Raw genomic sequence first — 57671 nt, forward strand, 5'->3', positions numbered from 1 at the left:
TGCCGTGCCGATCGTTCAGGTGGTCGCCGCGCGGCGCCTGTTCGAGAACGGCATCATGGTCAAGGACGGTTCGGCCATGGAGCGCCTGGCGACGATCGATACAGCGGTGTTCGACAAGACCGGAACGCTCACGCTTGGACAGCCCCGACTCGTCAATGCGTCGTCGATCGACCCGGCCATGCTGGCAATCGCCGGAGACATGGCCGTGCATTCGCGTCATCCGTTTTCGAAGGCCATCGCCGGATTTGCCTCTCCTGGCAGGCAACAAAAATTCGATGCCGTCACCGAGCATCCAGGGTTTGGGATCGAAGCTGCCGACGCGGGAGCTATCTGGCGGCTGGGCCGACGCGGATGGGCCGGATGGAAGGCCCGGACCGGCGGCGAAGGAAAGCATGGCTATGGCGGAACGGTCCTGACGAAAGACGGCATCATCGTCGCCACCTTCGATTTCGAGGATGCGCTGCGTGCCGACGCCAGGGCGGCAGTCGAGCGTTTGAACGATGTCGGGGTGTCGGTGCAAATGCTGTCTGGCGATACCGCAGGCGCCTGCGCCGAAGTCTCGAAAACACTGGGTGTCGCCGACTTCGTTCCGTGCCTGCTGCCGTCCGGCAAGGTCGAATGCATCGAGACCCTCGCGAAAGACGGACACAAAGTGCTGATGGTTGGCGACGGCCTCAACGACACGCCTGCGCTGAGCGCGGCGCATGTCTCGATCGCACCGGCCACCGCAGCCGACATTGGCCGCAACGCGGCGGACTTCGTATTCCTGCGCGAAAGCCTTGTGGCCGTACCTCTTGCGCTGGACGTCTCGCGGAAAGCCGGGCGGCTGATACGCCAGAACATCGCGATCGCGATCGTCTACAATGCCGTCGCCGTGCCGATCGCGATCCTGGGACAGGTCACGCCATTGATTGCGGCGATCGCCATGTCCGCCTCCTCGTTGCTGGTTATTGGCAACGCGCTACGGCTGCAGCGCTTTGGGCCGCACGCACCAGCAAGAAGCACCGCGGCCGACAGGCGCGCCGGCTTTGGTGCACTGGCACGATCCTCATGACGACGCTCGTCTATCTCATACCTGTGGCTTTGTTCCTCGGCGCGCTCGGGCTGGCCGGCTTCCTGTGGGCCTTGAGGAGCGGTCAATACGAGGACCTCGACGGTGCGGCGGAACGGATACTCATCGACCGGGACGACAAGTCAAATTGACGTCCTCGACGCCGGAGATGACGCAGATCAAGGCATGCCTCACACAAGGCCCCGATAATGATGCGATAGATATTGGAGGAGGCAGACATGCAAGCCGAAGCCATAATGACCGCTCCGGTCATCGGAATAGACCCAACAGCATCGATCTCCGATGCAGCAGGGTTGATGCTCTCCAAGAAGTTCAGTGGCCTTCCCGTCATTCGCAGCGACGGCACGCTGTGGGCATTGTCAGCGAGGGCGATTTCCTGCGCCGGGGAGAACTCGGCACCAACCGCAAACGCTCACGCTGGCTGGAGTTTCTTGTGAGCCCCGGAAGAGCCGCGGACGAATACGTTCAAGCCAACGGACGCCGTATCGAGGAGGTGATGACGACGGATGTCGTCACGGCATCGCCGGGCGTATCGCTGCCCGAGATCGTCGAGCTCATGACGTGCCATCGCGTGAAACGCATTCCGGTTGTCGACGATGGGAAAGTCGTTGGCATCATCACCCGTTCCGACATCCTGCGTGCGCTGCTCACCGTCCTGTCGGTGGCCCCTTCGGCAGCCAGGGACGACGAACGGATCCGCCAGGACATCATCGCCGAGCTTGCGACGCAAAAATGGGCCGGCAAGGGCATGATCGACGTGACCGTGGACAACGGGGTGGTGGAGCTGAGCGGCGCCATCTTCGACGAACGCGAGCGCCAGGCGGCCATTGTCGCCGCCGAAAACATCGCCGGCGTAAAGGCAGTGAAGGATGGGCTTTTCTGCCCGGGGCCGCTGTCGGTCGTGCTCGTCTCTTAGAGCGGTTCATCGTTTCACGGAACCGCAGAACCGCTCTATCTCTTTGTTTTGACGCAATTCCGGACGGAAAACCGTTTCACACTTTTCCTGTAATTGCTCTAGTTCAGCACTAAAGAATCCGCGGACTCCGCATTGCACGACCCGACATTCGAATTGTGAAATGTCCGCGTTGACCCTAAATCAAGCCTACCGCTATCAATGGTCGAAGCAGCAACAGGGCGAATAGAACAAGCGCCGCGCCCGCGACTCTGTCTGCTACTTTCTTGCCTCCGTTCAGCCGCCTGCCGAGCAAGAACCACATCGACCCGGTGGCAGCCGTAGTCACCAGGAGCACGATCCAGAAAAAGCCCAGTTCGTACTGCCCCGCGTCTACCGGCACGATTGCCAGACAATAGATAAAGGCTTTCGGGTTGAGTGCAGTGGTTGCCAGAACCGAAAGGCTATCGCCGTCGTCGGATGCGTCGATCCGGTCGGTGCCTATCAGACGCAGGCCAAGAATTACGAGCCATACAGCTGCGACCAGCTTGAGCACCTGGATGGCGCCGGACGGCAGCAAGGGTCGCAGCAAAAGCCAGCAGGCCGCTGCGATCCCGTAGCCGCAGGCCTGTGCGACCAGGAGTTTAATTGCCTTCTCTCGCTTGACCGCCCCCGCCATCAGAAGAGCGTTGGTTGGCCCGGGCGCGATAAAGAGCAGAAATGCTTCTAGGAAAAACAGAGTGTCCAAAACTGCCTGGTCCCGTGGATGCAAATGTATCACAGAAGAACTCGGTTTGACGCGTTGACTCTCGTCAACCCCAAACGTCGAACGGCATTCGCAGACCTCGTTGCTGCAAGCAAGCTATAGGACACTACATACGCATCAGCCCGTGTCTGGCGCTGAAAGCACTATCGCGCGCCGGCCGCATGCTGCAGTCGTGCGATCAGGTCGCGGTTACGGCAGTAATCCGGCGGATCATCCGCTTGCCGGTGTTCGTCGAGCCAGTTCGAGCATTCATCCTGGTGTCCGCAGGAGCGGCAGCGGTCCACCGCCCGATTTGTAACGGCTGCGTGGTCCGCGACGATCTTCAATTGTCTGTCGACGCCGAGCTTCCGCATCATACGGCCCATCAGGGCTGTCCTTGCGTCCACTGAAATCAGGTAGTCGAGAAAGGTCACGTCGGTCACTCCTATTTCTCAGCCATCTTTCCCAGCCATAATCGCCATGTTGGCGAGCACCACATTGATCTCGGTCAATAGCGCGAGGCACGCTCGGCCATCGTTCCAGCTTGTGACTGAGTGTGGCGACTTGAAGATGCCGACGCGACGCGCGTTCAATAGGACATCAAGCGGTTGATGCCGCTTTCCTCGATCAGCGAGCGGGTGACGCCGCCGAACGCCCATTCCCTCAACCGGCTATGGCCATAGGCGCCGGAGACGATCAGGTCCGCATGGATCGACCGTGCAAATGTCAGCAACCGGTCGCCATCGGCTTCGCCGGCGATCAGTTCGGTTCGTGCCATGATGCCGTGATGTTCGAGAAAAACCGCGACATCGGCGAGGCTGTCGCGAATGCTCTCGTCGCGGCCGGTATCGATTGTGGCGATGACAACCTCGTTGGCTGTGGCCAGGAAAGGCAATGCGTCTGCTATCGCCCGTCGCGCCTCCCTGGTGTCTTTCCAGGCAACAAGAACGGTTTTTGCAAGGACGTGTTGGACATCGTTTGCGGTGACCAGGACCGGCCGGCCATTACCAAGCACCAGGCTGCCGACGTCCACAGCGCGAAAGACATTTTCCCCTTTCCCGCTGCCAGTAACGATGAGATCGGCGGCTCGGGCCGAAACGCTCAGGAAGCGGGTTGGACTGCAAACGGCTTGCGCCCATTCGCTGAAGATTGAAGCCGGAACCAATCTCTCGAATTCGGCTCGCAGTTCGGCAAGCCGTTTTTCGATTTCCGTGCGCTGGATCTGCATGATCTCCCCTTCGTAGACCATGCCGTCGCCGGTCGCGACCAGGGGCGGGACATCCGCTGCCGCCAGACCGATAAGACGGGCGCCAAATCGCTCCGCGAACTCGATCCCCAATTTCACCATGGCCGCCGGAGGTGCATCCACGGCAAGGTTCACGATGATTGACTTGTAGGACATGATGGAGGCCTTTCGCTGGACCGGTGGAATACGATGATGAATGCACCCATCGGCGCTCGACGCCTTGATGCGCGTCAAAGAACCCGCCAATTGCATTTGTGCGAAAACCCTCGGCCTCGATCCGTTTTGTCTGTACGGAGAGAAGTGATAGTTAGCCTTCTTGCAGGCGTATCGAACCCAGGAATCCCAGGTGAGCCAAGACGAAGCGCTTATTTTGTCGGTCGGCGCGACGACGCTTAAATCAGTCTTGTCGCAAATGTTCGAACAAGCTCCGAGCTTCATGGCTCTCATGAGTGAGCCAAATCATGTCTTCGAACTGACCAATACTGCCTACCAAAGGCTGATCGGCCACAGGCAAGTGATTGGAAAGTCCGTGCGGGAGGCCCTTCCCGAGCTCGAAGGCCAAGGCTTCTACGAACTACTGGACCAGGTGTATGAAACGGGTGAGCCGTACAGGGGACGGGCGGTGAAGGTCGCGCTTCGCAAGGATGATGAACCTGCCGAAGAGCGCATTCTTGATTTCGTCTATCAGCCCATCAAGGCCGACGATGGCCGCATTACGGCTATCTTCGTCGAAGGCACCGATGTTAGCGAGCTTTCCTTCGCAAACGCAGCTCTTCTTTTGCGCGAAGATCATTTGCGTTCGATTCTGGCGACAGTGCCCGATGCAATGGTCGTCATTGATGAACAGGGCTTGATCCAATCCTTCAGCACCGCTGCCGAAACCCTGTTTGCCTACCAGTCGGGCGAAGTTATTGGTCAGAACGTCAATATGCTGATGCCCTCTCCCTATCGCAATGAGCATGACGCCTATCTGCTTCGCTACCTGACCACCGGCGAGCGCCGGATCATCGGACTGGGCCGCACGGTCACGGGAATGCGCAAGGACGGTTCGACCTTCCCCATGGAGCTTTCCGTCGGCGAGATGCACCCGGGAACGGGACGCTTCTTCACCGGCTTTTGCCGCGACCTGACCGAGCGCCATCGGGCGGAAGCAAGAATTCAGGAGCAGCAGCAGGAGCTTCTCCACATGGCGCGATTTACCGCGCTCGGCGAGATGGCATCGACATTGGCACATGAGATCAACCAGCCGCTCACCGCCATTACCAATTACCTGAAGGGCAGCCGCCGGCTTCTCGAGAACAGCAAGGAAGAAAATGCGCCTATGCTGCGCGATGCCGTGGAAAAGGCGGCCGAGCAGGCCCTGCGGGCAGGAAACGTCATTCGTCACCTAAGGGACTTTGTTGCGCGGGGCGAAAGCGAGCGTCAGGTCGAACGACTGCCGGCGCTGATCGAGGAAGCTTCGTCGCTCGCCCTGGTCGGCGCAAGGGAGATCGATGTCCGCGTCAGCTATGAGCTTGATCCCGCCGCCGAGCTGGTGTTGACCGACCGCATCCAGATTCAGCAGGTTTTGCTCAACCTCATGCGCAACGCGGTGGAAGCCATGCAAGGCGTCCCGCGCCGCGAGTTGCACGTGACGACCGTCGCACGGGAGGATGGGATGGCCGAGGTAAGCGTGACGGATACAGGCACCGGCCTTGCGCCAGAAGTCTCGGCCCAACTTTTCCAGCCCTTCGTCACCACCAAGAAGCAAGGGATGGGCGTCGGACTCTCCATTTGCCGTACCATCGTCGAGTCGCATGGCGGCCACATCTGGGCCGAGCCAATGCCCGCCGGAGGAACAGCATTCCGGTTCACATTGCGCATCGTTGAGAAGGAAGAGGTCGCCAATGGCCGGCAATGATCTTGTGCATGTGGTCGACGACGACGTCGACGTCCGCAAGTCGCTTGGGTTTCTTCTCGCCACAGCCGACTTTGCCGTGCGCCTGCATGAATCCGCGACAGCCTTTCTGGCCGCGACGGCAGACAATATTGATGGCTGTATCGTGACCGATGTGCGCATGCCGGGTATCGACGGCATCGAGTTCCTGCGACAACTTCGGACTCGCGGACATAGGCTTCCGGTTATCGTCATGACGGGCCATGCCGATGTCGCGCTCGCCGTCCAGGCGATGAAGGAAGGCGCTGCTGATTTCATCGAAAAGCCGTTCGACGACGAGATGCTGATCGACGCGATCCGCTCAGCGTTGGCCAATCGCAATCGGATAGATGCAACGCACCCGAAATCCGCGGAAATCCGCGGGCGTCTGTCTACACTATCGGATCGGGAGCGGCAGGTGCTGGATGGACTTGTGTCGGGTCTGCCGAACAAGACAATCGCCTATGATCTGGGGATCAGCCCGCGCACTGTCGAAATCCATCGCGCCAATGTCATGAGCAAGATGGCCGCGAGCAGCCTGTCGCATCTGGTTCGCATGGCACTCATCGTGGATCCCAAGCACTAGGGCGACCGAGAGAAGGCGTTGCCGATATCTGCGGGTGTCTTGTCCGGCACCCAGTCGCGCCAATGGGTCGGGTGGATGTCGAGATAGGCGCCGGTCGCGGCGTTCTTCCATCCTTTCCGCGTCTTCATGCAGGGAAATACAAGCGCATGCTCGCCATCCTCGTCGAGGACGGCCAGTTCGAGATCGCTGTCGAACGGAGCGCTTAGGATCGGCTTCCACATCCCCCTAGGATGCGCGAGATGGCATACCTCGCCTTGATTTGAATCAGTTTTCGACACCCGAATGCAGCCTCGAGCTGGCTGCCCTGCGTCTGCCGAACCGCCCCTTTTGATCGCGATCAATGTCCATCTTGGCGGCTGGGCTACTTTTCCTGGCTCATAAGGAGAAACGCGATGCACGAAATCAAGGTCGATGAAGCGCTGTGGGCGTCCAGCATGCTTCCCGAGGGCATTGTGGAACGATGGTTCGTTGCCAGCGGCACCACGATCAAGGCTGGCGATAAAATAGCCGAGGTTCGAATTGAAGACGCACTGCATGAGATCGTGTCGCCGGCAAGCGGTCGCGCGACGATCATGGCCCCCGTGAATGCCATGATCGAACCCGGATCGGTTCTGGCAACATTGGACGATACGATCCGGGCCGACTGACGGCGCATGCAGACCAACCGATCGGGCATCGTCGGCTGTGGGTCGGATGCAGGAAACTGATCCGGCGCAATGCTCACGCACTCCCGGGATTGGAAGATCAAGCCAGACATGAGCGAGCAATTGATATGACCCAAATGTCTCACACATCATTTTCTGGCTTTTCCCATGCCGCGCAACAGGCTCAGCAGTGGGTCAACGAACTCGCCAGGGACCTCTGCTGGAGCGAGCCGAGCGCGTACCGGCTGCTGAAATCTGTTCTGCACACGCTGCGAGACTGGTTGTCGCCTGCGGAAACTGCCGACCTCGCAGCGCAGCTCCCTGCCTTGGTTCGCGGCATCTATTTCGAGGGTTGGCAGCCAACGAAAGCACCTGCCTGCAAGCGAACGAAGCGAGACTTCATCATCGATGTCAGAAGCGGTTTCGGCTACGATGACGAAGTCGATTTCGACACTGCGATCGGTGCAGTTTTCAAGCTCCTCGATCGTCATATTTCGCATGGCGAGATCACCCAGGTGAGGAATTCGATGAGGAAGTCACTTCATCAACTCTGGCCGGCGGACTGATGATGTTCCGCGACCGCAAAGAGGCTGGAAAGAAGCTCGGCATAGAACTGGGCAAGCTTCAATTGCGCCAGCCCGTCGTGCTCGCGTTGCCGCGTGGCGGTGTTCCGGTCGCCGCCGAAGTGGCCAAAGCTCTGAAGGCACCGCTTGATCTGATTATCGTGCGCAAGGTAGGCGCGCCGGGAAATCCTGAACTGGCCATTGCCGCAATCGTGGACGGCGATCCTCCGGACATCGTGCTGAACCGGGAGATTGTCGAAGCCTACTCGCTCGATGATGACGCACTTCGCGCCTTGATCGCGCAGGAACGACCCGAGCTTGAACGTCGCCGGCTCGCCTATCGGGCCAAGCATCCACCCTTATCGATCGCGGGGAAGACGGCGATCATCGTCGATGACGGCGCGGCAACAGGAACGACGATCAAGGTTGCCATTCGTGCCCTGAGAAAACGAGCCCCCAAGGAGGTCGTCGTAGCAGTTCCTGTTTCACCGCGCGATACGATATCGGAATTGGCTGGCGAAGCCGACCGGGTGGTTTGCCTTAGTCAACCAGCGCGGTTCGGCGCACTGGGCTACCACTACTTGTCGTTCCCTCAGCTTTCCGACAGCTCTGTTGTCGCTGCAATGGACGAAGCTGCCCTGCGGCAAGCGACCGGCCAACGCAAGAATCTCAAGAAGCCCGCCGGCCGCCGTACAAACGAGACTGAGCGGCAGCGTCACGGGGCCACCTCGAAAAAGTAGGAGATCGCACCGATGCTGATCCGTAGCCTTTCTGCCTTGGAATGTACGAAATTGCTGACCGCCAACCGGATCGGTCGTTTGGCATGCGCGAAGGACGGCCAGCCTTACGTCGTGCCGATACACTATGCCCATTCAGACAATCACCTTTACGCGTTTTCGATGCCAGGCAAGAAGATCGAGTGGATGCGCGGCAACCCACTGGTGTGCGTTGAGGTCGATGAACGCGGCAAAGGGCGAGGATGGAGAAGCGTGGTGGTCGACGGCCGCTATGAGGAATTGCCGGATCAGATCGGCCACAAGGTCGAGCGCGATCATGCATGGTCGGTGCTCAGCAAGCACGCGGACTGGTGGGAGCCCGGTGCCCTCAAGCCGGCAATACCTCCCGTTTCAGACAGCGCGTCACCTGTGTTCTTCCGAATTCTGATTCAGCAGGTGTCGGGCAGGGAAGCGGGCGAGTAAACTGCCTCCCATGGATCCGCTCATCCCCCGGCTCGGACTCGCCTTGGCAATCGGCCTGCTCGTCGGACTGGAGCGTGGCTGGCGGGAGCGGGATGCACCAGATCGCAGCCGTACGGCCGGTATTCGAACCTTCGGCATATCCGGCCTGCTCGGTGGCATTCTGGCAGCGCTGGCCGAAGCCCTTGACGCGGTTTCGGTGCTGGTCGGGGGGTTTATCGCCTTTGCCGCGATCTTCGCGTGGTACAAGGCGCGAGAAGCTGCTCATGACCAGGATTTCAGCGTCACCTCGGTCATGGCCGGCCTGGGCGTGTTCGCGCTTGGCGCCCTTTGTGTAGCCGGCGACTATCGGGTTGCTTGCGCTGGAGGGGCCGCGCTCGCGGCGGTACTTGCCAGTCGCGAGGTCCTGCACGGCCTATTGCGACGACTGACCTGGATCGAGCTTCGTTCAGCGTTGATCCTGGCGGTAATGACCGCGATTGTCCTGCCCTTGCTGCCAAACCGGACCATGGACCCATGGGGCGGGTTCAATCCTTGGGAGGTCTGGTTCCTTACGGTGCTGATGGCGTCGATATCGTTCGCTGGCTATGTCGCCGTTCGCGTTCTTGGAACCACGCGGGGTCTGCTCGTCAGCTCGCTCGTCGGTGCAATCGTCTCCTCCACAGCCGTGACCGTGGCACTTGCCCGCAACGCGACGTCGTCGAGCAATCCGCTACCGCTGGCAGGGGCAGCTTCGCTGGCAGCGATGGTCTCATCGCTGCGCGTTTGCGTGGTGGTTTTGATCATCCAACCAAGCGTATTCGTCCCAGCCGGCATTCCCGCGATTGCCGCGGCATTCGCCTTCGCGGCCTGCGGCGCATTTCTGTTGGTGCGCGTCGGCGGGGATCAAAAAGGTGGTGGGCTGACGCGCAATCCATTCGAACTTGGTCCATTGCTGCTCTTTGCCCTGCTCTTTGCGGTGGTCTCGACCGCCAGCGCCGCATTGGCGGCTCAATTCGGCGGGCGCGGCTTGCTGGCGAGCTCGGCGCTTGCCGGAACGCGACGGACGGATCGACGCCGACGAGTGGAAATCACACCGGGGTTCCTGCCGCGTTCGCCGTTTTCGTGCTGACGAAGAAGACTTGGTCGGCCTTCTGCGGCGCAAGCCCGGCGGACAGTGGTACTTCGACTATGCAGTAGGCGACCGCGACGACGAGATCGGCTTCCATCTCGGCGACGAACGCTTCGTCACCGGCGAATACGTGTCCATCGAACGCAACGGCACCATGCACACCTATCAGGTGGCAAGGGTCGAACGGCCTTAGAGACAAGGTGCCTGGAGGGACGGGGCGCGTGGCTCGAATAAAATGCGCGAGCCGGGCGAGCGGGCCAAGTCATTTGTCCGGCACGGGAGGTCCAGCCGTCAGGTCCCGCGCAGCGATGTCGCCTGGGATGCAGCCTGTACATCACTGGCGACTGCCCTCTCTTCATCCGTGGGAATGACAAGCACGTTGACGCTGGAATCGGCGAGGCTGATCACGCCCTCGCCTCTCCGGTTCAACTCATTGTCGATGCCGACGCCGAGCCAACCGGCCGCGGCACCGATCTTCTCCCGGACCAACGGCGCGTTCTCGCCGATGCCGGCCGTGAACACCAGCGTATCCAGACCTCCGAGGGCAGCCGCCAGCGACCCGATCTCGCGCCCGATTCGATAGACGAAGAGATCGATCGCCTCGGCGGCGGCAGGATCCTCGGAACCGATCAGCGTGCGCATGTCTCCGGATATCCCCGACACTCCGAGCAGGCCGGATTGCTCATAGAGAAGCGTGACCAGTTCGTTGGGCGACAGCTTACCGTCCTCCAGCAAATGGAGGATTATCCCTGGGTCCAGGGCACCGCAACGCGTGCTCATCACCAGGCCGTCCAGCGTCGAAAACCCCATCGTCGTGGCGATACTTCGTCCGGAGTCCATGGCGCAGAGGCTGGCACCACTGCCCAGATGGGCAACGATCGCTCGGCCTCCAGCCCGCGCGCCGTAGCGGTCGCGCAGCTCTGATGCGATATGGCTGTAGGACAGGCCGTGAAAGCCATAGGAAACGATACCCGTCTCGGTCATCGCGCGCGGCAGGCCGTAGATTTTGGCGACCTCCGGCCGGGCCGAATGGAATGCCGTGTCGAAGCATCCGACCTGGAGGGCTTGCGGCAGGAACTCAGCGGCCAGGGCGACAAGCTCGAGGTTGATCCTTTGATGGATTGGCGCGAGCGGCTCGAGCAGGCGCAGTGCGTCGAGCGTGGGCCCGTCGAGCAGCGTCGCTCCAGTGAAATTGCGGCCACCATGGACGATCCTGTGCCCGACCCTGCCGATGCGGCGCAGGAGGTCGTGATCGGCAAGCACAGAGGCGACGGCCGCGAATGCGTTGCCGATGTCGATCGGTCCGTCGTCCAGGCTTTTGTCTGTCGTCGGCTCACCCGCAGTGGCCTCGACACGCAGCCGCGGGTGCCCCGCCAGCGACGAGACGTTGCCGCGCAACAGCAGGGGAAGCACGTCGCGTTCCTCGAAGACGGCGAACTTCAGGCTGGAGGAGCCGCCATTGATGACCAGGATAGCGTCTGTCATGCGTTCGTCCTCAGCGGCGACCGGTCGACGCCGCACCGGGATCCTGATCCCACTTCCAGCCGAGTATTTCCGGCATGTCCTGGCCATGAGCCCGGATATAGGCTCGATGCTCGAGCAGCTTGCTCTCCATTGCCTGCTTCAGGCCAACCTGCACGCTCCTGAGCTGCGGAACCCAGTCAAGCACGCTTTGCACGAGGTGAAACCGGTCGAGGCCGTTCAGGACTGTCATGTCGAAGGGCGTGGTGGTCGTGCCTTCCTCATTGTAACCGCGGACATGGATGTTGTCGTGATTGGTGCGCCGATAGGTCAGCCGGTGGATGGTCCACGGGTAGCCGTGATAGGCGAAGATGACAGGCTTGCCGGTGGTGAACAATGCATCAAAATCGCGGTCCGACAGGCCGTGTGGATGATATTCCTTGGGCTGCAGGGTCATCAGGTCCACGACGTTGACCACCCTGATCCTGAGCTCAGGAACGTGATGCCGCAGGATCTGCACCGCCGCCAGCGTTTCGAGGGTCGGAACGTCGCCGGCGCACGCCATCACGACGTCTGGCTCGTCGCCGTTCTCGGTCGATGCCCAGTCCCATATGCCGATCCCTGCCCGGCAATGGACGATGGCCTTGTCCATCGATAACCACTGCCATGAAGGCGGCTTGCCGGCGACGATGACGTTGATCCGGTTCCATGTCTGCAGCACGTGATCGGTCACGCAAAGCAAGGTGTTGGCATCCGGCGGCAGATAGACGCGCACGATGTCGGCCTTCTTGTTGAGGGCGACATCGATGAAGCCGGGATCCTGATGGCTGAAGCCATTGTGCTCCTGGTGCCAGACATGGCTCGACAGCAGATAGTTCAGCGAGGCGACCGGCCGCCGCCACGGGATGTCACGGCAGGCATCCAGCCATTTCGCATGCTGGTTGAACATGGAATCGACGATGTGGATAAACGCCTCGTAACAGGAAAACAGGCCATGCCGCCCGGTCAAAAGATAGCCTTCGAGCCAGCCCTGGCAGGTGTGCTCGGAGAGGATTTCCATGACCCTGCCGTCGCGGCCGAGATGAACGTCTTCGGGCAGGATCTTTTCCATCCAGGCGCGCTCGGTGGCTTCGAACACGTCCTGAAGCCGGTTCGAGGCCGTCTCGTCAGGACCGACGATGCGGAAGTTCTTCGCGGCCTCGTTCAGTTCCATCACAGCCCGAAGGAAACTGCCCATTACACGTGTTGACTCGGCCTTCTCCGCGCCGGGCCGAGCGACGGCCACTGCATGGTCCCACGGCCCGGGCAAATCGAGGGTCCGGCGAAGCAGGCCGCCATTGGCATGCGGATTGGCGCTCATGCGCCGCGCGGCTTGCGGCGTGGTGGCACGGATCGCCTCGACAGGGGCACCAGCGGCATCGAACAACTCATCCGGCCGGTAGCCTTTCAGCCACTCCTCGAGCATCGTCAGATGCGCCGGATTTTCCGCAAGGCCAGACAACGGGACCTGGTGCGCACGCCAGAAGCCTTCGGTCTTCAGCCCGTCGACTTCCTTTGGACCGGTCCAGCCCTTCGGGCTTCGCAGCACGATCATGGGCCACTTCGGCCGCAACCCCGCGTCGGCAGATTCGCCGCGCGCACCTTTCTGGATCACTTCGATGCGGTCCAGCGCATCGTCGAGCACTGTTGCCATCCGCTCGTGCATCAACGTCGGGTCATCGCCCTCGACGAAAAGTGGATCATAGCCATAGCCGGTGAACAGCGCGCGCAGTTCCTCTTCGGGAATGCGGGCAAGGATTGTGGGATTGGCGATCTTGTAGCCATTCAGATGCAGGATCGGCAGCACTGCCCCGTCACGCGCCGGGTTGAGAAACTTGTTTGAATGCCACGCGGCAGCCAATGGCCCGGTCTCCGCTTCACCGTCGCCGACAACGCAGGCAATGACAAGGTCCGGATTGTCGAAGGCTGCGCCAAAGGCATGAGAAAGCGCGTAGCCCAATTCGCCACCCTCGTGGATCGAGCCCGGCACATCGGGCGCGGCATGGCTTGGAATTCCGCCCGGAAAGGAGAACTGCCGGAACAGTTTGCGCATGCCTTGTTCGTCCAGGGATATGTCCGGACTAAGCTCGCTATAAGTGCCTTCGAGATAGGCATTGGCGACCATCGCCGGACCGCCATGGCCCGGCCCGCAGACGTAGATCATGTTTGCATCCCTCAGCCGGATGGCGCGGTTGAGATGGGCATAGATGAAACTCAGGCCCGGCGATGTTCCCCAGTGGCCAAGCAGACGCGGCTTCACGTGTTCCAGCCGCAAAGGCTCCCGGAGCAGCGGATTGTCGAGCAGGTAGATCTGCCCGATCGTCAGATAGTTGGCGGCGCGCCAGTATGCATTGATGTCGTGCAGCTGGCGTTCGGACAGCCGCCTGCCGGGGGTTGCTGTCGTCGTGTGCTCGGTCATGTCTGGCTCCCATAGTCCCCATTTGCCAATGCCGTCGGATCGCGACATGCGCCGCCGTCCATCGAGTCGCCGCGAATGGACAACCAACGCATTCGTGCGCCATTCGGTTCATGACTGCCGGACCAGTTTGCAGCGAGGTGGCCGTCAACCGGGCGTATGGAGGGCGGTCGTTTGCGCCATTCATAGTGGCGACGAACAGTGCGAGCTTTGATCCACCGCAAAACGCGTTTGCATCAGGTGCCGAAGGCCGAACGCCTGGATCACAATGAGTTCGCTGGCTATGGCCAATCGTGCCGAAAATTCCCGGCTGACAACGCTGTCGAAATCGTCACCACTGGGGAGTCTAGGTAGTATCCCGTAGGGACATAACCGAATTTCGCGCGGCGCGGATTCGAGCGATTGCTGTGACACGGATCAACCGGGAAACAGCCATGCACGCCTACACGACCTCCAAAATTTCGCTGCCGTCGCATTTTGCTCAGCCGAGCCTGCCAGCGGCATTCGACACGGCACCGCTGCAGCCGCTCAGCTTCTTTCCCGCCGGTGCGGAAATCTATGCCCAGGGCGAGAAGGCCGGAGCTTTCTACCAAATCGAGTTTGGGGCCGTTCGTGTGTACCGCCTGCTCGCCGATGGTCGCCGGCAGATAAGCGCCTTCCACCTTGCGGGAGAGACATTTGGCTTCGAAGCAGACACGACGCATCATTTCTTCGCCGAAGCAATCAACGCGACCGGGGTCCGGGTCTTCCGTATTGCCGCCGGGGCTGACATGTCTCATCAATTGCTGCCGTTGGCGCTCAAGGGGCTGACCAGGGCACAGGAGCACCTGCTGGTCCTCGGCCGCCAGAACGCCATTGAGCGCGTCGCGGCGTTCCTGGTCGATATGGCAGAGCGCCAAGGCGGGCTTCGGCAGGTCGAGCTGCCGATGTCGCGCGTCGACATTGGCGACTATCTCGGCCTCACCATAGAGACGGTCTCAAGAATATTCACCAGGCTGAAGGAAAAGGGTATCATCCGCTTGATCAGCCTGCGCTGCGTCGAAATAATCAAACATGATGCGCTTCAGAATATGAGCGAGTGATCGCGGTTTCCATCAAAACAAGGCATTACACGCCGCCGCATCATGCGAGCGCCGACCTTGCAGGGCAGCGCTTCGATTGAGGGGCTTGGAGGATAGGGGCGTTTGACGCTATTCAGCCAGCCGCTTGGGCCGACTTGCGCCGCGCATCACTTACCGTCAACCAGACAGCGGAAACGAGGAAGTAGAAGGCGCCGAAGGCCGCATAGGGCGCGATGTTGGTGATGTCGATCGTCGCCGCACTGCCCGCCATCTTCACAAAGAAAATGCCTGCCAGTGCCGACTGAGCGCCGCTCAACACCATTGCCCACTGCGCGCCGGACTTCCAGCGCCTGACCGCGGTTGCAAGCTGAAAAAGGCCCGACAGGACCGCCCAGACGCCGAAGACGGCGAGCACTGTGTTCATATCTTTGCCGAGAGCAATGGCGACTGCCACGGTGGTGATGATGCTGATGACGAAGTTCAGCAACTGCGTCTTGTTGCGGTTCAAGCCGCCGGTGCGCTGGGCGTCGATGAAGTTGGCCAGCGCATCCCAAGCCGGATAGGCGACCAGCATGACGGCTGCCAGGGGAGGCATTGTCTTGGCTACTGTGAAGGCCAAGAGGACCCAGGCGGTCGAAACGGCAAAGCGTGTGAAATAGTAGCTTTTGAGCCAGGCGGTTGAGGATTTGACCAGGTTGGCTTCAGTCGTCTTAGCAAGCATTTTTGAATCTCCTTCGCGCTTGATATTGTCGCCTACCTACTAGAAGGTAGATATTGTGACGTCAACCAGTTTCTTGGCTCGGCACTACCGATCAACCAAGCGGTGGTGGAGATCGTGAACGGTATTGGCCATACGAAATGGCCGACCCTAAGTTGCTACTTTCAGCACCGATGCACTGGAGGTCTCAACGGTCCCTGTGAGATGCGAATTTGGTTGCGGCGGCTCGCCGCCATGCCGCGCAGATAGCTTGTTAGTGAACCTTCGCCGATAAGCGCTGCAAGGTCGGCGTCAGGATCGCGCCAAAGATGGTAGGGCTGCCATAGGCACGCGCCGACAACATCGCGCCATGGACAGTCGCCATGAAAGTCTCTGCCTCCAGATCCGCAGAGCCGACGAATTTGAGAACGCCCTGTTCAGCGCCCCGCTCCATGACCTTGGTCAACCAGGACGACAGAAACCGAAAGTAGGCCCGCACCTCGACGGCAACCTCAGGCGGGAGTGCCGGGAGTTCGCTGGCAAGCAGCGCGCAGACGCAAAACGGGATGCTCGCGTCTTCAATGCATTTTGCCCAGTAGCCAGCATAGGTTTGAAGCAGTGCAAGCGGGTCAGGGAGTTTACTTTCCAGATCTGCCATGCTGACCTCGGTACGCTCGCGATGGCGCGCCACAAGCGTGCGAACAAGGTCGACTTTGCTGGGGAAATGATGGTGGATACTCGCCTTTCGAATTCCCACCTCGTCAGCGATATCAGCATAGCTGAATCCGTTGTAGCCGCCCGAAACAATGAAGTTCCGCGCGGACGCCAAAATCTGATCGGACGTCATGACGAGATTGCTCATGCAGCATGCCTACCTTCTAGTAGGATCGTTGTCAATCGGCCTTACTCCTTCGCCTAAGGACCGTGGCGGGAGCTTAGCGCCGGCCCTGTCTGCCGTATGGCCAAAGCCCGCGCCGACAGCTTGATCTCGCCTTTTCGCAAGCGCAGCAAAACTGCATGACCTTTCAAAGCGCACTGCCCTTGGATGGCGTTCGCGATAAATTGGGGCGGACGCGGCGGATGCTTAGCCGGTGACACCGGTTCGACAGCTCGCTTGACGGTGCCCTTGCGCTTGCCTAGTCCAGTTCCATGTCGAAGAAGGAAGATTCCAAGGAAGGGCGGCGACCCGCGCATCGCGTCCGTGCCGTCCCCGACACGCCTCGGCGCGAAGAACAGCGCGCCGAGCGCCGCCGTCAGTTGATCGATGCTGCCCTGGAAGCAATCGCAGAGCGTGGATTTGCGGCCTGCACCGTTTACGACATCGCCCGGCACGCCGGCCTTTCCCATGGTCTGGTCAACTTCCATTTCGACAGTAAGGAAAGCCTGTTCGAGAGCGTGATCGATAAACTGGCCGCTGAGTTCCGGGCGGCCTGGCAGCACGCCTTGCTGCGTTCAGAAGCCGATCCGGCGGAGCGCGTAAGGGCGCTGGCGTTGGCTCCGCTGGACAAGGCGATCTGCTCGCGCAGCAAGCTGTCGGTCTGGTTTGCCTTTTGGGGAGAGGCAGGGCCGCGTCGACGCTACCGCGAGATAAGCCTCGAACTGGAAAAAGAATATCTCGTTGCGCTGACCCAGGCATTGCGCCAGGCAACCGGGCATACCGCATCCGATGCCGCAACCGAGGCAAGCCTGATCAGCGGTCTGTGCGACGCTCTTTGGTTGGAGATGCATCTTGGCCAGGGCGCATTGTCGGTCCAGGCCGCCAGGTCGCGGATGACCAAGGGGCTTGCCCGTCTTCTCCCGGACCTGAAGCCGGGGGGAAAGCGAACGGCTTCGGATCAGCAAAGCGGCGGATAACGTTTTCAGTCAATCGGCCGACATCGGTCCGCCCCTGATCGGCGGCCATCGCCGCTGCCCAGGCGATCGAACCCGTGGAGAACACAGCACCCCCGGCCGGTGTTTCGAAAAAGGTCAGGTCTGCTCTGACCCTCGCATTCACGTCGCCTGTGGTGGCTGAGTGCAGGAATACCACTTCCTCCGGTGCCAGATAGAAGCCGGCCCCCAGCATGGTGGACGATGCGACCACGAGAGCATGATCGGGCGTGCCCAACCCTAGGTCGGCGGCGTCGACCTCCTGCCCGGCCGCACCGGGATGCGCGCTGCAGGGCGCGCCGATGACGTCGCCATGAACGTCTTCAAAGGCGAAGGCCACGCGCGGGTCGCGCGCTGCATCGGTAAGCCTGTAGCCGGCGCCGCGGTCCCAGCCGTCGGCGACCATGCCGACCCCGACCAGCGCTTGCGGCGGTCTGCCGAGCCGACGCCAGAGGCCGCCACGTTCGCCGTTGAACTGCATATGGTATTCGGCGGGTCCCGCCTCGTTGTAGCGCGCGCCCGATTCCGCCCGGCGAAGCTCCATCAGCCAGGGACGGTCGCGTGCGATAGCCACACGCCAGTAAAAGCCATTGCCGCCGAGATAGATGAGGCGGCCGCCACGGTCGAGGAAGGCGACCAGGGCGTCCCACTCGCGCGTAGAGAGATATTCCGGATGGGTCCCGGTGATGAGGACGCGACACCCCTCCAGCGCCGACACCCCCTCATCATGAAGCAGGTCGTCGGTCACGATATCGTGGTCGATTTCGTGGCCGTGCAGGAAGGCCGTGACGCTGGTGTCGGCATTATAGGACCAGTTGCTGGTGTCGGGCGCCATGTTGAGGATCGGCCGCAGGCGCGTCGTCACATAAATTGGATGGCCGTCCACATGGCGGTCATAATGTGAGGCTCCGAGTTCCGGCATGTCCTGCAGGGTCTGCAGTTCCTCGTCGAGGATCGGCAGGGCGCTCAGCTCCGATATTTCGTATTCCGGGCTTTCAAGGGCGATCCGGTGATTGGCATAGGCATGATAGGTGAACGTGGAGGCGAGGAAGGCGACTGGCTTGCATGGCGCCGCCCGAGCAGGAACCACGAAAAAGGGAATGTAGGTCGTGTCTGCCGCCCCTCTTGCGCGCAGCGCGTAGGAGCCGCTTTCAAAAGCCGGCGGAATGACCCAGCTTGCGCTGGCTTCCCATCGGGCATCCTCGAGGTCGTCGCTATGGAAATGAACGGCGTCATAGAGAGCCCGGTCCTCCGCCGGCGAGAACGCCTGTCCCGCCCAACTGCGACCGGGCACGCCGCGCGTCGGCGCGTTGACCAACCTGGCGTCGACCTTTGCGGTGCCCCGGTTGGTGAGTTGGTCACAGTCGAGCCGGTCGCAGAAGTCGAGGGCAATATCCGGGCTCGCCTCATCGGTCGCCCACAGCCGGAATTCCGAGACGAGCCCATCGAACGCGGAGCTGCCGTCTGCTTTTGCGCCGAGCGACAGGACATGAACGCGTTGCTGACGAACCGGCACGGGCACGGTGATCGCAAAGACCGGGCCGGCAGACACCGTTTCCACCGTGACGACGGCCGATTGCTGGATCGCATCCAGCGCGATCCGAACGGAGTGCCACTTACCGCGTCCCATTCGCAGGCAGGGGACCCAATCCGGCCCCTCGGCGCCTTCGAGCGCCAAGTTGCCATCCGCATCGCGCCACAAACGCAACGTGCCCGTATCCAGGATGCAGGCCAGCGCATCGCGTGTCGGCTTGACGCTGAAAGCCATGGTCACGCCATGCAGGTCGGACCCGTCCTGCATGGTCAAGGCCAGGTAGGATCCCGTCCGGATCGGCTGATTGGCTACTGGCCGTGACCCTAGCTCGCCGCCGGGAATCGGTCGCAGCTCAAGCGCTGCCGGCGCTCCGTTGATGACACGCACGATGTCGAGCGAGACGGTCTCTTCCGGTTCGCTGGACAGGAAAAAGTCGACCGTGTCGCCGGATCTGACCGACCATTGGCTGGCATAGCCCAGAAGCCGTTTCATGCTTGATGTACAGTCCCGTGGCGTGAGTCCGCGTCCGGCGGTGCTTGTCCGAACAATTGTCGCCAGCGGATGGCGAAGGCTGCCGTTTCGGCTTCTTTTGGCGACGCAAAGGTCTCGTCGGACAGGAACTCCAGCGGCTGTCCCCTGCCCGACAATCCGACGAGCCGATAGCCTGCCGGACACTCGATCGCCGCCACCCATGGCATGGTCGTTCGCGACCGCATCACCTTCAGCAGGCGCGCCAGTTCAGGACAGTGCGGGCCGCTGGGGTCTCGCATGAATTCATCGAACAGCTCACGCCGAGGCCGCAGATCGAGCCGCTCAACAACTGACACGCTGCTCATTGCTGGGTGGCAATGCGCGTCCACATGCGGGTCATCGCGCGGGTCACCGCATTGTCGTACATAGTGATCGCGTAGAGCCGAGCCATGGCCTGATCGTTCGGATAGACAGTCGGGTCGTTGACCATGGCTGGGTCGATCTTGTCCTTGGCCGCAAGGTTGCCGCTGGCATAACGAACATAATTGCTGATCTGGGCCGCGATCTCAGGACGCATGATGAAGTTCAGGAACTGATGCGCCTCGTCGGGATGCGGCGCATCGGCCGGGATGGCAACGCTGTCGAACCAGATCTGCCCGCCTTCCTTGGGCAGGAGGTAGGCGATGTTGATCGGCTTGGTGCCGAGGCCCTTGGCCGCTTCCAGCGCACGGTCGCGCGCCTGCAGGATGTCGCCGGACCAGCCTATCGCGACACAAAGGTCGCCCGTCGCCAGGCCCTCGATGTAGGCCGACGAGGTGAAGTTGCGAATATAGGGGCGGACTTTGGCGACGACGTCGGCGGCTTTCTGCAGGTCGTCGGCATTCTTCGAGTTCGGTTCGAGACCGAGGTAGTTCAACGCCGCAGGCAGTACGTCGTCAGGCGCGTCGAGCATCGTGACGCCACAGCCCTGAAGCTTGGCCATGTTCGCAGGATCAAATACCAGGCTCCAGCTGTTGGGAACGCTTCCGAGCGCGGCCTTGACCTTGTCGACGTTCACACCGATGCCGGTGGTGCCCCACATCAGGTTGATGGCATAGCGGTTGCCCGGATCGTAAAGCTCCATCCGCTTCATAAGCTCGGGCCAGAGGTTCTTCGCATTCGGGAGCTTCGACCTGTCCAGCGGCTGGTAGACGCCGGCCAGGATCTGGCGCTGAAGGAAATAGGCCGAGGGAACGACGATATCGTAGCCGGTCCTTCCAGCCAGGAGCTTGGTCTCCAGGATCTTGTTGTCGTCATAGACGTCATAGACGACCTTGATGCCCGTCTCGGCCGTAAACTGGTCCAGGACCTTCGGATCGATGTAATCGGACCAGTTGTATATGTTGACCACCCTTTCCTGGGCAGCCGCCGAGAAGGTCATGGCGACGGCCATGACGAGTGAAAAACACCACAGTCGCGGGGTCTGCATCGGTATCCCCTCCAGCTATTCAATTTTTTATCTGTCCATCCAAATAAATCACGCCTCGTGCTGGACGTCAAGCCGCCGTTCCTGTGCCCTTGGTCGACAGGCCCTGCAGAAATCGACCGCGCATCGACGGCCTTGAGTGTCTCTGCATGTGACGTTCAGGGCTCCATCCCTTCGCCAGGCGCCGAGGCCGTCGCTCAGGTTGTGGTGAGATCAATCGATCTGCGCACGGTCCCCATCCGGCCGCCGGTATCCACGGAGGCTGCACTGCGGTCCCGCCAGGCAAGGCAAGCGCTGCGGCAATGCGCTTGGGATTGCCCTGACCATTGTGCGTCCAAGTTGCCCAAGCCGAACAGTGCGTCTCCCGCACGACGCTGAAGCTATCGTGCTCTCGCCCTTGTCGACGGCGGTTTGGCGGCATGTAGCCCCTTCTGCGAGCCGATCCGCATGAGAGCTTTGTCACAAATCGCCTAGCGTGGCGTATTCCATATCACGAGGCGCGCAGCTTCACTTCCTCAGGACTCATAGCCCCCGCCAGATCTTCCACCGTTCTAAGGTAATGCTGGCTGAGCAGCGCCGAGGCCTTCTCGGCATCCCTGTCGAGCGCGGCCTGCGCAAGCGCGCTGTGCTCGGCCTGGACATCACGTCCCACCGGCAATGCCGACGCGAGCAGAACCGGAATGCGGTAGCGCTCGGTTGCAGCATAGAGGCGTTCGAAGAATTCCAGCGTCCAGGGCGAGTTGCAGGCAGCCAGCAGGGCGCGATGGAACGCGTGATGCCGCTTTTCAAGCGTCCAGATATCGGCCTCGGCGCCTGTGCGCGCGGCCTGGACGTTCAGGGCATAGAGTGCGGAGACGATGTCTGATGCCCAGCTGTCGTCGCCCTTGCTGATCGAAGCCTTGAGTGCCTCCGTTTCGATGACGATGCGAAGCGACACGGCATCGTGCAGTTCACCGAGCGACAGCGGCGCCACGCGGAAACCGCGCAGCGACTCTGCCGTCACCAGCCGCTCCGCCTGCAGGCGGTTCAGCGCCTCGCGCAGCGGCGAGAAGCCCATGCCATAACGCTCGCCGAGATCGGCAAGGCGCAACGGTCTGCCAGGGGGGAGTTCGCCGCGAATGATGTCGTGGCGCAGCGCATCGTAGGCTTTTTCGGCAAGCGTCATAAGTGTTCCTCACCGCACAGCCTTACCTCATAGATGGACTTGTCGGCAATTTCAATTATTTTCGAAAATTTGTGTTGCAATCGAAAATATGTCGCGTCATGCTTAGCCCAACAGCCCCAACCAGGAGGATCCCATGGCACGGGAGCGCGAAAACCATCGCGAAGACGTCGTCGGGCGGGCAAACGTCGAGGACACGCCGGAGTTGCTTGCCTATTACGAGGAGCTCGAGCGCCATAAGGCAGGCGCGCTGTGGACCGTCGCCAACAAGATCGAGCCGTGGGAACCGAAGTCGCAGTCGGTCCCTGTCGTCTGGCGCTATCGCGACCTGCGTGCGCATGTCCTTCGCTCGGTCGAACTGGTGACACCAGAAAAGGCCGGGCGGCGTGTGGTCTACCTGAACAATCCGGGGCGGACCGGCGTGGCTGCGGCGGTCGGCTGGATCTATGGCGGGCTTCAGGTAATGAACCCTGGCGAGGTGGCATCGGCGCATCGCCATTCGGCCTCGGCGATCCGCTTCATCATCGAGGGCTCGGGCGCCTATACGGTGGTGGACGGACACAAGATGACGCTCGGCGCGAACGACTTCGTGCTGACACCCAACGGCACCTGGCACGAGCATGGCGTGGAGGCCAGCGGTTCGCCCTGCATCTGGCAGGACGGACTGGACATCCCCTTCGTCAACGCGATGGAAGCCAATTTCTACGAGGTGCATCCGGATCAGAGCCAGTCCGTCGGCTACGCGGTCGACGACATGACCAAAACCTGGGGAAATCCGGGACTGAAGCCGACAGGCGAGGCATGGACCAAGGGTTACAGCCCGATGTTCAAATACGAGTGGGCGCCGACCTACGAGTCGCTGCTGAAATATGCCGGTTGCACCGACGGCTCGCCCTTCGACGGTGTGCTGATGGAGTATGTGAACCCGGTGACGAACGGCCCGGTCATGCAGACACTCGGCGCGTCGATGCAGATGCTGCGGCCCGGCGAGCACACCAAGGCGCACCGGCACACCGGCAGCGGTCTCTACCATGTGGCGAAGGGCGGCGGTCACTCGATCATCAATGGCCAGCGCTATGACTGGCAAGAGCACGACATCTTTTGCGTGCCGTCCTGGGCCTGGCACGAGCATGTCAACGGCTCGGATCGTGAGGACGCCTGCCTCTTCTGCCTGTCCGACCTGCCGGTGATGCGGGCACTCGGACTCTACCGGGAGCAGGCATTCGGCGACAATGGCGGCCTGCAGCCGCTTCTCTGAAGGAACGATCATGAAACTTGTAACCTATCGCGCCTCGATCGAGGGGGCGGCAAGGCTCGGCGTGCTGGTCGAGGGCCTGGTGGTCGACGTCGGGTCGCTCGCCGCGGCTCAAGGAAAGCTCCTGCCCGACACAATGCTCGGCCTGATCGACGCTGGACGCGCCGGATTGGAGACGCTGCGCGACTGCCTCGACAAGTGCGCCGGACGCTTCCCCGCCGGCTGCGCCACCGCAATGGGCAATGTGAAGCTGCTCGCCCCCATTCCCCGGCCCCGCAAGAACATCTTCGGCATCGGCCTGAACTATGTCGAGCATGTCGCCGAGAGCGCCAAGGCGCTCGACACGTCGAAAGATATGCCGAAGCAGCCGGTCGTCTTCTCCAAGCCGCCAACCACGGTGATCGGGCCCGGCGACGGCATCGAGCACAACAAGAAGATCACGCAACAGCTCGACTGGGAGGTGGAACTCGCCGTCATTATCGGCACGACCGCCCGTCGTGTCCGCAAGCAAGATGCTCTGAACCACGTCTTCGGCTATTCGGTGATGATCGATATCTCGGCGCGCGACAATCGGCGCGCCGGGCAATGGATCTTCTCCAAGGGACAGGACACCTACGCGCCGTTTGGGCCATGCATCGTCACGGCCGACGAGATCCCCGACCCACAGGTGCTTGACCTGTGGCTGACGCTGAACGGGGTTGAGAAACAGCGGTCCAACACGCGCCATATGCTGTTCAAAGTCGACCACCTGATCGCCGACATCTCGTCGGGGATCACGCTGGAGCCCGGCGATATCATCGCCAGCGGCACACCGGAAGGCGTTGGCGCCGGGCGTGACCCGCAAGAATGGATGTGGCCGGGCGATGTTGTCACAGCGTGCGTCGAAGGGATCGGCACTCTGCGGCACCCAGTGGTGGACGCGACACCGGACTAGCACGTGAACGCGCAATTCAAGGCGGTCATCCAGATGGCCTCGGTGCCCGGCGATCCGATGGCCACCGCCGAGCCCACCACCGCCCGCCTAGACGGTCGATCACAAGCAGGAGGTTGCCATGCTGAAGCTTCCGAAATTCGTTGCCGCGGCGGTGCAGGCGGCACCCGTCTTTCTCGATACGCCAGCGACGGTGGAGAAGGCGGTCGAGCTGATCCGCGAGGCAAGGGCCAACGGGGCGGATATCATCGCCTTCCCGGAAGTGTTCATCCCGGGCTATCCGTACTGGAGCTGGATCACCGATCCGGTGACGGGCGGAGCCTGGTTCGACAAACTGGCGCGCGCCGCCATCACCGAGCCCGGACCGGAGGTCGACATCCTGCGCGGCGCGGCACGCGAAGCCGGCATCCATGTCGTGATCGGGATCAACGAGCGCAGCCTGAGGTCTGTTGGTACTCTCTACAACACGCTTCTGACCATAGGACCCGACGGATCCCTGCTCGGCAAGCACCGCAAATTGATGCCAACCTGGGCCGAGAAGCTGACCTGGGCGCCCGGTGATGGGGCCGGGCTGAGAGTTTACGACACTGCAATCGGGCCACTTGGCGTGCTTGCCTGCGGCGAGAACACAAACACCCTTGCGCGCTTCACCCTTCTCGCTCAAGGCGAACTGGTTCATGTCGCCAGTTACATTTCGCTGCCCGTTGCGCCGCCCGACTACGACATGGCTGAGGCCATAAAGCTGCGCGCCATGGCCCACTCGTTCGAAGGCAAGCTCTTCACGATCGTCTCGTGTTCGACCGTCTCGGAGGAGATCATAACGGCGATGGAGAGCGTCGTTTCGGATGCACGGGCGCGCTTGCAACGCAAATCCAGCGCCTTCTCAGGCGTGATCGGTCCGGACGGGCGGGTGGTTGGCAAGCCGCTGATCGACGAAGAGGGCATCGTCTATGCCGAGATTGATCTCGGACGCTGCATCCAGCCGAAGCAGATGCATGACATTGCCGGCCATTACAACCGGTTCGACGTTTTCGACCTGAAGGTGAACCGGCGCAGATTGGAGCCGATATCCCTGATCGAAAGGGCGCAGATGTTCGACGGCGATGATGCCAGCGTGCCCGAAACAGCATCGCAGCGCGGTCATCAGGAATAGGCCGAATAGTCACCAGCAGCGACACGCCAGAGGACGGATAAGGATGCCGAAGACCTATCGGATCGGACAGATCGTGCCTTCCTCCAATACCACCACGGAAATCCCGGCGATTTTCCGTAGCCGCGAGACAATCCTGCCAGAACGCTTCACTTTCCATTCCAGCCGAATGCGAATGAAAAAGGTGGTCAAGGAAGAGCTCGAGGCCATGGATCGCGACAGCGACCGCTGCGCGGCCGAACTTTCGGATGCTCGCGTCGACGTCCTCGGCTACGCCTGTCTGGTCGCCATCATGAGCATGGGCAAGGGTTATCACCGCACCTCGGAAGCCCGGCTGCACCAGCGTACCGCGGAGAACGGCGCGCCAGCTCCCGTTGTTACCAGTGCCGGCGCTCTCGTCGACGGCCTTAAGGTCCTGGGAGCCAAGAAGATTTCAGTCATATGCCCGTACATGAAGCCGCTCACGCAACTGGTGGTCGACTACATCGAGCACGAGGGGATAGCGGTGAAGGACTTCATCGCGCTTGAAATCCCCGACAACATCGAGGTCGGCAGGCACGATCCGGACAAACTGCTCGATATCTACAGGCAAGTCGACACGACGTGCATCGACGCGTTTGTCGCATCGGCCTGTGTGCAGATGCCGTCCTTGCCCATAATTGACAGGCTTCAGCAGGCATTGGGCCTTCCAGTTGTCAGCGCGTCCGTCTGTACGGGTTTTCAACTGATGTCGAGGCTTGGATTGAAAGCCGCGTCGCCCGGCGCCGGCGAACTGCTCTCCGGTCGCTACTAGACCAATTCAGGGTTGGCCAGGCGACGATGACGGCTCTGACAGCCGGCCCGCCGAGGGTTCGGCTCAGCAGTCAGTTGCGGTGACGATCCCACTGGATCTGAGCGCAGAAATCAACTGGCTATCGAAAATACGAAAAATCTTCGAAAATTTCATTGACAAGTCGCCGCAAAACTGAAAACTTAACTCACAAGTTAAGAAATCCGAAACAAGCCGGATCGTCAATGGGAGTTTAGCGATGTTGCAAGAGCGCATCGAAGGACGCTGGCTGGACTGCTTCCGGCGCGTCTTCGCGCTGAATGCGATCGGCAAGGGGACGAGGGTCGCGATCCTGTCCGAGACGCAGTCGCGTCCGGTGCTGATCCACCTCTCGGAACTCGCCCTGCACGACCAAGGCGCCGAGTTCTGCATGATCCAGATGCCGACGCCGCGCCAGACGGCGCCGGTGCCGGTGAAATCCACCGGCACCTCCTGGGCAATCCAGGGCAACCGCGCTGTTATCGAGACGCTGAAGCGCGTCGAGGTCATCGTCGACTGCACGGTCGAAGGGCTTATCCATGCTCCGGAATGGCCCGAGATCGAGGCGGCCGGCGGCACGCGCCTGCTTGTGATCTGCAACGAGCATCCCGAGATCCTGGAGCGCACGGAGCCGACGGCCGATCTTGGCCCGAAGGTGGCGCTGGGCGTGCGTATGCTGCGCGAGGCGAGCGAGATGCGCGTCACCTCGCCGGCCGGGACCGATCTGGTCATCGACCTGCGCAACGCACCTTGCGGCGGCACACCTGGCTTCGGAACGACGCCGGGATCGGTGGCGCACTGGCCGGGCGGGCTCTGCCTCGCCTTCCCCGGAAGGAACTGCGTCAACGGCCGGATCGTGATGGACGTGGGCGACATGAACCTGACGTTCAAGACGACGCTTGCGAGCCGCATCGATTTCACCGTCGAGGACGACTTCGTCACCGCGATCAAGGGCGACGGCGTCGATGCTATCCATTTCCGCGAATACATGGAGGCCTGGAACGACCGCAACGCCTACGGCATGAGCCACGTCGGCTGGGGCATGCACCCGCGCGCCCGGTGGGTCTCGGCCGCCATGTACGACAAGCGTGACATGCAGGCGGTGGAGTTCCGCGCCCTGGCAGGATCGTTCCTGTGGTCCACGGGGGCGAACCAGTATGCCGGCCGCTACACGCTCGGTCATTTCGACCTGCCGATGCGCAACTGCACGATCACATTGGACGGGAAAGTCGTCGTCAGTGACGGCGTCCTGCAAGGCGAATTGGCGTCCTGACGCCCTCGGAGAAAACCATGAGCGATATCGTTGATTACTACGACCTCTCACGCATCCGCCCCGAGGTGCAGGCCAAGCTGCGGCTGGTGAACGAGCTTGGCCGCGACAAGTTCGCGGCGCGCGCCAAGGGGATCGACGATGACGCCTCCTTCCCGGTCGAGAACTACAAGGATCTGGCGGCCGAGGGCTTTCTCGGCCTCTGCATCCCTGAGGAATTCGGCGGCTGGGGCTATTCGATGTTCGAATATGCCATGGTCGGCGCCGAGATCGGCAAATATTGCGGCGCCACCGCGCTGACCTTCAACATGCACAACTCGTCCATGGCCTGGTCACGCTTCATGGTCGACATGCCGAACCTGACACCTGAGGAGAAGGCTGCATTCGCGCCGCTGCGCGAGCGCCAGTTCCGCCGCGCCATCGCCGAAAAGGCGATCTATTCGCAGCCGATCTCCGAGGGCGGACAGAACTGGACTTCGAAGCCGAACCAGACGCAGTGCCGCAAGACGGACGGCGGCTGGAAGGTCAACGGCTTCAAGAAGTTCGCCTCGCTCGCCGGCTATTGCGACTATTACACCATCGTCTGCACGGAGGTGTTCGAAGGCCAGGAGCCGCGTCACGAGGACACGATGCTGTTCGTCGTCCACAAGGACGCGCCGGGCCTCAGCGTCAAGGGTGACTGGGATCCGCTCGGCATGCGCGGCACCAACAGCCGCGACCTCATCCTGAAGGATGTCTTCGTTACCGAGCAGGACATGCTGATGCCGCGCGGCATCTTCGGCAAGACCCTGCCGAACTGGCCGCATATGATGATCACACTGTCGCCAACCTACATGGGCGTGGCGCAAGGCGCCTTCGACTTCATGGTGGATTACCTGAAGGGCAAGATCCCGGGTCAGCCGTCCATCGACCGGCGCATGTATGCGACCAAGCGCGTCGCCGTCGGCAAGATGTATGCGCGGCTCGCCAACATGCGCGCGCTCTGGTGGCAGGCTTTCAGCGAAGCCAAGGGCTTCCCGACCAAGGGCGAGGTGCTGCGCATGTACGCCGCCCAATACAACGTCATGGAGGGTGCGGCCGAGATGACCTCTATGGCGATCCGAACCTGCGGCGGCCAGTCGATGCTGAAGTCCTTGCCGCTGGAGCGAATGTACCGCGACAGCCGATGCGGCGCGCTGATGCTGCCTTACACCTCGGAGATCATGGAAGACTACCTTTCGGTCCTCGCACTCTATGACATGGACGAGATCGATTCCGCTCCGGGCGACGAAGGCGGCGCCCGCATGTCGCTGTGGCGCGGCGATCACGGCGCCTTGCGGTCGGTCCGGTAGACGCCGATGACACGCGAAACGGTCGAGGTCATCGGCGCCTGCGCCGCCTCACCGGAGGCGGTATGGTCCATCGTCGCGGATTTCTGCGGTCGATGGCACCCGGTCATCGCGACCATGCGCGCGGAGCACGACGAGCGCGGTGCGCTGGTCCGCAGCTTCACCATCAACGGCGAGGACACCGTCTATCGCGAGCAGCTCACCTGGCTTAGCGACAGCGAGCGCACGCTCGCCTATACGCATCTCCAAGGCATCGCCGGCGCCGAGGCCTATGACGGCCGCATCGCCATCGCCGCCGACGGTCGGGGCGGCTGCATCGTGCGCTGGAGCGTAGATGTAGAGGCGGCCTCCCCGCGATTGCAGGAAATCTGCAAGGGCACGAAAGCGATCTTCGAGATGGGCATCGCCGCGCTTTCGGAGAAAGCGCTTAAGGTCCGCAGCGCGGAGCCGCCGCCTCTACCCGCCCCTGTTGCCATGCGCGACATCGTCATCGATGGCGATCCCCGCCTCGGGCTGACAACGACGCCGGACAGCGATGGGCCGCTCTGCCTGTTCCTGCACGGCATAGGCGGATCGCGTGGCAACTGGCTGCAGCAACTCGCGGCCGCCGGCAGCGTGATGCGTGCGGCCGCACTCGACCTGCGAGGCTATGGCGGCAGCGCGCTCGGGCGAAACCAGTCGACGGTGGACGACTACTGCGCCGATATTTTGCGGGTGAAGGAAAACTTCGGCGCCGACCGGCTGGTTCTGGTCGGCCTTTCCTATGGCTCGTGGATCGCCACCTCTTTCGCCATGCGTTATCCGCACATGCTGGCCGGGCTGGTCCTGTCGGGCGGCTGCACCGGCATGTCGGAAGCCAGTTCAGAGGAACGCGAGGCCTTCCGCGTCAGCCGCAAGGTGCCCCTCGATGCCGGCCAGACGCCGGCCGACTTCGCGCCGGCGGTGGTGAAAGTGCTGGCAGGACCGAACGCTTCGGACGAGGTGAAGACGCAGCTCCTCCAGTCGATGGCGGCGATCCCGTCGGCGAGCTACCGCGACGCGCTGGTCTGTTTCACCAATCCGTCCGAGCGTTTCGATTTCTCACGCCTGACCATGCCGGTGCTGATGATGACCGGCGAACACGACCGGCTGGCTCCGCCGTCGGAGATCCGCGGTGTCGCCGAGCGAATATTGGGCCAGGTCTCCCGGCCCGACATCCGCTACGAGACCATCGCGGATGCCGGCCATGTCTGCAATGTCGAGCAGCCCGAGGCCTACAGCCGGATCCTGCTGGACTTTCTGGGGAACCTGCCGAGATGACCGCCTTGTCCCGCCGACAGCAAAACAAGATCGAGCGCGAGCGCCGCATCCTGGCGGCCGCTTTGAAGGTCTTTTCCGAAACAGGCTATTCCGGCGCCAACATGGATGCCGTTGCTATCGAGGCGGGACTGTCGAAGCCGACGCTTTACCAGTACTTCCAGTCAAAGGAGGCGCTGTTCTCGGCCATGATGCTGGGCGAGCGCGACCAGATGCTTGATATCTTCGAACATCCTTCCGAGCGCGGGATGGTGGCCGACCTCCTTGAGTTTTCCTGGGACTATGCCGACACGGTGCTGCGTCCGGACCTCCTGTCCCTGGCCAGGCTCATCATCGGCGAGGTGCAGCGCTTTCCGGAGATCGGCCGCGCCTATCAGGAGGTGGGCCCGGACCGCCTGCTGCGCGGCATCATGGATTATCTGGAAGGCCAGCGGCGCGTGGGCCGACTGGCTTTCGACGACGCCGAACTGGCGGCACAGGATCTGTGGGGCCTGATCCTTTCGGCACCGCGCACCAAGGCCCTCTACATGCCGGATCGTTTCCCGTCGCGCGCCGAGGTCGCCCGCTATCTGAACAACGGCCTGCGCGTATTCCTCAAGGCCTATTCGACACAGCCCGAGACCGATCTCGCCGAACTCGCGCGACTTATCGGCGCCCATTCCCTCAATCAGGTGCAACATGACAGTTGACGATTACCTGGCCGATCCGGCCAGCCGCTTTGCCACGGTTGCGATGACCGACACCAATGGGCTGCTGCGCGGGCAGATGGTCTCGACCAGCAGCCTGAAAGGCATCGCGAAAAACGGCATGGGCATGGCTCCCGCGCAACTGGCGCTGGACCCGACCGATGTGATGCTCATCATCCCGGGCGTCAACGACGACAAGGGCGATTTTCACGATGACCCCTTGCAGGTCGACCCGAATTCTGGCCGCCGCCTGCCATGGTCGAAGCCGGGGCATGACCTGCTGGTCCTGTCCAACTATACCGGCGCCTCGGCACAGATATGTCCGCGGGCGATCCTGAAATCGGTGCTGGCCCGCGCCGGCGAAGCAGGGCTGGTGCCGAAATACGGAATGGAGCTGGAATACACACTTTTCGACGAGACACCGGAAAGCGCGAAGGCGAAGGGCTACCGCAACCTCAAGACAGCGACGGCTCACGCCAGCCACGACCTGATCCTCTATCAGGTTGTCCAGACCGAATGGTACGAGGCGCTGGCCGCAATCTGCGAGCCGCTGAAGATCGACCTCGCCAAGATGCACGAGGAGATCGGCGCAGGCTTCATGGAGGCCTGCATCGGAGCAGGCGTAGGTACGGAACCGGCCGACCAACTCGTCCTCTTGAAGAACTTCATCCGCGCGCTGGCGTTGCGGCAAGGCCGGTCCGTCACCTTCATGCCGCGCTGGAACGAAAAGGCGGACAGCCAGTCGATCCATTTGCACATCAGCCTGAAGGACAAGGATGGCAAGACGCTGTTTTGGGATCCAAAGGAAAAGAACGGCGTCAGCCGCACCTTCCGCCACTTCCTTGGCGGTCTCCAAGCCTATATCGGCGACATGACGCTGGTCTTCCAGCCGACGGTGAACAGCTACCGCCGCTTCGCACCGGGCACCTTTGCGCCGCCCGGCCTGACCTGGGGTTTTGAAAACCGCACCACATGCTTTCGCCTGGTCGGCCATGACGCAGGAACGCTGCGGGTGGAAAATCGCCTGCCGGGCGCCGATTCCAACCCTTATCTCTCGGCCGCGGCCACAATCGCCGCCGGGATCGCCGGTGTCATAGGCGAGATCGAGCCCGACGCCGAGACCATCGGCTCAGGCTATGCGCAGAAACCCGCCCGCGACTTCGCCCGCTCGATGCCAGAGGCGATCGAACGGCTGCGCGGATCGAGTTTCGCAAAGGACTGGCTGGGGCCGCGCTTTGTCGAGGCGTTCACGGCCACCCGCGAGTGCCAGCACGACGAATTCCGCCGCAAGGTTCCGGACGTGGAACTGGAACGTTTCTTCGACCTGGGGTGAACGACCATGGATACCGACCTGCGCGCCCGTTTCATCGAAGGCATGAGCCGCGTTGCCGCGGCGGTCACCGTGGTGACCACGGACGGCGAGGCAGGTCGTTTCGGTGTGACCGTTTCATCGATGACGTCGGTGTCGGCCGACACCAGCCGGCCCTCCTTGCTGATCAGCGTCCATCACCTCAGCCCCGCATGCGAGGCGATCAAGAGGAACAGGCGGTTCTGCGCCAATGTGCTCAGCGGCAATCAGAGCTTCGTCTCGGATCTCTTTTCCGGCCGTCTCAAACATCTGAACGACGACAGGTTCGGCGCGATCGCCTGGCACCCCGGTGCTACCGGCGCGCCGGTCATCGATGGCGCCGTCGTTTCGCTCGATTGCGAACTCAAGACAGCCTTGCTGTGGGGAACCCATTTCCTGTTCATCGGCGAGGCCGAGACCATCGACCTTTCGGCGCAGCGCTCGCCGCTGGTTTACGGCAATCGCGGCTACCGGCGCGCCATCCCGATCGCGCCGGATGACCATCGGCCGCCGCACCCGGCGAACCACCTCAGCATCGGCTTTTTCATCACGCTTGGGCCGCAGTTCGTGCCGGCGCTTGTCGCCGGCTTTGCGAGCCAGCAGCCTGATGTCGACATCCGTCTTCTGGAAGCCGACCACGACGACCTTATCGAACAGATGCGCGCCGGCAGGATCGAGGCGGCCATCACCTTCGGACAGGTGAACGAGCCTGATCTCGACGCCGAACTCATCTGCCCGCCGGCTCCCCATGTGTTGTTGAGCGCCAATCACGCGCTGGCGGAAAGGCCCCGTCTGCGGCTCGCCGACCTGGCGGACCTACCCATGATACTGCTCGACTATCCTTCCGTCCGCGTGGCCACGGATGCCTTGTTCAAGCGCAACGGGCTTCCGCCGCTCATTCGCTTTCAGTCGCCATCCTTCGCCATGGTGCGAGGTCTGGTCGCCCACGGGCTTGGATATTCCATCGTTCCGCAGGCGCCGCAGACCAGGACCGCCCACGACGGCAAGGAGATCCTAGCCATACCTCTGGATGACGACTTTCCCGAGGGGGCGGTCATCGCGATCACGCCGCGCGGCAATCAAAGGAGCGATTCGGTCGAGCACTTTCTCGCCAGGTGCCGGGGTTCCTTCGGGCATCTCGCCAACGGAGAGGAATGACGGCCGGGGCCGGACGGCCGTGTGAACGAAAACAGACGTCAACCAACAACCAACAATGGACCGGTCAATCGGCCATGGGGAACACAGAGGGAGAACCACCCAAATGAGTACCGCAGGAACCAACCAACTTCGCAGGAATTCACTGGGCCTGATCGCCGTGACCTTTATGGTCATCTCGGCAGCGGCCCCGCTTACCGGCGTTGCCGGCGCGATGCCGCTGGCGTTCATGCTGGGCAACGGCGCCGGCATTCCGGCAACCTTCATCTTCGTGACGCTGGTGATGCTTGCCTTTTCGGTCGGCTACGTGGCGATGTCGCGGCATGTCACCAATGCCGGCGCCTTCTACGCCTATGCCGCGCGCGGTCTCGGCGGGCGGGTCGCCGGCGCCGTGGCGCTCGTGGCGGTGGTTGCCTATAACGCCATGCAGTTTGGACTGATCGGCCTCCTGGGCGGCATTGCCGCTGGTGTCTTCGGCGAACTCGGGCTGACCCTGCCCTGGTGGGGATGGAGCCTGATCGCCGTCCTGCTGGTCGGCATACTCGGCTACCGTCAGGTCGACCTGTCGGCAAAGGTTCTGGTCGTGGCCGTCGCGCTCGAATACCTGATCGTCCTGGTCGTGGATTTTGCAATTCTCGGCAAGGGCGGCGCGCACGGGCTGGCGCTGAACCTGTTCGATCCGAACGCGATGTTTTCAGGTTCGCTGACTGCCGCGATCCTGTTTTGCCTGGGATCCTTCATCGGCTTCGAAGCGACGACGATCTACGCCGAGGAAGCCCGCGACCCGGAGAAGACCATTCCGCGCGCCACCTATCTTTCGGTGCTGATGATCGGCATCTTCTTCGTTTTCACCACCTGGCTGATGATCGTTGGCATAGGCTCCGAGAAACTGGTGCCGACCATCCAGGGCTACGGCGATCCCTCGGCACTCTTCTTCGATCTTGCTGGGCGCTATGTCGGCGGACCCGTGCCGACCGTCGCCGGCATTCTGCTGGTGTCGAGCCTGTTTGCCGCGCTGTCGGCCTTCCACAACTACATCGCTCGATACAGCTACGTGGCGGGACGCGAAGGCCTGCTGCCCGCTGCCTTCGGCCGCACCCACGCGGATCACCAGAGCCCGCACATCGGCTCGGTCGCTCAGACAATCGGCGCCCTGGTCGTGCTGGCGATCTTCGCCGGACTCGGACTCGACCCGGTGCTCAACATGTTCACCTGGATCAGCCAGGTCGGCACGCTCGGCGTCCTCGGCATGATGACCGTCACCTCGCTCGCGGTCATCGTGTTCTTCCGCAAGAAACACATCGGCGCGCCGGCGCTGTCGACCGTGATCCTGCCTGCCTTGTCAGGGCTCATCATGGCCGCACTGTTCATCTATATCTTCCTGCATTTCGGCGACCTCACCGGCACCACCGGGGGCGTGCTCGGGATCATCCTGCCGGCGTTGATTCCGGCCGCCGCCGTGGTCGGATACATGTTGGCGTTGCGGCTGGAGAGGGCCGATCCCGTCCGCTTCGCCAATATGGGAGTAAACCAGATTTAGGAAACGATGGACGGAATCGAATTCCGTTCGGAAGATGGCGGCAGCGCTAAATAATCGCGCTGCCGCGATCGGACTGGATGACGCCCCGTGCGAGACGTCCTCAGCCAAGTGGCTTCGACTGCTGAACGGGGCCAGCCTGGATTGCGTATCACCCTGAGCCGTTCCGGCGCCGGGATATCCACCACGAATAGGCCACACATGCGAGTGCTGCGGTCAGCAGGATAGCCAGCACCGCCGGGCCGACGCGATCGTCCGACAAGCCGAAAAGAGGCAGCGACACGGTGAGCAGCCCCGCCGCTGGAAAGACGAGGCCGCCGAAACGGTGAGTTCTCGTCCAGACGTCCCGATCCGCAAGGGTCCAGGGTGTTCTGATGCCGAACCATCGGTTGGGCTGCAGGAGCGGCATTCGAGCACCGACGACGGTCATGATCACGCCGAGGACAATGGGCATCAGCCGAAGGCGGTTCGTCTGGAATCCAAGCGCCGAAGCAATCAAGAAGGCCTGCAGCAGGATGAGCAGCAAAAGGCCGATGAGCCACGCCTGGTCCGGCGCAAAACTTCTTGCGGGTTCGCCGGGTGCCTGCCTGTTCTCGACCCGGCGTCTCGGCCACAGTTGCAGGACCATCCACAGCACGGCGAGCAGTGCCGGCGCACCGAGCAATGCGACCCACCGGCCCGCAAAGACGTCCGCTTCGCCCGACGCCGACCAGTGGACCGCAACGCGTGCATCCGGCGACGTGAAAAGTGCCGCGACGATGCCGCTCAATACCATCACAATGAGCGCTGTCAGCCTTCGGTGAATGAGAGCTCTCCTGTTCGACCATTTGCCGGTTCGGGCTGCCGGTCCGCAGCGCCGCGTCCGCTCGCGCTACCGCAAGGGGATGCTGCGCCGAATCGGCGTCAGGATCAACGGCATGGCCAAACACGGCCTCGCATTCGATGTGAGCCTGATTGTAAACCCTTTCTTAACTCACATTAGCAACGGATAAATAACGTACTTTTCTTGCCTGAAAACTGGCGATAGGGTAGTAATCTTTAAGTTTCCGCCGCGAATTTGGAAACAATATTACGCTGGCGAACTGACGATTGTCACATTCGAGAGGCATGGCCAACGCGCTCAGCGTAGGGGGAACCTATGGTGTCGCCTTATGCAGATTTCATAAAGAAGCTCCACAGGGACAAAGCGTTCCGGCAGGCATTCGCCGATGATCCGCGCGGCGTTCTTCGCGCGAGCGGGCTCGATCCAGATCTCCTTGACCTGCCTTCCAAGATCGATTTCGACGCGCTGGAACGGCGTATCGACGCGCAAATTTCCTCCGCTCCGCCGGATGCGGCCACACTGAGGCATGCGTCGGCACAGGAACTGTGGGACAAGTTCAATTTCATCCGCGTCAACTATGATCTTGCGTCGCCGTCGATCCCAGCGACGAGCATCATCTACGGTACGACGGCAACCACCTCCGTCATATCCCTTGTTACGGCGCAGGGCAGCGCAGCCCGCACGGATGTGGAGTTGGCGCGTCTCGGCCGGTTGCGCAAATTGACCCGGCTGCCAGCAACGGCCCTCAGTTTTACGGTGAGCGGACCAGACGGGAGATCACTGCACGGCCTCGGCATCGAAGCGATCAAGGCGCTGGTCGGCCGCCTGCGCTGAGCGGCCCGACGCCCGCAAGCATGCGAAGAACAAGGAGCTTGTCATGGGAACCGAAGCGGCGAGTTTCATCAACCGGTTGCGCAAGGACAAGGACTTTCGCCACCGCTTTGTCCAATCGCCCAAGGACGTGTTGTCCGAAGAGGGGCTGAACCCCGACGTGCTGGCGCTTCCCGACCGCATCGACGAACGGGATCTGCTGAAGAAACTCGAACACGTGTTTTCAGGGCGAGAGTGGCAAGACGAGTTCGCACGGGCCAAGCCGGAGACGTTGACGGCAGGGGAGTTGTGGGAGCGGTTCGGCGTAATCGGCTGGAAGGGGTCGGCAGCCGGGGGCGGCAAACCCGGGATCGACGTGTCGGTTGCCTCGGCGGTGGTCATCTACGGCGTCTCCGTGGTGACGTCCTCATCTACGCAAGTGGCGGCAGCCGGATCATTGGCCCTGACATCGGTCGAGCAGTTGAGGTCACTGCGCGAACTGGCTCGCTTTCCAAAGGAGAAGCTCAGCTTCTCCATCGTCGGGCCGGATGGCGTTGCCATCGAGGGGGTGAACGCCGACATGCTCGCCGCCTTTCTCGCACGTGTGAAGTGATGGTGCGCCCAATGCTTGACGTCTACGATGGCGATCCGACGAAGACGGTGCGCTGGTGGTCCGGCCCGTCCGAGCCACCACGCGTCTGCGTCTGGGAAATCACGCTGAAGTGCGATCTCGGATGCCGGCATTGCGGTTCGCGGGCAGGCGCCGAACGCCCTGGTGAGCTGACGCTCGAGGAGGCGCTCGACACCGTGAAGCAGCTTGCGGCGCTTGGCGTTCGCGAGGTCACGCTGATCGGCGGCGAGGCCTATTTGCGGGATGACTGGGTCGACATCGCCAGCGCAGTCACCAAGGCCGGAATGGCCTGCACCATGGTGACGGGCGGCTATCGCTTCGATGATTTCCGCATCCAGGAAGCGCTCGCGGCCGGCATCAGGCGGATCGGCCTGTCGATCGACGGCATCGGCGCGACGCACGACCACCTTCGCGGCCGCATCGGCAGCTACGAAGCAGCACTCGACGCAGCGAGACGGATCATGGCCACTGGCCGGATCGGCCTCAGCGTCAACACCCAGATCAACCGGCTTAGCCTGCCGGAATTGCCAGCGCTTGCCGACCTGTTGATCGAGATCGGCGCGAGCGCCTGGCAAGTGCAGCTGACGGTCGCGCTCGGCCGCGCGGCAGACCGCCCGGGCCTTCTGCTGCAGCCCTACGATATGCTCAACGTGATGCCGCTGCTCGCAAGGCTCAAGCGGACGGTGCTGGAGCCGGGCGGCGTCCAGCTCTTCCCTGGCAACAACATCGGCTATTTCGGTCCGCACGAGCCCTATCTGCGCTACGGCGGCGCCGACGGGCATACATGGAGCGGTTGCCTCGCGGGCCAGGCTGCGCTGGGCCTTGAAGCCGATGGCACATTGAAGGGCTGTCCCTCCTTGCCGAGCGCCGACTATGGTGCGGGCTCGGTGCGCACCAGCTCTATCGAGGACATGTGGCGGTCGAGTGAGCGTATGCGCGGCCTCGGCGCCAGGACGCGCTCCGATCTGTGGGGTTTCTGCGCCACCTGCGAACACGCCGATCGCTGCAAGGCCGGCTGCACATGGACGGCACATGCGCTGTTCGGGCGCCCCGGGAACAACCCGTTCTGCCACCACCGGGCACTGACGCTCGCGGGACAGGGCCTGCGCGAGCGGATCCGTCTGGTCGAGCGTGCCCCCGGCGTGCCGTTCGACTACGGCCGCTTCGAGATCATCGAGGAGCCGCTCGATGGCGAGGAGGGCAATCAAGGCGGGCTCGAGGAGCTTGCCGCGCTTGCGACGCTCTTGGGCGCGGCCGGCGGTGGCGTCTGGTCGAACGCCGGGCTGCGGGCGGCGACGGCAAAGACGGCGCAGCCCCGTCACCGGGAGGCCGCACGATGAATGCGACCGGTACCGACCTTCAACGCCCGCTCGAACTGGGAATCATGTTCACGCACCGTTGCCCGATCGCCTGCCGCCATTGCGGCATCCTTTCCGGCCCGGACAATTTCGACAGCATGGCCATGGAATTGGCGGAGCGCTGCATCACCGAGGCGGCCTCACTCGATCCCAGGCCGTCGACGATCGTCTTCACCGGCGGCGAGCCGATGATGTACCCGCAACACCTGGAGCGCCTGCTTGGCGTGGCCAACCAGCTGGGATTTGCGACACGGGTGATCACCAACGGTTTTTGGGGCCGCAATCAAGCCACCGGTCGGCGCCTTCTCTACCGGCTCCAGCTCGCCGGGCTTGATTCCCTCAACTTCAGTGCCGACAAATTTCACCTGGAATTCCTTCCGGCCGAGGTTTTCCGTCGCGCAATCGAGATCGCCTGGGAAGCCGGCTTTCCGGTCATCGTCAACACGGTCCTCAATATGCCGGGCGATCCTGTCGCCCTGTTCTCGCAACTTTACGGCATACCCACCGAGAAGATCCGCCTCTTCGACGAGGACGAGTTCATCAGGCAGGTGGCTACCGATACAGTGCCGCCCGAATTGACCCAGATGGTGAACCTCTCGTTTGGCAGGCTTGTCGGCCTCGGACGCGCCGCCGAATACCCCGAAGAGCACTACCGCTCGGATCTCGCCACCTACACGTACACGCCTTGCCAAGAAGTGGTGAACCGACCGGTCATCTACCCCGACGGCAGTTTTCAGGCGTGCTGCTGCGCCGGCGGCAAGATCGCGAGCTTCACGGTCGGCAACGTGCGTGAGCGTTCGCTCGCGGATCTGTTTGACGAGATGCAAACGCGGACGCATTTCCGGTTCATAAATCAGTTCGGTCCGCGCGCACTCCATGAGGCGATTGCGGAAATGAGCCCAGATCGCTCCTCCGACCCTGACGGCTACGCCTCGATTTGCGACGTCTGCGTCGCGGCCACGAAAGGTTTGTGCGCGAAGGAAGTCGATGCGCGCCTCGATCACTGGCTGCTCAAGCGATTTCTCGAGAAGGATGAAATTTCGGTCGCGAGCGAACCGAAGCGGTCGGAGCTGGCGGAGCGTGACGGGGGAGGCGTGATCGCGGCCGGCCTTTTCGACACCGGCCGGCGACTGCCTGGCTCGCCGGAAGATATGAAAATTTCAACTGGATCGCTTGAACATGTAATATAAGTAACATATAATAAAAAAATCTGGAACAGTGCTAAAACCTGCGCTGATATTTAGTCGGCGCGGCATTTATATTTGTATAAACAGCAGATATATATCGAATCACTTGATTGGTATTTCTTAGTGCGGGTGTAATTCTGGAGTCAGGACGGATTTTCGGAGCATCGATGGTTATACCGATGCGGCAGGAGCGGCGTCCCATGAGTATGCTTTCCCCGGTTGACCAAGCGACGTCGTCGACGGTCGCGTGCTGTCTTGAGCTGGAAATACGCGACGAGCACGGACGGCTCCCGCAAGGAAACATGTTCCCGGTACTGACCCATCTCGACAGCGGACGCACATGGCGCATCCTTCGCTACGCCCGCGCCTTCGACGGTTTGCTGTTCAGGGCTTTGCCGCCCGGCAAGTTCAGACTGCATGTTGCGAGCCCGCGGCACGAAACGGTGGAGATGGAGATCATGCTTGCCGCGGGTGGGCGCGAGCGGATCAATCTGCAACTGAAAAGAAAGCCGGGGCGCCAACCGCTGATCATCGATATCGGGGCCGACGAGGATGCGCTGATCCCTGCCCGCCATTCGGTCTCTCGGCTCGTATCCTGTCTCCTCAGCGATCGCGCCGTCCTCAATGCGGTCGAGGCGCCGCTTGACGCGTTGGATGCGATCGAAAAAAGCGAGCGGCACCATGTCCGGCGGCTGCTTTGCATAGGATTTCCCACCCCGCGCCGGCCGCTTGCCCAGCGGCTGTTCTGGAGCATTGTCGACCGGCGCTGCCGTCTCGAGGCATTGCTCGCCACGGTGTTCGCCAATGTGGCGGTCACCGAAATGCTGAATTGTGAACCAGCTCAGGTGGCCGATGAAGCGCGGACGGCAGTCGACGGACTGGACCGCCTGGATATCGCCGACGCGTTGATGATGCTGGCGCTCTACAGCGCGCCATGGAAGGCGGTGATGTCCGAGGTTTGCCGCACCCAGGCCGGAATTCGCGACGTGCTTATTCCAGCCGGCCTTGCCCACATGCTGCAGCCCGATGCAAACCCGGCAATTCCGACGCGGCCGAGCGCGCGCGGGCGCTGGGCCGGCGAGCCGTCCGACCAGACCGTGCTCGAGGCAGGTCCGCTGATAGCGCGCATCGCCCTGGTGATAGCTGGCGCGTCAGAGGCACAGCCGGCCTATTTCGCGCTGTTCGACCCGGTCCTGAGAGAGATGCGGGAGGGCAACGCATGACCGCCGGCAGGAAACCAACCACGCTGACCTTGCTGACGTCCTACCAATGCACGGCGGCCTGCGAGAACTGCTGCTTCGCGTCGCATCCGGGGATCGCGGAGAAGCTGCCGTTGTGGCGCATGCTCGATGCCATTGAGCAGGCGGCGGAGATGCCGTCGATGAAGCTTGTGGTCTTCTCCGGCGGGGAATGCTTCATGCTGGAAGATGAACTTGTCGTGGCGGTTGCGCGCTGCACCGAGCGAGGGCTCGCCAGCCGGTGTGTCACCAACGGCTATTGGGCGAAATCGGTGCAAGCCGCGCACGCACGCCTCGAGCCGCTCTACAGGGCTGGCCTGCGTGAAATCAACTTGAGCACCGGCGACCACCATCAGCAGTTCGTACCGGTCGAGCGCATCGCCTATGGCGCAGCCGCAGCGATCAGGCTCGGCATGAATGCAGTCGTCGTGGTGGAACGCGAAATGGACCGGACTTTTCATGCCCAGGGACTGCTCTCTCACCCGGAGATGGCAGCGATCCGCGACCATCCCAACCTCATTGTGTTCGACAGTCCCTGGATGGCGATGGAGGATCGCGATTCCGTGCGGCATGGCCCCGCCAGCCTGACCAACCACCTGAACATTCACCGTCGCGCCCCGTGTGAAAGCGTGCTGGACACAATGGTGGTCAATCCGCGCGGCGAGGTCGGCGCCTGCTGCGGTTTGACGCGCGAACAGATTCCCGAAATGCAGATCGGATCGCTTCAAGACGCGACGCTCGTGGAACTCGCGGAAGCCGCCGGCAATGATTTCCTGAAGATATGGCTCGCGGTAGAGGGGCCGGAGCACATACTCGCCTGGGCTTCCACGATCGATCCACGCATCGACTGGGAGAACCGTTTCAATCATCACTGTGACGCATGCCGCGCGCTCTATGACGATGCATTGGTGCGCGACGTGCTTGCCCACCATTGGCGCGAGCGGCGCGACGACGTCCTTTACCGTTATCGGCTGGCTCATCAAAAACCCGAGGCAGAATGGCCGGACCAGTCCACCCGGCATACGCCAATCGCCTCATCCCGGCAGGAGGCCATAGACCATGCATGATAGCGATCTCATCAGAAAACTCGTCAGCGATAACCCTCCGGAAAAAGTCAGGAACCTGTCAGAAAGACTTGCGTCCGACCCGAGCCTACTCGAGAAATTCGTCGACAAACCGTCAGCGGTGCTGAAGGATCACGGCCTTGCGGTGAGCGGCGACATCAAGCTCGGCGACCGTGAAAAGGCGATGATCCGGATGTTCTCCGATCCTCGCGTCATCGAATTGTACAACAACGGCAAGATCGACGACCTGCGCGCCCACATCACGGACAAGTACAGGGAAATCGTGATCACCAATCCCGGCGACACACACGCAGTGGCGGTCGCGGACTTCGACGTGGCGATCGAGGTCGAGGTCGTCGCCGTTGCGGTGGCAGTCGCGGCGATCGTTGTAGCGGGTGCTGCCGACAGGTTTTCCAAGCTGGCAACGATCGAGGCCGAGGCGGGCATTCTCAGCGCCAAGGTGGCGGCGCTCGAGGCTCGGGTCAATCTTGTCGACAAGCTCGATGCGAAGGTCACCCGTCTCGAGCAGCGCATTCGCTGACGCGGCATCACTGGGTGGACGCCCATAGCGTTCACCCCCGTGTCTTCGTCCGTGTGGACACTGGAGGGCTGGTATGCGGCAAAGGGAACTGTTGCGGGAATTTGTGACGGCACCTCCACCGGTCGGGCTGGCCCGGCTGCGCGACGACATCGCTGCCGATCGCAGGGTGCTCGACAGTTTCTGCGATCATCCCGGAACGTTGTTGCGGACCTATGGCGTGGACGCCGACCAGACGATTGCGCTTGGCTACCGCGAGAAGGCAATCATCCGGCTGTTCTTCGACCCTCAGGTAGTCGAGCTGCATAGCCGTGGGGAACTCGACCGGCTGCGCGAGTACATCCTTGCGCATCATCCTGAAGTCGGCATCGCCAACCCGACCGACCTGGCCGGAGCGTTTGCCTATGTCGACGTCGACGTAGCGATCATTGCCGAAGCCGTGGCAGTGGCGGTTGCGGTGACGGCGATCGCCGTCACCGGTTCCTTCAAGTCTGGAAGCACGGTTGGCAAGGCGATCGAGCCTCTCGCCGCGCGCATTTCGGTTCTGGAGAGCCGGTTGGCGAGCCTTTCGCGGCTGGAAGTCCGCCTCGCCGAACTGGATCGGCGAACACAGCAAGCCTCGGAGGCCGCCAATGCGAAAGGCCGCTAATTCGAAAGTGCTGCTGTGCGTGATGCCGTTCCTGCCGATCGAAAGGCCGGCCCTGGGCGTAAGTCTGTTTGCCGCGCGTCTGCGACAGCAAGGCATTGCATGCGACGTATTCTACGCCAATCACCGCTTTGCCGACCGCATCGGCTTTCCGCTCTATCAGAGGATCGCGCAAAGCGCTCCGACGCACGACCTGCCGGGGGAATGGGTGTTCAGCCGCGCACTTTGGAGACACGACGCGCTACCCGACGAGGCCTTCGATAGATATGCCAGGACCACGCCGGGCGATTACTACCCCAACGCCTTCCTGGGCCAGATCCGCTACGCACGGGAGCAGGCTCCCCAGTACATCGACGATCTGGCGGAAACGATCGACCTCCAAGACGTCGACATTGTCGGTTTCTCGAGCACCTTTCAACAGAACCTCGCGAGCCTCGCCATGGCCAAGGCGCTCAAGGCGCGCGCGCCAAACCTCCATGTCGTGTTCGGCGGCGCCAATTGCGAGGGTGAGATGGGGCTTGAACTGCATCGCAGCTTCAGCTTCATCGACGCGGTCTGCCGCGGCGAGTCCGATACGAGTTTTCCGCAGTTGATCGAGGCCGTTCGCAAAGGTGCGGACATGTCCGCCATTGGCGGCCTTGTCTATCGCGGTTCGGGAGGAGAAACGGTCGAGAGCCTTGTGCCACAAGCCGCGATCCGCGACATGGACAGCCTCCCCTTCCCCGATCACAGCGATTTCCTCGCCGCGTTCGAGCGGTCCACGGCGCCGCAATTCATCGAACCGGAGCTGACCATCGAAACCTCGCGCGGATGCTGGTGGGGCGAAAAGCACCACTGCACCTTTTGCGGCCTCAACGGCCTCGGTATCGGCTACCGAGCAAAGTCGGCGGACCGCGCGCTGGCCGAGTTCCGCCATCTGCGCGACAGCACGGGGATTCATACCTTTTTCGCAACCGACAACATTGTCGACATGCGCTACTTCACGACGGTGTTTCCGTCCCTGGTGGAGGACGGCACCAAGCTGCAGCTGTTCTACGAGACCAAGGCAAACCTCAAGAAGGACCAGATCGGGGTTCTCAGACGCCTGGGAACGACCTGGATGCAGCCCGGAATCGAGCACCTGAACACGCATGTGCTCAAGCTCATGGACAAGGGCATTCGCGGCATCCAGAATGTGCAGACCTTGAAATGGGTCAGCCAGCACAAGATGCTGGTCACCTGGAACGTTCTCTGCGGCTTTCCTGGAGAACGGCCGGAGGACTATGAGGAAGCCATCCGATTCATGCGGTCGATACGTCACCTGACCCCGCCGTCGTCCTTCGCTGCGTTTCGGCTGGACCGATTCTCGCCGATGTTCGACCGGCCGGACGATTTCGGGCTTTCCGACATCAAGCCATACCCATCCTATGACCTTTGCTACCCGGGCGTTTCACCAGATGCACGGGCGCGCATCGCCTATTTCTTCACCTACCGCGGGACCACCGACGCGCAGACGCTGGAGGGGATCAATCGCGCCTGGCGCGAGGCGCAGGACTGGAAGCAGGAGCACCGGCACGCCGCGCTGAGCGCTATCGTCGGCACCGATCTGGTTACGATCATCGACCTGCGGCCGGATCACCCGGTTCGCCCTTACATATTGGTCGGGGACGATCGGCTCGTCTATCTCGGCCTCGACAGCATTCAATCCATTGCTTCTCTCACCGCCAATTTGCGCGGCGTTGCCCCCGATCACGCTTGGGACGAGGAAACCGTGGCCAAAACGGTGCAAGGCTTCATCCAAAACGACCTCGTTCTCCAGGAGGACGATCTCTACCTTGCGCTGGCGATCCAAGTTGCCGCCGACACGAGCCAGGATGCCGAGCACGTGGATATGGCGGCGCCATCGATGCGCTTTGCCCGACAAGACGAAGCGGCGGTGACCTGAGCCGGTGCAATGAAGCCAATCGATTTGCCTCTCATGGAGGGTTTCCAAATTTTGCTTCGCGGCGAACTCTTCGTCGAACAGGCGCGGCGGCGCGTATCGTCGACCGTCGACGAATATCACTGGACCACGCACGCCGAGAAGGTTGGCGGACCCAAGCCTGTTCAAGAAGCGGCAGTCATTGAAATCGGTGACGACGGCAAGGTTGCGACCTATTCGCTGTTTTCATCCGGCGCCGTGCTTCACCGCGCCGTCTTCGGTCAGAACCGCGCGCTCCTGACCTTGCGCGACGGCAACGAGCATGAGTTGGCGCTGACTGTCGCACCCGACCTCGTGCTTCAACAGAATTTGCTTCTGCAGCTTTCGCGCTGTCTTGCCGCGCTCGATCGCGATGAAGGTCCGCGGAAACTTCACTACTTTTCGCCCGAAGCGCTGGCAGTGCGCGAGTTCGACGTCGCGCCTGCCGGAGCGCTGGACTGGGAGACGTCGATCGGCATACGGCTCAACATGAGCGCCAGTGGCGCCCTGGTCTCCGCCGTGGGAATGGACGAGAAGGGAACGCTTATCGGGCGGGCGGGCACGCCGGTGTTCCACGCGGCGCCGATTGAGACCCTTCGCGGCGCCGAGGAAAGCATCGAACCACCACCGCCTCCCCCTGGCATCGACCGCGAAGAAGTTACGATCGAAAGCGAGGATATCGCGCTGCACGGCCTGTTCGTGCACGGACGCGAACCCGCCGGGCCTAGTCCGGCCTGCCTGTTCCTGAATGGATCGGGCTCCATCACCCGCTGGGGCGGTGCGCCCGGCATGCGCCTGAAGACACTCGAGACGATGGATGCGCTCGCGCAAGTCGGCGTAGCTAGCCTGGCGATAGATGCGCGCGGAGCAGGCAAAACCGGATTCGGCAAGGCCGACCGCCCCTTGGGCGCGACGCGGCTGGCCGATGCCGCCTCCGCCTGGCGCTGGCTCGCCGCGCGCGCCGATGTCGACGCCCTGCATCTTTTCGCAGCCGGTCATAGCCTGGGCGCCCTTGTGATCCTGCAGCTGTTGTCGGCCGACCCGGCCCTGGCGCCGGCGGGTCTGATCCTGCTCGCGCCCCCGGGCAGGCCGTTGCGCGACATCCTGATGGAACAGAATGCACGCGAGAGCGCACGCCTGCACGTGTCGGAAGAAGAGGCCGGCAAGCGAGACGCGGCACTACGGCAGTGGCTCGACCGGGAAGCAAGGACAGATGGCGCGGAACTGCGGCTCGGGGGCCTGAGACCGCTCACCGATCCGGCCGTTCTCGAAACCGATCCACGCGCAGCGGTTGGAGCCGTCCGCTGTCCGATGCTGATCTTGCACGGCGACAAAGACATTCAGACATCGGCAGACCGTGATGCCAAAGCGCTGCACCGCGCCGCCCGCAGCCACAATGTCCGCTCCACATACAAGGAAGTCCACAACGCCGACCATCTATTCCGGCTCGAGCCCGAAATGTCGACGCCGGAGCGTTACCGCCAGGATCTGCCACCGAACCCGGAGTACCTCGCAGCCGTTGCTGAATGGATTGCCGGACTTGCTGCCAGTGCACCCAAACCGCGACGTTGACGCCGAGTGCGTCACGCTTGGCCAAATACATTCTGGCGAAGCGTTCGATTGTAGATAGAAATTATCGGCGCCTGACATTAGTCATGGCGCTTGTCGCAAGTTTTTTTCTGTATTTCTTTCTATAACATTTTATTTTAATAATACAGATTAAAATAAATCTGTTGACGATGGGTATTGCAAACTTTAAGTTGCTTGCGCGGCGCAGATGCGAGCCGCTAGAGCGTAGTGAAGCCGTCCGATTTGGAGGCCGATCAGGAGTCTGTTCGTCTTGGAAGCGACAGACGAGACCGTTCGGCAACGCTACCTCCGACTAGTTTTTTCGGGAGGGCCGGCATGGTCCGACGTAGAAGTCGCTCGTCCGACGAAGTCGCTTCCAAGCGACGTTCTGCGCCTGAGCCGTCAGAGGGCCCACGATCGCGGGAGCTCGCCATGAGTGCTGAAAATGCCTATTCGAACTACTGCCTGAAAGGGTTTGAGGTGGCGCAGCAATATGCAGCGCGCGCCCAGGAACTCTACGGCCGCAGCCGCCAGCAGCTGGAAGAGGCCGAAGTCCCGGCCCGTGATCAACTCCAACAAATCATGGCCTCGTGGCAGCGGGCGTTGAGCGAGGCTGGCAACGGCGACGACGCGCAACAGCGCGCCGCGTCTGCATGGCTCGATCACGCGCGCCAGTACGGGCAAGTGATCAGCAAGCATCAGAACAGCGTCGGGCAGACCATGAAGGACTTGGGCGAGCAGTTGGCGTCCGCATATGACGAAGCTCAGCAAAAGGCACGCGCCAATTTTTCGGACTACCTGGCCGACCTGCAGACACTGGCGAGCGGCAAATCCGACGAATGAGATTGCTCTGTTTGGGGTCGGCATATGACGGCAATCCCCATATCCGGCAACATAAGTGCCGAACGTCGTTCGCTGCTCGGCAAGTTGCTTGGCTCGGCCGGACTGCAGCCCCCCGCGTCAGGTGATCCGCTACTGTCGCCCCGCAGTCACCCTGGCCCGGCAGCGCTTTCCTGGGCCCAGCAGCGTCTGTGGTTCATGCAGCGCCTCGCGCCGGCAAGCCCTTTCTACAATGTGCCTCTGAACTTGCCCCTGCGCGGCCCTCTCAACGTGGCGGCGCTCAAGCGCGCCCTTGATCACGTGGTTTCACGCCATGCCGCCCTGCGCACTGTGTTCACTGACATTGCAGGCGAGCCGATGCAGCAGGTGATGCCACCCGGCCCGGTGCCGATGCCGCTGCTCGACCTAATGCATCTTGAGTCGAAGGAGCGCGAGAAGGCAGCGCGCCGCGAGGCCGGCGAACAGGCGCGGCTGACGTTTGATCTGCGGCATGGGCCCATGGTGCACGCACGTTTGCTGCGGCTGTCGATGCACGAACACTGGCTCCTGCTGACCCTGCATCACATCGCCTGCGACGGCTGGTCCATGCAGGTCCTGCTGCGCGAACTGGCTGCCGCCTATGGGGCCTTCGTCGCCAACCGGCCTTCCACACTGCAACCCCTGACGATCCAGTATGCCGATTTCGCCGAATGGCAGCGCCAGTATTTCAGCGGCGAGCGGCTGGAGACGGAACTGTCCTATTGGCGCCGGCAGCTCGCCGATCTGCCGCAATTGGCGCTGGTGCCGGACCGACCGCGTCCGGACGAGCCGAGCTTCGAAGGTGATTTCGAGGAGTTGAGCCTCGGGGCCGCCGTGCTCGTTTTGCTGAAACGGGTGGCAAGCGAAGAAGGCGCTACCCTGTTCATGGTGCTGTTGGCAGGCCTTGCCGCGTTGCTGCAGCGCTACACCGGCGACGAGGACATCGCGATCGGCGCCCCGATCGCCAATCGCACTCGGCCCGAGGTCGAGGCGCTGATCGGTTTTTTCGTCAATACACTCGTGTTTCGTATCGACGCCAGTGGCAGGCCGACCTTCCGCGAACTGGTGCGCCGTGTGCGGCAGACCGCGCTCGATGCCTACACGCACCAGGACATGCCCTTCGAGAAGTTGGTCGAAGCGCTCCAGCCCGAGCGCCAGCCTAACCGCAATCCGTTGTTTCAAATCGGGCTGGTGCTGCAGAACGCATGGAACATCGATAGCGGCAGCGCACTGCCGGCTCAGGATTCGGTGGTCTCCATCGAACGCGGAACCTCCATTTTCGATATCGCATTCCACCTGCATGAGCATGCCGGCGGGATTTCCGGAGGCATGGAATACAGCACCGCGCTGTTCGATCCCGAGACGGCCGCGCGCATGGTCAGGCATTTCTGCTTCCTGCTGAACTCGGCGGCGGCAGACCCCGACCAGCCGATCGATACGATCGCGATGCTCGACCGGGACGAGCGGAACCGGTTCCGGCACGCTTCCGAGGGCAAAGCGGTCGCCTTCGACGAGACGCCGCTCTGCCAGCAATTCGAGCGCTTCGCAGCGAACGCACCTGACCGTATCGCACTTGCCGGCCCCGCGGGCACCTTCACATATGGGGCGCTTGATCAGCAGGCTGAAAAACTCGCCGCCGGACTTGAGGAGGCCGGCGTTCGGCCGGGCGAACCGGTACTGTTGCTGCTCGACCGCTCCCCTGCGGCCGTGGTCGCGATGCTCGCCGCGCTGAAGGCAGGCGCGGCGTTCGTACCTCTCGATATCGATCTCCCGATCGAGCGCTTGCGCTATATTGCCGAGGATACCGGGGCGCGCCACGTCCTCACCGAGCCTGCGGCGTGGGAGCGCGTCGAGGGCGCGCTGTCGTTGCTCGAATGCCGGCCACTTTTCGTCAGCGCAATGGCGCGCGACCGCACCACGGCCCCGCGTGCAGCTGAGCGCGCATCAGGTGAAGTGGCCTACATCATCTACACTTCAGGCTCGACGGGTCAGCCGAAGGGCGTGGTCATCGGGCAGCGTGGACTGGCCAATGTTCTGGCGGCCCAACGACGACTGCTCGACACGACGGCGGAAAGCCGCGTGCTGCAGTTCGCCTCGCTCAGCTTCGACGCCGCCGTGTTCGAACTCGGCCTCGCCCTCGGCGTCGGCGCCACGCTGGTGATCCCGGGAACGGAGCAACGCATGCCCGGTCCCGGGCTCGCCCGGCTGATCGACGAGGCGCGCGTCACCCACGCGGTGTTGCCGCCTTCCGCGCTGTTCGCGTTCGATGCCTCGGGGTTGCGAACTCTCACCACGCTGATGGTGGCAGGCGAAGCCTGTCCGGCCTCGATAGTGGCACAATGGGCGCCCGGCAGGCGCTTCTTCAACCTGTACGGCCCCACGGAAACGACCATCTGGGCGACGTGGCAGCGATGCGAGGATTTTTCGCGCGCGCCGACCATCGGCGTGCCGATCGACAATATGCGCGCCTTCGTCCTCGATGCGCACGGAGAGCCGGTTCCGATCGGCGTCCCAGGTGAGCTCTGTCTGGCAGGGATCGGACTGGCGCGGGAATATCTTGGCAGGCCGCAACTGACGGCCGAGCGGTTTGTCGAGCTGCCGCTGGGCAATGGCCTTGTCGAACGAATCTATCGCACCGGCGACCGCGTGCGATTGCTTGCCGACGGGCGCATCGACTTCATCGGGCGCATCGATCGCCAGGTCAAGCTTCGCGGTCACCGCATCGAACTCGGCGAAGTCGAGGCGGCATTGCAATCGCATCCCGAGATCGCCGAGGCGGCGGTCGCGGTGCGCGAGGTCGGCGCTGGAGATGCGCGTCTCGTCGCATACGTGGTGCAGCGCGACGACCCGCGCGCACCTGACGCACAGTTCGAGAGCGCAGCTTCCAGCGAGCAGGTGGAACACTGGCACCGCATCTACGATGAAACCTACGGTACGATCGCGGAAGCTACCGACCCGGCATTTGTGATCGATGGCTGGAACAGCAGCTACACGGGCCTGCCGCTCGACGAGCGGACGATGCGAGAGTGGCTGGCAAGCACGGTTGAACGATTGAATTCTCTCGCAGCCGAGCAAGCCCTCGAAATTGGCTGCGGCACGGGGTTGCTGGCTTTTCGCCTGGCACCCAAGGCCCGTCGCTATGTGGCAACCGACATCTCACAAGGCGCGCTTGATCATATGGCCAAGCATGCGGCCGGCACCGGGATCAAGGGCATCGAGTTCCGTCGTTGCGCTGCGCACGAGGTCGCGACCCAATCGATGGATGCGGTGGACCTGGTGATCCTTAATTCGGTCGTGCAGTACTTCCCGAGCGAACGCTACCTGATCGACGTGATAGGCGCCGCGTTGTCGACGCTGGGTACCCGCGGCACCGTATTCATCGGTGATGTGCGGAGCCTGGCGCTGCTGGAGTGTTTCGCAGCCTCTGTGGAGTTGTACCGGGCCGAGTCCGACCTGCCGCTGGCCACCTTGCAGGAACGTGTGGCGCGCCGCTTGGGGCTGGAACAAGAGCTGGCGGTCGATTCCGAATTTTTCCTCGCGCTGGCAGCGGATTTCCCCGGCATCCGGGCCGTTGAAATTCTGGCCAAACCGTGCCGTGCCGATAATGAGCTGACGCTTTTCCGATATGATGTCATGCTCCATGTCGGTTGGTCGCCCGAGGTTGTGGAGGCGGGGGACACCTGTGACTGGGCGAGCGTGGGCAGCGCCGAAGCGCTGCTGCGGACGTTGCGGGCACTTGACGGGAAAACCCTGCTGGTCGCCGACATTCCAGGCCGAACCGTCGCGGCGGAGATGCACGCCGCCGCGGAGGTCATGAGCAGCGATGGATCGCGCTGCGTCGGTGATCTGCGCTCGAACGCAGGGCAGGTGACCGTGCAGGGGCTTGACGCCGACCAGTTGCTCGCTTGCGCAGCCGAAGCCGGCCGCAAGGTCGAGCTTCATGTTGCGGGACGCCATGCGACCGGTCACATCGACGCCGTGTTCAGTCCGCTCGCAATGAACCGGGCGGGCCGCGGGCCGATCCCGCGGCGGACTCTTGGAGGCGGCGCCGGGCACCGGCGGCGCTGGACCAACAACCCGCTGCAATCCGCCTTCGCGCGCAAGATGGTGCCGCAGGTCCGCGCCTTCCTCGCCCAGCGTTTGCCGACCTACATGATCCCGGCGCGCTTCTTGCTGCTTGAGGCGCTGCCGATGACCATGAGCGGCAAGATCGACCGCCACCGCCTGCCAAAGATAGACGGTATGCGGCCTGAACTCGGAGCTGAGTACGTTGCCCCGTCGACAGCCGCTGAACTGCGGCTCGCCGCCATCTGGGGCGAAATATTGCGGCTTGAGCAGGTAGGCATCAACGACAATTTCTTTGAGCTCGGCGGTGACTCCATCCTCGGCATCCAGGTGGTCAGTCGCGCGCGTGAAGCGGGGCTGTCGATCGAGCCGAACGACATCTTCGTCCACAAGACACTGGCCCTGCTCGCTCGCGCCGCGAAGCCGACCGAATCCGTTGAAGAGAACGTTGGCGAAGAAGAGGACGTTGGGGGGTTCGCCCGTCATATCAAGGCGGAGGATCTGGTCACGTTGATGTCGCGCCTCAACCGTGGGCAGGGAGGCCAAGATTGAACACGAACAGCGTTGACGTTGAAGACTTCTGGCCACTGGCGCCGCTCCAGGCGGCGATGCTGGTCGCCAGTCTGCGTGCGCCGGAAAGCGGCGTCTTCATACAGCAGGAGGTGATGTCGCTGCCGGAGCCCGTCGATGCGCACGCGTTCCAGGCGGCGTGGCATGAACTGGTTCGGCGCACGCCTGCACTGCGCACATCCTTCCATTGGCAAGACCTTGAGCAGCCGGTGCAAGTTGTTCACCGTCATGTCGCACTGGCTTTCGAACAACTCGACTGGCGACATCTCGACACGGCCGCCTTCGAAGCTCAGCTGGCACAGTATCTGGGGGACAGCCGCCGGGCGGGCTTCGTGCTCGATCGTCCACCTTTGATGCGGTTGGCGCTGATCCGCGGCCGCGCCGGCCAAGTGAGATTTGTCTGGCAGTTCCATCACATCCTGCTCGACGGATGGAGTGCGCAACTGCTGGCAACCGAGATGATCGAACATTATCGCGCGCTGGTCCGCAACGCGCCTTACCAGCCTCCGGTGCGACGCTCGCTACGCCACTACATCGACTGGCTGGCCACGCGCGACCTCGAAGCCGCGCGCGAGTATTGGGCCGATCTGCTTCGTGGCTACGACGAGCCGGTGGAGATCGGCCTGCCGCGGCCACCTGGCCGAGCGGCTCTCGCAGATGCAGACACCGAGGTCAGCGGGAACCTCGATGCAGAGGAATCTGAGCGGCTCAGGACGTTCGCACGCCAGCACGGCCTGACGTTGAACACCGTGCTGCAAGGTGCGTGGGCTTTGCTGCTCGGCCACTATACGGACCGCGACGATGTGGTTTTCGGTGCCGTCGTTTCGGGCCGACCGCCAGAGGTTCCTGGCATCGAGCAGATGATCGGTCTCTTCATCAACGCGGTCCCGGTGCGGGTGCGCGTGGATCCGCAGGCAGCACTGGTGCCATGGCTCAAGGATTTGCAGAGTGCACAGGCACGCGGCTCGGCTTTCCACCACCTCGACAGCGCCGAACTGCAACGCTGCTGCGAGATCGCCCCCGACCGACCTCTGTTCGACACGCTGGTGGTGTTCGAGAATTTCCCGCAAGCAGCGGCGAAGCTCGAATCCACGACCGGCGGCGTCGACTTGGCGCGTGCCAATGTGCCGCTCAGCTTGCTCGCTATTCCGGGTGATCGGCTGCACCTCAAACTGCGGTTCGACCGCAGCCGCTTCCATGGCGATGACATGGGAGCTCTTATCGAGCATCTGCTCAACCTGCTGCGGGGCATATGCGCTGCGCCCTTTGCAACTTTGGCGACCTTTTCGCCGCTCTCCGATGCTGAACGCCGGCGGCTGATCGAAGAACCAAACGTCGGCGGTGCCGATGCATGCGTGGATCTGGATCCGCTCGAACTGTTGCGGGGTCTGGCGCGCGACAAAGGCGCGGCACCGGCCTTCATCGCCGACGATCGTGTGCTCGACTTCGACACGCTGGAGCGCGCGTCGTCGCGGCTCGCACGACGGTTGCAAGACCTGGGTGTGGATCGCGGCGTGCCGGTCGCCGTGTCTGCGCCCCGCTCGTTGGAGCAAGTTGTGGCCTTCTACGCCGTGCTGAAGGCGCACGGCGTCTATCTGCCGCTCGATCCGGCCTATCCCAGGCACCGCTTGGAGCAGATGCTGGCGGACGCCAAGCCGACCGTGCTGTTGGCAACCGGCCCAACGCCGCCTGACGGACCGGCGACCGTGATCGACATCGGCGACGTCCTCGAACCCTGCAGCGACGATGCGGCAAACGACGAACCAGTCCGTTGGCGGCGCGACGACCCCGGCTACATCGTCTTCACATCAGGCTCGACGGGCCGGCCGAAAGGAGTGCTGGTTCAATGGGGCCAGGTGTCGAACCGGCTCATATGGATGTGGCAGGCCTATCCTTTCGGTGCGAACGAAGTGGCCTGTCAGCGTACCGCAATCAACTTTGTCGATTCGCTGTGGGAGCTGTTGGGCGCCACGCTGCAAGGTGTGCCGACCACGATCGTTTCCGAGCAGATCGCAACGGATGCTTCCGCGTTGATCCGCCTGCTGGCATCGCGCGGGGTCACACGGCTGTGGCTGGTGCCGTCGCTGCTGAAGATGATGCTCGAGGCACAACCGGACCTCGGGCGGCACTTGCCGCGCCTGCTGTTCTGGGTTTGCACCGGCGAGCCGCTCCCGGCAGACCTCTACCACCATTTCCGACGACACCATGCAGAGGCCACACTCTACAATCTTTACGGGACTTCGGAAATCTGGGACGCCACTTGGTTCGATCCCGATCAAGAGCCTCCTGTGCTGGGCGTCGTCCCGATCGGCCGACCGATCACCGGGGTGCGTGCCTATGTGCTCGACAGCAAGCTGCGCCCCGTTCCGCTTGAGGTGGCGGGCGAGCTGTACATTGGCGGCGCAGGTGTCGCGCTTGGATATCTCGGGCCTGCCGAACTGACGCGTGAGCGCTTTGTGACCGACCCTTTTGCAGGCAGAAAAGCGGCACGAATGTACCGCACCGGGGACCTGGCCCGGGTGCAGCGCGACGGCTTGATTGTTTGCCTCGGCCGGCGCGACCAGCAGATCAAGTTGCGTGGTTTCCGGATCGAACCGGCCGAAATCGAGGCGGTTCTTCGCCAAGCCCCCGAAGTCAGCGATGCCATGGTCGTGCTGCGGGCGGACCGCCTCGTTGCCTACGTCGCCGCGCCCGCTTCCAGCTTCGATGCCCGGCAATTGTTGGCTGGGTTGCGGGAACGGCTTCCGCACGCGTTCCTGCCGGCGGTCATCGTGCGTTTCGATGCGCTGCCGCTGACGCCCAACGGAAAGCGCGACAGACTGGCGCTGCCGCCGCCGGGAGAACTGCCGGATGCTGGCGATGCGAATCCGGTGCTGCCATTTGAGAAAGAGGTCCAGGCGTGTTTCGCGCAGGTGCTGCAGCTGCATCTGGTGACGCTTGACGCAGACTTCTTCCTCGATCTGGGCGGGCATTCGCTGGCGGCCTTGCGCGTCAGTTCACGACTGTCACGCCAACTCGGAACCGATGTGCCGGCGGGAGTCGTGTTTGACCACCCGTCTGTCCGCGAGCTTGCCGGTTGGATCGCGGAGCGCCAGGCCGCGACACCGGAAACGAGCGACGACGAGCTGTTGGAGCTGTTGACGTCGCTGCCGGCGGCCGAGCGCGAGGCGCTGCTCGCCTCACGAGAACCAGCGGAATCGAGAGGGGCGCCTTGAACAGTCTGCAAAACCGTATCACCGCAATGACCCCGGAGCAGAAGCGCTCGCTGCGCGAGCACCTCATTCGGGTTCGGCCGGCGCAAGAAATCCCTGTCCAGCCGCGCGACGGACGCGACTTCCCGCTTTCACACTCGCAAGATCGCCTGTGGTTCCTCGACCAACTCGTTCCGGGCAATCCCTTCTACAATATCTCGATTGCGCAGAGGCTGCCGTTTGTCCCCCTCAGGCGTTACCTGGAAAAGGCACTGTCGGCGGTGGTCGCCCGTCATGAGGCGCTGCGCACCGTGTTCCCGCTCGTCCGAGGGCAGCCGGTGCAGCGCATTCTGCCTGCAACGACCATGCGATGCGAGTTCGACGACCTCAGCTGCGAGCCGGATCCGGAGGCGCGCGCCGCGCAGATTGCCTCGGCTGCCAGCCAGCAGCCCTTCGACCTTGCCGAAGGCCCGCTCCTGCATTGTCGGCTGTTGGAGCTTTCTGCCGGTGAATCACTGCTGCTGCTCGTGATCCATCACATCGTCGCCGACGGATGGTCGCTGGAGAAATTGCTGGCCGAAATCGGCCAGGTCTATTCCGAGCTGTTGACCGGCAGGCTTCCGTCTCTGGCACCATTGCCGGTGCAGTATGCCGACTTTGCCGTCTGGCAACGCGAGGCAATGTCCGGTGAACGGATGGCTCAGCACCGCAAATATTGGGTGCAGCGGCTGGAGGGCATGCAGCAACTCGAGCTGCCCACGGACCATCCTCGTCCCGCCCGGCCAAGTTATCGCGGGGCGCGCGCACCGATCACCATCGACGCAGCCGCAACCGCGGCCGCCGAAGCACTGGCGCGCCGCCTGCACACCACACGCTTCACCGTGCTGTTTGCCGCTTTTGCCGCGCTGCTGCACCGGCTCGCGGGACAGGACGAGGTGACCATCGGCACTCCGATGGCGGCGCGTCCCTATTCCGAGCTCGAAGACGTCGTCGGCTTTTTTGCCAACACCGTGGTTTTGCGGCTGGATTTCAGCGGCGGCTGCAGCTTCGAGGAAGCGGTGGAGCGTACGCATGCGCGGCTGCGTGAGGCGCAGAACCACCAGGACCTGCCCTTCTCCATGGTGGTGGCGGCCCTCGCGCCCGAACAGGATCTGTCGCGCAACCCGCTGTTTCAAGTTTCGTTCCAGGTGCTCTCTTCCACCCAGGTGCGCAGGACGATCACGGATGCCGCGCCGGCGTTCAACTTCGCGCGTGGCACTTCTGCCTTCGACCTTACCCTGCAGCTTACCGAAACGGCATCGTGCCTGATCGGCGAACTGGAATACGCTACCGATCTCTTTCAGCAGGCAAGCGCCGAACGACTGGTGGAGCGCTTCCTGCGACTGCTTTGCGCGGCACTGGCCGATCCCGAAGCGTCGGTGGCAGATCTGCCGCTGATGGATGCCGCCGAACTGCGTCAGTTGGAAGCCTGGTCGCGGGGCCCTGTGATGCCGTCGGCCGAAACCGACCTGTGCGGGCTGTTCGAAGCACAAGCGCGTCTTAGCCCGGACGCAGTCGCCTGCCAAGCACCCGACGGACGCCTCAGCTATGCGGAGCTCGACGGCGGCGCCAACAGTCTCGCTCATCAGCTCATAGCGCACGGCGTGGCGCCCGGCGATTGCGTGGGGGTCGCAATCGAGCCGTGCACGTACCTGCCGATGGCACTGCTCGCCGTGCTCAAGGCCGGCGCTGCCTATGTGCCGCTGGGGCCTGAATTGCCAGTTCAGCGCGCCCGCGACATGCTCGTCGATGCAGGGGCGACGGTGCTTCTTGTTTCCAAGGGCACGGAATCGGACTTGCAAACGGGGCTCACCTCGATCGCGGTGGATCGCGAACCACCGCAACCCGGCGTACCGCCCCCGAAGGTGCGGCGCGACGCCGAGAGCCCGGCCTACATACTGTTCACTTCCGGTTCCACCGGACGGCCCAAGGGCGTCTCGGTACCGCATCGTGCATTGCTGAACTACCTCCGCTGGTGCATGAGCGTCTATCCGGTGAACGATGGCGAAGGGGCACCGCTGTGCACTTCGATCACCGCCGACATGTCGGTCACCACGCTTTTCGTGCCGCTCTTGTGCGGCAAGACCGTGTTCTTGCTGCCAGTCGGGGGAGGCCTCGAAGCGCTCGAGGAAGCGCTTCACTCGGGCCGGCGCTACAGCTTTGTCAAATTGACCCCGAGCCACCTCGAAGGTTTGCGCCAGCTTGCCGGAGGGCGGGCGCCCGCCTGCGCAACCGG

The 57671-nt window shown here is 62.5% G+C and carries 51 protein-coding genes and 1 pseudogene (1 of these 52 running past the window's edge); 39 read left to right on the forward strand and 13 right to left on the reverse strand.

Features of this window, described 5'->3' with window-relative positions; translation table 11 throughout:
* The 4 genes from AC0ZT5_RS28295 to AC0ZT5_RS28310 form a co-directional block, all read left to right on the forward strand.
* A partial coding sequence (locus tag AC0ZT5_RS28295) for an HAD-IC family P-type ATPase (protein ID WP_488499107.1) occupies positions 1–1054 on the forward strand: 1054 nt, incomplete at its 5' end.
* A complete protein-coding gene (ccoS, locus tag AC0ZT5_RS28300; protein WP_457153287.1) occupies positions 1051–1203 on the forward strand; it encodes a cbb3-type cytochrome oxidase assembly protein CcoS in 153 nt (50 codons plus the stop codon). The genes AC0ZT5_RS28295 and ccoS, both read left to right, overlap by 4 nt.
* Before the next feature lie 105 nt (positions 1204–1308).
* Positions 1309–1509 (forward strand): CBS domain-containing protein, encoded by a 201-nt coding sequence (locus AC0ZT5_RS28305; protein ID WP_488499190.1) that lies wholly within the window; start codon positions 1309–1311, stop codon positions 1507–1509.
* Positions 1422–1988 carry a CBS domain-containing protein gene (locus tag AC0ZT5_RS28310; RefSeq protein WP_488499108.1) on the forward strand — a complete coding sequence of 189 codons (567 nt, stop codon included), beginning with the start codon at positions 1422–1424 and terminating at the stop codon, positions 1986–1988. Before AC0ZT5_RS28305 ends, AC0ZT5_RS28310 begins: the two co-directional genes overlap by 88 nt.
* Positions 1989–2163: 175 nt before the next feature.
* Here AC0ZT5_RS28310 and AC0ZT5_RS28315 read toward each other — a convergent pair whose 3' ends face one another.
* From AC0ZT5_RS28315 to AC0ZT5_RS28325, 3 genes are all read right to left on the reverse strand, one after another.
* The gene (locus AC0ZT5_RS28315) at positions 2164–2712 is read right to left on the reverse strand and encodes a hypothetical protein (RefSeq protein ID WP_488499109.1); all 549 of its coding nucleotides are present in this window, start codon (positions 2710–2712) and stop codon (positions 2164–2166) included.
* A 161-nt stretch (positions 2713–2873) separates the two neighbouring features.
* The gene (locus AC0ZT5_RS28320; protein ID WP_488499110.1) at positions 2874–3143 is read right to left on the reverse strand and encodes a DUF6455 family protein; all 270 of its coding nucleotides are present in this window, start codon (positions 3141–3143) and stop codon (positions 2874–2876) included.
* A gap of 155 nt (positions 3144–3298) precedes the next feature.
* The gene (locus tag AC0ZT5_RS28325; protein ID WP_488499191.1) at positions 3299–4111 is read right to left on the reverse strand and encodes a universal stress protein; all 813 of its coding nucleotides are present in this window, start codon (positions 4109–4111) and stop codon (positions 3299–3301) included.
* Positions 4112–4301: 190 nt separating this feature from the next.
* Between AC0ZT5_RS28325 and AC0ZT5_RS28330 the strand changes: the two genes are divergently transcribed.
* Complete coding sequence (locus tag AC0ZT5_RS28330; RefSeq protein ID WP_477288374.1) at positions 4302–5855, forward strand: PAS domain S-box protein; 1554 nt, start codon at positions 4302–4304, stop codon at positions 5853–5855.
* Positions 5842–6456: a response regulator FixJ gene (gene fixJ, locus AC0ZT5_RS28335; RefSeq protein ID WP_477288372.1), complete on the forward strand. Its 615-nt coding sequence runs from the start codon at positions 5842–5844 to the stop codon at positions 6454–6456. The genes AC0ZT5_RS28330 and fixJ overlap by 14 nt, the downstream gene beginning before the upstream one ends.
* Here the strand turns inward: fixJ and AC0ZT5_RS28340 are convergent.
* Complete coding sequence (locus tag AC0ZT5_RS28340) at positions 6453–6677, reverse strand: hypothetical protein (protein ID WP_477288370.1); 225 nt, start codon at positions 6675–6677, stop codon at positions 6453–6455. The two genes, fixJ and AC0ZT5_RS28340, sit on opposite strands and share 4 nt — an antisense overlap.
* 171 nt (positions 6678–6848) lie before the next feature.
* Between AC0ZT5_RS28340 and AC0ZT5_RS28345 the strand changes: the two genes are divergently transcribed.
* From AC0ZT5_RS28345 to AC0ZT5_RS28370, 6 genes are all read left to right on the forward strand, one after another.
* A complete protein-coding gene (locus tag AC0ZT5_RS28345; protein WP_477288368.1) occupies positions 6849–7103 on the forward strand; it encodes a lipoyl domain-containing protein in 255 nt (84 codons plus the stop codon).
* A gap of 125 nt (positions 7104–7228) precedes the next feature.
* A complete protein-coding gene (locus tag AC0ZT5_RS28350) occupies positions 7229–7666 on the forward strand; it encodes a DUF2267 domain-containing protein (RefSeq protein WP_477225690.1) in 438 nt (145 codons plus the stop codon).
* A 2-nt stretch (positions 7667–7668) separates the two neighbouring features.
* Positions 7669–8403, forward strand: coding sequence for a phosphoribosyltransferase (locus AC0ZT5_RS28355; RefSeq protein ID WP_488499192.1), 735 nt, complete (start codon positions 7669–7671; stop codon positions 8401–8403).
* A 12-nt stretch (positions 8404–8415) separates the two neighbouring features.
* Complete coding sequence (locus tag AC0ZT5_RS28360) at positions 8416–8862, forward strand: pyridoxamine 5'-phosphate oxidase family protein (RefSeq protein WP_477288364.1); 447 nt, start codon at positions 8416–8418, stop codon at positions 8860–8862.
* Between the two features lie 10 nt (positions 8863–8872).
* Positions 8873–9970 (forward strand): MgtC/SapB family protein, encoded by a 1098-nt coding sequence (locus AC0ZT5_RS28365; protein WP_488499111.1) that lies wholly within the window; start codon positions 8873–8875, stop codon positions 9968–9970.
* 10 nt (positions 9971–9980) lie between these two features.
* On the forward strand, positions 9981–10163 hold the full coding sequence (locus AC0ZT5_RS28370) for a hypothetical protein (protein ID WP_488499112.1): 183 nt from the start codon (positions 9981–9983) through the stop codon (positions 10161–10163).
* 98 nt (positions 10164–10261) lie between these two features.
* On the opposite strand, the gene AC0ZT5_RS28375 is transcribed toward AC0ZT5_RS28370, so the two are convergent.
* Positions 10262–11455 (reverse strand): acetate/propionate family kinase, encoded by a 1194-nt coding sequence (locus AC0ZT5_RS28375; RefSeq protein ID WP_488499113.1) that lies wholly within the window; start codon positions 11453–11455, stop codon positions 10262–10264.
* 10 nt (positions 11456–11465) lie between these two features.
* On the reverse strand, positions 11466–13889 hold the full coding sequence (locus AC0ZT5_RS28380; protein WP_488499114.1) for a phosphoketolase family protein: 2424 nt from the start codon (positions 13887–13889) through the stop codon (positions 11466–11468).
* 431 nt (positions 13890–14320) lie between these two features.
* Here AC0ZT5_RS28380 and AC0ZT5_RS28385 point away from each other — a divergent pair, with 431 nt between their 5' ends.
* Positions 14321–14968 (forward strand): helix-turn-helix domain-containing protein, encoded by a 648-nt coding sequence (locus AC0ZT5_RS28385; RefSeq protein WP_488499115.1) that lies wholly within the window; start codon positions 14321–14323, stop codon positions 14966–14968.
* Positions 14969–15080: 112 nt separating this feature from the next.
* Here the strand turns inward: AC0ZT5_RS28385 and AC0ZT5_RS28390 are convergent, their stop codons facing one another.
* Positions 15081–15668, reverse strand: a complete 588-nt coding sequence (locus tag AC0ZT5_RS28390; protein ID WP_488499116.1) for a DUF308 domain-containing protein — start codon at positions 15666–15668, stop codon at positions 15081–15083.
* Between the two features lie 250 nt (positions 15669–15918).
* A complete protein-coding gene (locus tag AC0ZT5_RS28395; RefSeq protein ID WP_488499117.1) occupies positions 15919–16506 on the reverse strand; it encodes a TetR/AcrR family transcriptional regulator in 588 nt (195 codons plus the stop codon).
* A 287-nt stretch (positions 16507–16793) separates the two neighbouring features.
* Here AC0ZT5_RS28395 and AC0ZT5_RS28400 point away from each other — a divergent pair, with 287 nt between their 5' ends.
* On the forward strand, positions 16794–17498 hold the full coding sequence (locus AC0ZT5_RS28400) for a TetR/AcrR family transcriptional regulator (RefSeq protein WP_488499118.1): 705 nt from the start codon (positions 16794–16796) through the stop codon (positions 17496–17498).
* Between the two features lie 55 nt (positions 17499–17553).
* On the opposite strand, the pseudogene AC0ZT5_RS28405 reads toward AC0ZT5_RS28400, so the two are convergent.
* The 4 genes and pseudogenes from AC0ZT5_RS28405 to AC0ZT5_RS28420 form a co-directional block, all read right to left on the reverse strand.
* Positions 17554–19539, reverse strand: a pseudogene (locus tag AC0ZT5_RS28405) (N,N-dimethylformamidase beta subunit family domain-containing protein); the annotation flags it as partial.
* Positions 19536–19907, reverse strand: coding sequence for a N,N-dimethylformamidase alpha subunit family protein (locus AC0ZT5_RS28410; RefSeq protein WP_488499119.1), 372 nt, complete (start codon positions 19905–19907; stop codon positions 19536–19538). The pseudogene AC0ZT5_RS28405 and the gene AC0ZT5_RS28410, both read right to left, overlap by 4 nt.
* Positions 19880–20986: a polyamine ABC transporter substrate-binding protein gene (locus tag AC0ZT5_RS28415; RefSeq protein ID WP_488499120.1), complete on the reverse strand. Its 1107-nt coding sequence runs from the start codon at positions 20984–20986 to the stop codon at positions 19880–19882. The genes AC0ZT5_RS28410 and AC0ZT5_RS28415 overlap by 28 nt, the downstream gene beginning before the upstream one ends.
* Before the next feature lie 487 nt (positions 20987–21473).
* Complete coding sequence (locus AC0ZT5_RS28420) at positions 21474–22148, reverse strand: GntR family transcriptional regulator (protein ID WP_488499121.1); 675 nt, start codon at positions 22146–22148, stop codon at positions 21474–21476.
* A gap of 133 nt (positions 22149–22281) precedes the next feature.
* Between AC0ZT5_RS28420 and AC0ZT5_RS28425 the strand changes: the two genes are divergently transcribed.
* The 11 genes from AC0ZT5_RS28425 to AC0ZT5_RS28475 all read left to right on the forward strand — a co-directional run bounded on the left by AC0ZT5_RS28425 (position 22282) and on the right by AC0ZT5_RS28475 (position 34912).
* Positions 22282–23403 (forward strand): cupin domain-containing protein, encoded by a 1122-nt coding sequence (locus AC0ZT5_RS28425; RefSeq protein WP_488499122.1) that lies wholly within the window; start codon positions 22282–22284, stop codon positions 23401–23403.
* Between the two features lie 10 nt (positions 23404–23413).
* Positions 23414–24334, forward strand: a complete 921-nt coding sequence (locus AC0ZT5_RS28430; RefSeq protein WP_488499123.1) for a fumarylacetoacetate hydrolase family protein — start codon at positions 23414–23416, stop codon at positions 24332–24334.
* Positions 24335–24452: 118 nt separating this feature from the next.
* The gene (locus AC0ZT5_RS28435; RefSeq protein WP_488499124.1) at positions 24453–25484 is read left to right on the forward strand and encodes a carbon-nitrogen hydrolase family protein; all 1032 of its coding nucleotides are present in this window, start codon (positions 24453–24455) and stop codon (positions 25482–25484) included.
* A 43-nt stretch (positions 25485–25527) separates the two neighbouring features.
* Complete coding sequence (locus AC0ZT5_RS28440) at positions 25528–26274, forward strand: maleate cis-trans isomerase family protein (protein WP_488499125.1); 747 nt, start codon at positions 25528–25530, stop codon at positions 26272–26274.
* A 235-nt stretch (positions 26275–26509) separates the two neighbouring features.
* Positions 26510–27562 carry a 2,5-dihydroxypyridine 5,6-dioxygenase NicX family protein gene (locus AC0ZT5_RS28445; protein ID WP_488499126.1) on the forward strand — a complete coding sequence of 351 codons (1053 nt, stop codon included), beginning with the start codon at positions 26510–26512 and terminating at the stop codon, positions 27560–27562.
* Between the two features lie 17 nt (positions 27563–27579).
* A complete protein-coding gene (locus tag AC0ZT5_RS28450) occupies positions 27580–28890 on the forward strand; it encodes an acyl-CoA dehydrogenase family protein (protein WP_488499127.1) in 1311 nt (436 codons plus the stop codon).
* A gap of 6 nt (positions 28891–28896) precedes the next feature.
* Positions 28897–30186, forward strand: a complete 1290-nt coding sequence (locus tag AC0ZT5_RS28455) for an alpha/beta fold hydrolase (RefSeq protein WP_488499128.1) — start codon at positions 28897–28899, stop codon at positions 30184–30186.
* Positions 30183–30872 carry a TetR/AcrR family transcriptional regulator gene (locus AC0ZT5_RS28460; protein ID WP_488499129.1) on the forward strand — a complete coding sequence of 230 codons (690 nt, stop codon included), beginning with the start codon at positions 30183–30185 and terminating at the stop codon, positions 30870–30872. The genes AC0ZT5_RS28455 and AC0ZT5_RS28460 overlap by 4 nt, the downstream gene beginning before the upstream one ends.
* Complete coding sequence (locus AC0ZT5_RS28465) at positions 30862–32202, forward strand: glutamine synthetase family protein (protein ID WP_488499130.1); 1341 nt, start codon at positions 30862–30864, stop codon at positions 32200–32202. Before AC0ZT5_RS28460 ends, AC0ZT5_RS28465 begins: the two co-directional genes overlap by 11 nt.
* 6 nt (positions 32203–32208) lie before the next feature.
* Complete coding sequence (locus tag AC0ZT5_RS28470; RefSeq protein ID WP_488499131.1) at positions 32209–33375, forward strand: LysR substrate-binding domain-containing protein; 1167 nt, start codon at positions 32209–32211, stop codon at positions 33373–33375.
* A gap of 103 nt (positions 33376–33478) precedes the next feature.
* The gene (locus tag AC0ZT5_RS28475) at positions 33479–34912 is read left to right on the forward strand and encodes an APC family permease (RefSeq protein ID WP_488499132.1); all 1434 of its coding nucleotides are present in this window, start codon (positions 33479–33481) and stop codon (positions 34910–34912) included.
* 148 nt (positions 34913–35060) lie between these two features.
* Here the strand turns inward: AC0ZT5_RS28475 and AC0ZT5_RS28480 are convergent, their stop codons facing one another.
* Positions 35061–35678, reverse strand: coding sequence for an SdpI family protein (locus tag AC0ZT5_RS28480; RefSeq protein ID WP_488499133.1), 618 nt, complete (start codon positions 35676–35678; stop codon positions 35061–35063).
* Between the two features lie 372 nt (positions 35679–36050).
* Between AC0ZT5_RS28480 and AC0ZT5_RS28485 the strand changes: the two genes are divergently transcribed.
* The 14 genes from AC0ZT5_RS28485 to AC0ZT5_RS28550 all read left to right on the forward strand — a co-directional run.
* A complete protein-coding gene (locus tag AC0ZT5_RS28485; protein ID WP_488499134.1) occupies positions 36051–36566 on the forward strand; it encodes a hypothetical protein in 516 nt (171 codons plus the stop codon).
* A 43-nt stretch (positions 36567–36609) separates the two neighbouring features.
* Positions 36610–37155, forward strand: coding sequence for a hypothetical protein (locus AC0ZT5_RS28490; protein WP_488499135.1), 546 nt, complete (start codon positions 36610–36612; stop codon positions 37153–37155).
* 11 nt (positions 37156–37166) lie between these two features.
* A complete protein-coding gene (locus tag AC0ZT5_RS28495; RefSeq protein WP_488499136.1) occupies positions 37167–38513 on the forward strand; it encodes a radical SAM protein in 1347 nt (448 codons plus the stop codon).
* Positions 38514–38557: 44 nt separating this feature from the next.
* Positions 38558–39721: a radical SAM/SPASM domain-containing protein gene (locus AC0ZT5_RS28500; RefSeq protein ID WP_488499193.1), complete on the forward strand. Its 1164-nt coding sequence runs from the start codon at positions 38558–38560 to the stop codon at positions 39719–39721.
* A 176-nt stretch (positions 39722–39897) separates the two neighbouring features.
* Positions 39898–40941 (forward strand): hypothetical protein, encoded by a 1044-nt coding sequence (locus AC0ZT5_RS28505; RefSeq protein WP_488499137.1) that lies wholly within the window; start codon positions 39898–39900, stop codon positions 40939–40941.
* Positions 40938–42023 (forward strand): hypothetical protein, encoded by a 1086-nt coding sequence (locus tag AC0ZT5_RS28510; protein WP_488499138.1) that lies wholly within the window; start codon positions 40938–40940, stop codon positions 42021–42023. The genes AC0ZT5_RS28505 and AC0ZT5_RS28510 overlap by 4 nt, the downstream gene beginning before the upstream one ends.
* Entirely contained in the window at positions 42016–42561 is a 546-nt protein-coding gene (locus tag AC0ZT5_RS28515; protein WP_488499139.1) for a hypothetical protein, read from the forward strand. The genes AC0ZT5_RS28510 and AC0ZT5_RS28515 overlap by 8 nt, the downstream gene beginning before the upstream one ends.
* A 73-nt stretch (positions 42562–42634) precedes the next feature.
* Entirely contained in the window at positions 42635–43207 is a 573-nt protein-coding gene (locus AC0ZT5_RS28520) for a hypothetical protein (RefSeq protein WP_488499140.1), read from the forward strand.
* A complete protein-coding gene (locus AC0ZT5_RS28525; protein WP_488499141.1) occupies positions 43191–45128 on the forward strand; it encodes a RiPP maturation radical SAM C-methyltransferase in 1938 nt (645 codons plus the stop codon). Before AC0ZT5_RS28520 ends, AC0ZT5_RS28525 begins: the two co-directional genes overlap by 17 nt.
* Positions 45129–45137: 9 nt before the next feature.
* Positions 45138–46715 carry an alpha/beta hydrolase family protein gene (locus AC0ZT5_RS28530; RefSeq protein ID WP_488499142.1) on the forward strand — a complete coding sequence of 526 codons (1578 nt, stop codon included), beginning with the start codon at positions 45138–45140 and terminating at the stop codon, positions 46713–46715.
* Positions 46716–47144: 429 nt separating this feature from the next.
* Entirely contained in the window at positions 47145–47555 is a 411-nt protein-coding gene (locus AC0ZT5_RS28535) for a hypothetical protein (protein WP_095080432.1), read from the forward strand.
* 24 nt (positions 47556–47579) lie between these two features.
* Positions 47580–52187 (forward strand): non-ribosomal peptide synthetase, encoded by a 4608-nt coding sequence (locus AC0ZT5_RS28540; protein ID WP_488499143.1) that lies wholly within the window; start codon positions 47580–47582, stop codon positions 52185–52187.
* Positions 52184–55420 carry an amino acid adenylation domain-containing protein gene (locus AC0ZT5_RS28545; protein WP_488499144.1) on the forward strand — a complete coding sequence of 1079 codons (3237 nt, stop codon included), beginning with the start codon at positions 52184–52186 and terminating at the stop codon, positions 55418–55420. The genes AC0ZT5_RS28540 and AC0ZT5_RS28545 overlap by 4 nt, the downstream gene beginning before the upstream one ends.
* Positions 55417–57671, forward strand: partial view of an amino acid adenylation domain-containing protein gene (locus tag AC0ZT5_RS28550; protein WP_488499145.1) — the 5' portion only. The gene runs 1096 nt beyond the window's last position; 2255 of the gene's 3351 nt are visible here — the first part of the coding sequence; it begins with the start codon at positions 55417–55419; its stop codon lies off the right edge, out of view. The genes AC0ZT5_RS28545 and AC0ZT5_RS28550 overlap by 4 nt, the downstream gene beginning before the upstream one ends.

The organism is Mesorhizobium sp. CNPSo 4670, from assembly GCF_057784235.1.

Bases quoted from the DNA above. Each gene is read 5' to 3' on its own strand.
- AC0ZT5_RS28350 (WP_477225690.1), top strand. From the start codon at position 7,229: ATGACCCAAATGTCTCACACATCATTTTCTGGCTTTTCCCATGCCGCG.
- AC0ZT5_RS28355 (WP_488499192.1), top strand. From the start codon at position 7,669: ATGTTCCGCGACCGCAAAGAGGCTGGAAAGAAGCTCGGCATAGAACTG.
- AC0ZT5_RS28325 (WP_488499191.1), bottom strand. From the start codon at position 4,111: ATGTCCTACAAGTCAATCATCGTGAACCTTGCCGTGGATGCACCTCCG.
- AC0ZT5_RS28395 (WP_488499117.1), bottom strand. From the start codon at position 16,506: ATGAGCAATCTCGTCATGACGTCCGATCAGATTTTGGCGTCCGCGCGG.
- AC0ZT5_RS28490 (WP_488499135.1), top strand. From the start codon at position 36,610: ATGGGAACCGAAGCGGCGAGTTTCATCAACCGGTTGCGCAAGGACAAG.
- AC0ZT5_RS28425 (WP_488499122.1), top strand. From the start codon at position 22,282: ATGGCACGGGAGCGCGAAAACCATCGCGAAGACGTCGTCGGGCGGGCA.
- AC0ZT5_RS28450 (WP_488499127.1), top strand. From the start codon at position 27,580: ATGAGCGATATCGTTGATTACTACGACCTCTCACGCATCCGCCCCGAG.
- AC0ZT5_RS28360 (WP_477288364.1), top strand. From the start codon at position 8,416: ATGCTGATCCGTAGCCTTTCTGCCTTGGAATGTACGAAATTGCTGACC.
- AC0ZT5_RS28540 (WP_488499143.1), top strand. From the start codon at position 47,580: ATGACGGCAATCCCCATATCCGGCAACATAAGTGCCGAACGTCGTTCG.
- AC0ZT5_RS28345 (WP_477288368.1), top strand. From the start codon at position 6,849: ATGCACGAAATCAAGGTCGATGAAGCGCTGTGGGCGTCCAGCATGCTT.
- AC0ZT5_RS28445 (WP_488499126.1), top strand. From the start codon at position 26,510: ATGTTGCAAGAGCGCATCGAAGGACGCTGGCTGGACTGCTTCCGGCGC.
- AC0ZT5_RS28375 (WP_488499113.1), bottom strand. From the start codon at position 11,455: ATGACAGACGCTATCCTGGTCATCAATGGCGGCTCCTCCAGCCTGAAG.
- fixJ (WP_477288372.1), top strand. From the start codon at position 5,842: ATGGCCGGCAATGATCTTGTGCATGTGGTCGACGACGACGTCGACGTC.
- AC0ZT5_RS28420 (WP_488499121.1), bottom strand. From the start codon at position 22,148: ATGACGCTTGCCGAAAAAGCCTACGATGCGCTGCGCCACGACATCATT.
- AC0ZT5_RS28530 (WP_488499142.1), top strand. From the start codon at position 45,138: ATGAAGCCAATCGATTTGCCTCTCATGGAGGGTTTCCAAATTTTGCTT.
- AC0ZT5_RS28340 (WP_477288370.1), bottom strand. From the start codon at position 6,677: ATGTGGAAGCCGATCCTAAGCGCTCCGTTCGACAGCGATCTCGAACTG.
- AC0ZT5_RS28465 (WP_488499130.1), top strand. From the start codon at position 30,862: ATGACAGTTGACGATTACCTGGCCGATCCGGCCAGCCGCTTTGCCACG.
- AC0ZT5_RS28430 (WP_488499123.1), top strand. From the start codon at position 23,414: ATGAAACTTGTAACCTATCGCGCCTCGATCGAGGGGGCGGCAAGGCTC.
- AC0ZT5_RS28365 (WP_488499111.1), top strand. From the start codon at position 8,873: ATGGATCCGCTCATCCCCCGGCTCGGACTCGCCTTGGCAATCGGCCTG.
- AC0ZT5_RS28520 (WP_488499140.1), top strand. From the start codon at position 42,635: ATGCGGCAAAGGGAACTGTTGCGGGAATTTGTGACGGCACCTCCACCG.
- AC0ZT5_RS28305 (WP_488499190.1), top strand. From the start codon at position 1,309: ATGACCGCTCCGGTCATCGGAATAGACCCAACAGCATCGATCTCCGAT.
- AC0ZT5_RS28495 (WP_488499136.1), top strand. From the start codon at position 37,167: ATGCTTGACGTCTACGATGGCGATCCGACGAAGACGGTGCGCTGGTGG.
- AC0ZT5_RS28475 (WP_488499132.1), top strand. From the start codon at position 33,479: ATGAGTACCGCAGGAACCAACCAACTTCGCAGGAATTCACTGGGCCTG.
- AC0ZT5_RS28510 (WP_488499138.1), top strand. From the start codon at position 40,938: ATGACCGCCGGCAGGAAACCAACCACGCTGACCTTGCTGACGTCCTAC.
- AC0ZT5_RS28515 (WP_488499139.1), top strand. From the start codon at position 42,016: ATGCATGATAGCGATCTCATCAGAAAACTCGTCAGCGATAACCCTCCG.
- ccoS (WP_457153287.1), top strand. From the start codon at position 1,051: ATGACGACGCTCGTCTATCTCATACCTGTGGCTTTGTTCCTCGGCGCG.
- AC0ZT5_RS28455 (WP_488499128.1), top strand. From the start codon at position 28,897: ATGACACGCGAAACGGTCGAGGTCATCGGCGCCTGCGCCGCCTCACCG.
- AC0ZT5_RS28435 (WP_488499124.1), top strand. From the start codon at position 24,453: ATGCTGAAGCTTCCGAAATTCGTTGCCGCGGCGGTGCAGGCGGCACCC.
- AC0ZT5_RS28390 (WP_488499116.1), bottom strand. From the start codon at position 15,668: ATGCTTGCTAAGACGACTGAAGCCAACCTGGTCAAATCCTCAACCGCC.
- AC0ZT5_RS28535 (WP_095080432.1), top strand. From the start codon at position 47,145: ATGAGTGCTGAAAATGCCTATTCGAACTACTGCCTGAAAGGGTTTGAG.
- AC0ZT5_RS28400 (WP_488499118.1), top strand. From the start codon at position 16,794: ATGTCGAAGAAGGAAGATTCCAAGGAAGGGCGGCGACCCGCGCATCGC.
- AC0ZT5_RS28500 (WP_488499193.1), top strand. From the start codon at position 38,558: ATGTTCACGCACCGTTGCCCGATCGCCTGCCGCCATTGCGGCATCCTT.
- AC0ZT5_RS28505 (WP_488499137.1), top strand. From the start codon at position 39,898: ATGCGGCAGGAGCGGCGTCCCATGAGTATGCTTTCCCCGGTTGACCAA.
- AC0ZT5_RS28525 (WP_488499141.1), top strand. From the start codon at position 43,191: ATGCGAAAGGCCGCTAATTCGAAAGTGCTGCTGTGCGTGATGCCGTTC.
- AC0ZT5_RS28440 (WP_488499125.1), top strand. From the start codon at position 25,528: ATGCCGAAGACCTATCGGATCGGACAGATCGTGCCTTCCTCCAATACC.
- AC0ZT5_RS28385 (WP_488499115.1), top strand. From the start codon at position 14,321: ATGCACGCCTACACGACCTCCAAAATTTCGCTGCCGTCGCATTTTGCT.
- AC0ZT5_RS28415 (WP_488499120.1), bottom strand. From the start codon at position 20,986: ATGCAGACCCCGCGACTGTGGTGTTTTTCACTCGTCATGGCCGTCGCC.
- AC0ZT5_RS28380 (WP_488499114.1), bottom strand. From the start codon at position 13,889: ATGACCGAGCACACGACGACAGCAACCCCCGGCAGGCGGCTGTCCGAA.
- AC0ZT5_RS28470 (WP_488499131.1), top strand. From the start codon at position 32,209: ATGGATACCGACCTGCGCGCCCGTTTCATCGAAGGCATGAGCCGCGTT.
- AC0ZT5_RS28460 (WP_488499129.1), top strand. From the start codon at position 30,183: ATGACCGCCTTGTCCCGCCGACAGCAAAACAAGATCGAGCGCGAGCGC.